This is a genomic window from Streptomyces sp. NPDC053431, from assembly GCF_044544925.1.
Taxonomy (GTDB): Bacteria; Actinomycetota; Actinomycetes; order Streptomycetales; family Streptomycetaceae; genus Streptomyces.
In genome coordinates this window covers 55,709-112,296 of the sequence record NZ_JBITXX010000014.1, presented here as the reverse complement: position 1 = coordinate 112,296, position 56,588 = coordinate 55,709, and the positions used below count along the sequence as shown (strand labels likewise).

Sequence of the window (56,588 nt, the reverse complement as noted above, 5' to 3'; positions counted from 1 at the left end):
GGCTCCGAGGTGCTGGTCTACATCGAGCCCCGCTACGACACGGGCGGCGCGGTCGCGACCATCGCCCCGACGGGCGGCGCCCCGAAGGTGCTGCTCCAGCACCAGGCGGCCGTCACCGACCTCGAGAGCTCCTTCTACGACGCCGGCTACGCCTGGTCCAACGGCACGTTCGTGATCGCGGCCGGCCGGGTCTCCGCCGCCAACGACAAGGCGGAGAAGGAGACCAAGACGATGATGGCCTACGGCAAGTGACGCCCCGCCCGTCCCGTCCGTCCACCGACCTTTCCGAGGAACCCACGCCATGACGCAGCCGCCGCCACCGCCCAACCAGCCCCCGGGGCCGCCCCCGGGCGGTTTCGGCGCGCCGCAGGACCCCCCGCCGGGCGGGTTCGGCGCGCCGACGCCCCCGCCGCAGCAGCCGCCGGCCCAGCCGCCGTACGGCTATCCGCAGCAGCCCCCGCAGGCGCCGCAGCAGCCTCCCTACGGCTACCCGCCGCAGCAGGAGCAGCCGCAGCCCTACGGCTACCCGCAACAGCCGGGGCAGCCGGTCCAGCCGCCGTACGGCTACCCGACGCAGCCGCAGTACCCGCAGGTGCCGCAGCAGCCCGTCCCCGGGGCGCCCGGCGGCGGCCGGAAGCTGTCCGCGCAGCTGCAGATCGTCATCGCGGCGGTCGTGGCCGTCGTGCTGCTCATCGGCGGCGGCCTCTGGTACGCCAACTCCGGCGGCGGTGAGGAGGAGACGGGCGCCAAGGGCACCTCCGGCGCCACCAGCGGTGGCAAGGACGGTGGCACGGGCGGTATCGGCGGGGGCGGCAAGGAGAAGGTCCCGGCCGACACCAAGGCCAAGCTCGCCTTCCAGCTGCCGGTGCCGGCGGTGCCGGACGTCACCGACGTCTCCGGCTCCTGGATCACCGACAAGGCGTACGTGAAGGCGGGCGTCAACTCGGTGGTCGGCTACGACCTGGACAAGGGCACGGCCCTGTGGACCCTGCCGCTGACCGGTCAGGTCTGCGGCGCCTCGCGCCACATGACGGCCGACTTCAAGGTGCCGATCCTCTTCGAGGCGACCAAGCGGGTCCCGCCGCGCTACTTCCAGCCGTGCACCGAGATCGGCCTGGTCGACCTCACCACCGGCAAGCTGGTGTGGCAGACCTCGATCACCGGCGGCACCGCCGGCGACAAGAAGGTCTCCTTCTCGGAGATCACCCTGCACGGCCAGACCGTCGCGGCCGGCGGCCTCGACGGCGGCGCCGCCTTCGACCTGGCCAACGGCAACCCGCGCTGGAAGCCGCAGGCCAACGCGGGCGACTGCGAGGACCTGGGGTACGGCGGCGGCGAGGGCGGCCTCGTCGCGGTCCGCAAGTGCGGCTCGTACGACAACCCGACGGTCACGATCCAGAACCTCAACCCGCTGACCGGCCAGCCGGTCTCGCAGTACAAGATGCCCCCGGGCGTCGACTTCGCGGCGGTCGTCTCCACCAAGCCGCTGGTCGTGGCGGCCGACGTCAACGACGCCTCCGAGGACGGCAGCGGCGTCTCGGACTTCTTCTCCATCGACGAGAAGACCGGGAAGCTGAAGGCGAAGATCACGGCGGACTCCAAGCGCTACGCGCCGCGCTGCCGCGGGACCAGGGTCGAGGGCTGCACCCAGCTCGCCGTCGGCAACGGGCGGCTCTACCTGCCCACCGAGGAGCACGAGGGCAGCACCGGCGAGTACGGCGACGAGACCAACGAGATCGTCTCCTTCGACCTGGCCACCGGGCAGATGCAGCCGGAGAAGGCGGACGCGGGCGACCGCTACAACCTGATCCCGCTGCGGATGGACGGCGGCAACCTCATCGCCTACAAGTGGCCGCCCTACGACAAGGGCGGGCAGGTCGTCTCCATCGACGGCGGCACGATGAAGTCGACGCTGCTGATGGAGAACCCCTCGGACAAGGAGACCCGGACCGCCGAGACGAGCTTCAGCTCGATCGGCGCCGAGTTCCGGTACGGCGGCGGGCGGCTGTTCATCTCGGACACGCTGATCAGCAAGACCAAGGCCGCGACCTCCATGTACGACAAGAAGTATCTGGCCGTGGCCTTCACGACGGCCGGCTGACGCCTCCGTCCGCTCCACGAGAGCCCCGGAAGGGCCCCTCCGCTCACGGAGGGGCCCTTTTCGTGGGTTCCGGGCCGGGCGGTCGTCGCGATTGGGGCAAAGCGGGGCGGGGGAGTGTGTACCTTGCCGGGCAGCAGGGTGGCCGGGGGACGGCCGGCCCGCGCTTGGGGATGGGGGAGGATCGATGGGCGTTCGGCTCATGGTGGTCGACGACCACCGACTGCACGCGGAGGCGCTGGCCTCGGCGCTGAAGCTGCGCGGGCACCGGGTGCTCGCCGCGGCCGCGCCGGTGGCGGGGGCCGCGGAGCTGGTGGTGAGCCGCGCGCCGGAGGTCTGTCTGCTCGGCACGTCGGCGCCCGCCGAGCCGGGCACCTTCGACCCGGTGGTGCGCATCAAGCGGGAGCGGCCGCAGGTGGCGGTCGTGGTGCTGGGGCCGGTGCCCTCGCCGCGCGGGATCGCGGCGGCCTTCGCGGCCGGCGCCTCCGGGTACGTGCGGCACGACGAGCGCATCGAGGGCGTCGAGCGGGCGCTGGTGAAGGCGCGGGCGGGGGAGGCGGCGGTGGCGCCGCAGCTCATCCAGAGCGCGTTCGCCGAGCTGCTGAACCCGGCGGCGCAGCCCGACGACGAGGCGCAGCGGCTGCTGCGGCTGCTGACCCCGCGCGAGGCGGAGGTCCTGGTGCGGGTGGCGGAGGGGGAGGACACCCGGCTGATCGCCGCGGGCATGGCGATCGCGCCGAGCACCGCGCGCACGCACGTACAGCGGGTGCTGATGAAGCTGGGGGTGGGTTCGCGCCTGGAGGCGGCGGCGCTGGCGGCCCGTACGGGGCTTCTCGACCGCGTTCCGGTGCAGCGGGCGTAGCTCCGGGGCCGCGGGCTTAGGGGGCGGCCCAGGGCGGAGCCGCGAGCTGCGGGGGCGGCCCAGGTGTGGTTCGTGGGCTGTGGGGCGCGGGAGCGGCCCAGGGCGTGTTCGTGGGCCGTGGGGAGCGGGAGGCGGGCCCCGGCGTGGGCCGTGGCCGCAGGGCGTCGCCCATTCGTTCTTCTGTGTGGTCGTGGCGGGAGGGGTGTTGACCTTCGATGTTTGATTGTGATTTTTTGTGGGTGGTTCTGTTTGGTAGAGGCTGATGGAGGCCGCCCGCCGTGAAGAAGACCGTCACCCGCCTCGCCGACGGGCGGGAGCTCCTCTACTTCGACGCGCACGCCGACCGCGTCCGCGACGCCGTCGACCGCCGGCCCCTCGACCCCGTGACCTCCGCCTCCGAGGTCCGGCACGACCCGCTGCTCGGCGAGGACGTCGCCATCGCCTCGCACCGGCAGGGGCGCATCTTCCACCCGCCGGCCGACACCTGCCCGCTGTGCCCCTCCACCGAGGCCTGGCAGAGCGAGATCCCGGCCGCCGACTACGAGGTCGTCGTCTTCGAGAACCGTTTCCCCTCGCTGTCCGGCGCCAACGGGCGCTGTGAGGTCGTCTGCTTCACCTCCGACCACGAGGCGTCCTTCGCCGACCTGAGCGAGGAGCGCGCCGCCCTCGTCCTCGCCGCCTGGACCGACCGCACCGCCGAGCTGTCCGCCCGGCCCGGTGTCGAGCAGGTCTACTGCTTCGAGAACCGGGGCGCCGAGATCGGCGTCACGCTCGCCCACCCGCACGGGCAGATCTACGGCTTCCCCTTCACCGCCCCCCGGACCGCCACCATGCTGCGCAACGCCGCCGCGCACCGCGCCCGCACCGGGCGCAACCTCTTCGAGGACGTCCTGGAGCGGGAGCGGGCCGGTGAGCGGGTGGTGCTCGCCGGGGAGCACTGGACCGCGTTCGTGCCGTACGCCGCCCGCTGGCCGTACGAGGCGCACCTCTACCCGCACCGGCGCACGACCACCCTGACCGGGCTCGACGCGGCGGCCCGGGAGGAGTTCCCGCGGCTCTATCTGGAGCTGCTGCGCCGCTTCGACCGCCTCTTCGGGGCCGGCGAGCCGCCCACGCCGTACATCGCCGCCTGGCACCAGGCGCCGGTGAGCCACGCCGACCGGGAGGAGTTCGCGCTGCACCTGGAGCTTTTCACCGTCCGGCGGGCCTCTGGCAAGCTGAAGTACCTCGCGGGCACCGAATCCGGCATGGGCGCGTTCATGAACGACGTCTCGCCGGAGTCCGCGGCCGACAGACTCCGAGAGGTGGCAAGCAGTTGAGCAAGTACTTGGTGACGGGTGGGGCCGGCTACGTGGGCAGCACGGTCGCCGCCCACCTCCTGGAGGCGGGCCACGAGGTCACCGTCCTCGACGACCTCTCCACCGGCTTCCGCGAGGGCGTCCCCGCCGGCGCCTCGTTCGTCGAGGGCCGCATCCAGGACGCCGGGCGGTGGCTCGACGCTTCGTACGACGGCGTGCTGCACTTCGCCGCCTTCTCGCAGGTCGGCGAGTCCGTCGCCAAGCCCGAGAAGTACTGGGAGAACAACGTCGGCGGCACCATGGCGCTCATCGCCGCCATGCGCGAGGCCGGGGTGCGCAAGCTCGTCTTCTCGTCGACCGCCGCCACCTACGGCGAGCCGAAGAGCGTGCCGATCACCGAGTCCGCGCCGACCGCGCCGACCAACCCGTACGGCGCCACCAAGCTCGCCGTCGACCACATGATCACCGGCGAGTGCGCCGCGCACGGCCTCGCCGCGGTCTCGCTGCGCTACTTCAACGTGGCCGGCGCCTACGGGGAGTGCGGCGAGCGGCACGACCCCGAGTCGCACCTCATCCCGCTGGTGCTGCAGGTGGCGCTCGGCAAGCGCGAGGCCATCAACGTCTACGGCGACGACTACCCGACCCCCGACGGCACCTGCGTCCGCGACTACATCCACGTCGCCGACCTCGCCGAGGCCCACCTGCTCGCGCTCGACGCGATGACCGCCGGCGAGCACCTCGTCTGCAACCTCGGCAACGGCAACGGCTTCTCCGTCCGGGAGGTCGTCGAGACCGTCCGCAAGGTCACCGGCCACCCGGTGCCCGAGGTCATGGCCGAGCGCCGCGCCGGGGACCCGGCCGTGCTCGTCGCCTCCGCCGACACCGCGCGCGAGCGGCTCGGCTGGACCCCCTCCCGCCCGGATCTGGCGGCCATCGTCGAGGACGCCTGGGCGTTCGCACGGAAGAAGGAGCAGACAGAGGCATGAGCGGTGTCGGGGCGGGTGTCGCGGCCGGGTTCGAAGCGCTGTACGGGGCGGCCCCCGACGGGGTCTGGGCCGCTCCTGGGCGGGTCAACCTGATCGGGGAGTACACCGACTTCAACGAGGGCTTCGTGCTGCCGCTCGCCCTGCCCCACACGGCCGTGGCCGCCGTGTCCCGCCGGGACGACGGCGTGCTGCGGCTGCACTCCCGCGACATCGGGGGCGGCGTCGTCCAGCTCGACGTCGCCGCCCTGGAACCGGGCACGGGGGGCGGCTGGGCCGCCTACCCGGCCGGCGTGGTGTGGGCGCTGCGGGAGGCAGGGCACGCGGTGACGGGCGCCGACGTGCACCTGGCGTCCACCGTTCCGACGGGGGCGGGGCTGTCGTCCTCCGCCGCCCTGGAGGTCGTCGTCGCCCTCGCCCTGAACGACCTGTTCGGGCTGGGGCTCTCGCGCTCCGAGCTCGCCGTGGTGGCCCAGCGGGCCGAGAACGGGTTCGTGGGCGTGCCGTGCGGGGTCATGGACCAGATGGCGTCCGCGTGCGCCGTCGAGGGGCACGCGCTGTTCCTCGACACGCGGGACCTGGCGTACCGGCAGGTGCCGTTCGACCTCGCGGCCGAGGGCCTCTCCCTGCTCGTCGTCGACACCCGGGTCAGCCATGCGCTCGGGGACGGCGCGTACGCGGAGCGGCGCGCCGGGTGCGAGGCCGGTGCGCGGGCGCTCGGCGTGCGCGCGCTGCGCGACGTGCCGGCCGTGCAACTGCCCGATGCCCTCGGGCGTTTGACCGACGAAACGGTTCGTCGGTACGTCCGGCACGTCGTCTCCGACAACGACCGGGTGGCGCGGACCATCGCGCTCCTCGACGCCGGGCGGCCGCGGGCGGTCGGCGCGCTGCTGACCGAGGGCCACGCCTCGCTCCGGGACGATCTCCGGGTGTCCTGCGCGGAGCTGGACCTGGTCGTCGCCACGGCCGTGGCGACGGGCGCCCTGGGGGCCCGGATGACCGGGGGCGGCTTCGGCGGGTCCGCCGTCGTCCTGGTCGAGGCGGACCGGGCCGGCGCGGTCACGGCCGCCGTGGAGAAGGCCTTCGCCGACGCCGGGTTCGCCGCGCCCGCCGTCTTTCCGGCGGTGCCGTCGGCGGGGGCGCGCCGCGTGATCTGACGCGGCGCACGGCGACTTCGGCGTTTTCGCCTCCGGTGGGGGGCGCCGGCCGTACCCTGGTGCGCAGCGCCGGTGGGGGCCGGTGCTGATTCAGGGGTATCGAGAGCCGCCGGGTACGGCGTCCGGGGTGGGGTAACTGTCAAGGCACGGCGGCGGCCGTGCGACGACGGACCCGTCCCCGGCGCCGTGCCCGCGCCGGCCCGTTCCTCGATCACTTGGGGGTGTCCGTGGCCCGCATCCGGGTCCTGGTGGTGGACGACCACCGTGTCTTCGCCGAGTCGCTGGCCGCTGCCCTGGCGGCGGAGCCCGACGTGGACGTCGCCGCCGCGGGAAGCGGGCCGGCCGCTCTGCGCTGTCTGGACCGGGCCGCGGCCGAGGGCCGGCGCTTCGACGTGCTCCTGGTCGACGCCGATCTGGGCGGGGCCGACGGGGTCGAGCTGGTGAGCGAGGTGCGCGCCGGGCGGCCCGGGGTGCGGGCCGTGGTGCTCGCCGAGAAGGACGACGCCCGGCGCGCGGCGCTCGCCCTGCAGGCCGGGGCCTGGGGGTGGGTGGCCAAGGACTGCTCGCTGCAGCGGCTGCTCGCGGTGGTGCGGGGCGTGCTCCGGGACGAGACCCATCTGCCGCCGGCCCTGCTGACGGGGGTCCTGAAGGAGCTGACCGAGGCCCGCCGGCACCGTACGGAGAGCGAGCGGCTCGTCGAGTCGCTGACCCCGCGCGAGCAGGAGGTGCTGCGCTGCATGGTGGCCGGTCTCGGCCGCAAGGCCGTCGCCGAGCGCCTGTTCCTGTCGCCGCACACCGTGCGGACGCACATGCAGAACGTCCTGGGGAAGCTCGGGGTGCACTCCACGCTGGCGGCGGTCGCGCTGGCGCGCCGGGCCGGCGTGGGGCCGGCGGACGAGCCCGGGCCGGTCGGACCGACCCTGGGCTCGGTCGGCCAGGCCCTAGCCGGGGATGTTGTCGAACGGGGCGGTCAGCTGGCGTAGCAGGGCCGCCAGTTCGCCGCGCTCGGTGCGCGAGAGGCGGGCCAGGATCGCCCGCTCCTGGGCGAGCAGTCCCGCCAGGGCCTGGTCGGCGCGGTCGCGGCCCTCGGGGGTGAGCCGGACCAGGACCCCGCGGCGGTCGCTGGGGTCCGGGAGCCGCTCGACGAGGCCCTTCTTCGTGAGCCGGTCGATGCGGTTGGTCATGGTGCCCGAGGTGACCAGCGTCTGGGTGAGCAGCTGTCCGGGGGAGAGCTGGTAGGGCGCGCCGGCCCGCCGCAGCGACGTGAGCACGTCGAACTCCCAGGGCTCCAGCTGGTGCTCGGAGAAGGCGAGCCGACGGGCGCGGTCGAGGTGCCGGGCCAGGCGTGAGACACGGCTGAGCACCTCGAGCGGTTCCACGTCGAGGTCCGGGCGCTCACGGCGCCATGCAGCGACCAGTCGGTCGACCTCGTCCTCCATGGCGATCAGTGTAGAGGGTCTGTTGACATAAAGTCTCTTGTATTTGAGATTCTCGATACCAAGTATCTTGACGTCGAGATATAGTCTTCTTGACTATGGGGAAGGGACCGGGCCGGAACTCCGTTCCGCTTCGGCAACTCGTTCCAGCAAGGGGGCTTCGAACATGCATTCCGTGGACTCCGCCGCACCCACGTGGGACCCACAGCAGTACCTGCGCCACTCCAGTCACCGCACCCGTCCGTTCCTCGACCTGCTCGCCCGAATACCGCAACTGCCGAACCAGAGCCGTCCCGCCCGGGTCGCCGACCTCGGCTGCGGGCCCGGCAACGTCACGGCGCTCCTCGCCGACCGCTGGCCCGACGCCCACATCACCGGATTCGACCTGTCGCCCGAGATGCTGGAGCGGGCCGAGAAGGACTGGGCCGGCACGACCGGGGGCGGCGGCTGGCTCGACTTCAGGCCGGCCGACGCGGCGCACTGGACGCCGGAGGAGCCGTACGACCTGATCGTCTCCAACGCGGCCCTGCAGTGGGTGCCCAACCATCCCGAGTCCTTCGCGATCTGGATCGACGGGCTGCGGCCCGGCGGCACGTTCGCCTTCCAGGTGCCCGGCAACTTCACCTCACCCAGCCACGCCCTCCTCGGGGAGCTCTGCGAGAGCCCCGAGTGGCGGCACCGGGTCGGGGACCAGGGGCGACGCTTCGTGCACATCCTGGAGCCCGGCGAATACCTGCAGCGGCTCTCCGACCTCGGCTGCGTGACCGACGTCTGGGAGACCACGTACCACCAGATGCTGCTGGGGGAGGACCCGGTCCTGGAGTGGGTCAAGGGCACCGCGCTGCGTCCCGTGCTGACCGCCCTGAGGGACGACCGGGAGGCCACCGAGGCCTTCCTCGCCCAGTACCGGGAGAAGCTGCGCGAGGTCTACCCGCCGGGGCCCCACGGCACCGCGTTCCCGTTCCGCAGGATCTTCGCCGTCGCCACGAAGGGTGTCTGATGTTACGAGCCGTCGACCACGTGCAGCTCGCCGCTCCGGCCGGGAGCGAGCCGCTGCTGCGTGACTCCTACGCCGGGGTCCTCGGCGTGACCGGGATCCCCGAGCCGCCCGTGCTCGCCGCGCGCGGCGGCTGCTGGTTCGCCGCCGGAGCCGTGCGGCTGCGTCCGGGGGTGGAGGAAGACTTCCGGGCCGCCGGGAAGGCCCACCCGGGGCTGCGGGTCGAAGGGATCGCCGACTACGCGTCCCGCCTGGAGAGACGCGGCGCCCGGGTGGTCCGGGACGACCACCTGCCGGGGTACCGGCGCTTCCGCTCCGAGGATCCGGTCGGCAACCGGCTGGAGTTCCCGGAGCCCTGGGAGTGATTCGGGGGCGGGGCGCCTCCGGGCGCCCCGCCCCCGGGGTTCAGTTCTTCCGGTGCCCTATCAGCCGGGGCTTCTGCTCCAGACCGTCCAGACCGTGCCAGGCCAGGTTCACCAGATGGGCCGCCACCTCGGCCTTCTTCGGCTTGCGGACGTCCAGCCACCACTGCCCCGTCAGCGCCACACTGCCGACCAGCGCCTGCGCGTACAGCGGGGCCAGCTTCGGGTCGAAGCCGCGGGCCTTGAACTCCAGACCCAGAATGTCCTCCACCTGGGTGGCGATGTCGCTGATCAGCGAGGCGAAGGTGCCCGTGGACTGGGCGACCGGCGAGTCCCGCACCAGGATGCGGAAACCGTCCGTGTACCGCTCGATGTAGTCGAGGAGGGCGAACGCGGCCTGCTCCAGCAGCTCCCGCGGGTGGCCGGCGGTCAGCGCGCCGGTGACCATGTCCAGCAGCTGGCGCATCTCCCGGTCCACCACGACCGCGTACAGACCCTCCTTGCCGCCGAAGTGCTCGTACACGACCGGCTTGGAGACCCCCGCCTTCGCGGCGATCTCCTCGACCGAGGTGCCTTCGAAGCCCTTCTCCGCGAACAGCGTGCGACCGATGTCGAGGAGCTGCTCACGGCGCTCCGCACCCGTCATCCTCACCCGGCGGCCACGCCGGGGCTTCTGCTCGCTCGCGCTGGGGGAACTGCCGTCGATCGCCACATCCTCCATCATGCCGCGTCGGCGGGCGCGCTCCGGCGCCGGGCGTCGATCCTCGCCGCCGCCGGCCAGCGCACGTCGTACGCCCAGCCCAGCCGCTCGAACCAGCGGATCAGCCGCGCGCTGGAGTCGACCTGGCCCCTGAGGACCCCGTGCCGGGCCGAGGTCGGGTCCGCGTGGTGCAGGTTGTGCCAGGACTCGCCGCAGGACAGCACCGCCAGCCACCACACGTTGCCCGAGCGGTCGCGCGACTTGAAGGGGCGCTTGCCGACCGCGTGACAGATCGAGTTGATCGACCACGTGACGTGGTGCAGCAGCGCGACGCGCACCAGCGAGCCCCAGAAGAAGGCCGTGAACGCGCCCCACCAGGACATCGTCACCAGGCCGCCGACCAGCGGCGGGATCAGCAGCGACACCACCGTCCACAGGACGAACTGGCGCGAGATGGTGCGGATCGCATTGTCCTTGATCAGATCCGGCGCGTACTTGTGCTGCGGCGTCTGCTCCTCGTCGAACATCCAGCCGATGTGCGCCCACCACAGGCCCTTCATCAGGGCCGGCACCGTCTCGCCGAACCGCCACGGCGAGTGCGGGTCGCCGTCCGCGTCGGAGAACCTGTGGTGCTTGCGGTGGTCCGCCACCCAGCGGACCAGCGGCCCCTCGACGGCCAGCGAGCCCATGATCGCCAGCGCGATCCGCAGCGGACGCTTCGCCTTGAAGGAGCCGTGGGTGAAGTAGCGGTGGAAGCCGATCGTGATGCCGTGGCAGCCGATGAAGTACATCGCCGTCATGAGCCCCAGATCCAGCCAGCTCACCCCCCACCCCCAGGCCAGCGGCACCGCCGCGACCAGGGCGACGAAGGGCACCGTGATGAACAGCAGCAGCGTGATCTGCTCGATCGAGCGCTTGTTGTCCCCGCCCAGCGTGGCGGAGGGCAGGGCCTGAGCGGTGTCGAGCACCTCGGACTCCGAGGTCACCTCGGGGCTTGTCGTCATGGGTGTCCCCTGGGGGGTGAGGGTGAGGGTGTGTACGGAAAAGGGGCCGAGGCTACGGTCCCGTAACCTACGGCGACGTAAGTATGGCAGCGCGTCGGCTCGCGGCAAGAGCGCCAAAGCCGGGGCGTCCGCCGCGCCGCGAACACGGACACCTATCCTGGGTGCGTCGGACAGCGCGGTCCGCAAGCCTCCAGTACCCCTCCAGACGTGCTCAAACACTGCAAGGAGCCGCACCTGTGAGCAGTGCCGACCAGACCTCCACCGCCAGCGCCGAACTGCGCTCCGACATCCGCCGACTGGGCGACCTCCTCGGCGAGACCCTCGTGCGCCAGGAAGGCCCGGAACTCCTCGAACTCGTCGAGAAGGTCCGCCGCCTCACCCGCGAGGACGGCGAGGCCGCCGCCGAGCTGCTGCGCGGCGTGGAACTCGAGACCGCCGGCCGGCTGGTCCGCGCGTTCTCCACCTACTTCCACCTCGCCAACGTCACCGAGCAGGTGCACCGCGGCCGCGAGATGCGCGAGAAGCGGGCCGCCGAGGGCGGCCTCCTCGCCCGCACCGCCGACATGCTCAAGGACGGCGACCCGGCGCACGTACGCGAGACGATCAAGAACCTCAACGTACGGCCGGTCTTCACCGCCCACCCCACCGAGGCCGCCCGCCGCTCGGTGCTCAACAAGCTCCGCCGGATCGCCGCCCTCCTGGAGACCCCGGTCATCGAGGCCGACCGGCGCCGCCACGACCTGCGGCTCGCCGAGAACATCGACCTCATCTGGCAGACGGACGAGCTGCGGGTCGTCCGGCCCGAGCCGGCCGACGAGGCCCGCAACGCCATCTACTACCTCGACGAGCTGCACGGCAACGCCGTCGGCGACGTCCTGGAGGACCTCGCCGCCGAGCTGGAGCGCGTCGGCTTCGAGCTGCCCGCCGGCACCCGCCCGCTCACCTTCGGCACCTGGATCGGCGGCGACCGCGACGGCAACCCCAACGTCACCCCGCAGGTCACCTGGGACGTGCTGATCCTCCAGCACGAGCACGGCATCACCGACGCCCTCGAGGTCGTCGACTACCTGCGCGGCCTGCTCTCCAACTCCATCCGCTACGCCGGCGCCACCGAGGAGCTCCTGGAGTCCCTCCGCGCCGACCTCGAGCGGCTGCCCGAGATCAGCCCCCGCTACAAGCGCCTCAACGCCGAGGAGCCCTACCGGCTCAAGGTCACCTGCGTCCGGCAGAAGCTCCTCAACACCCGCGAGCGCCTCGCCAAGGGCACCCCGCACGAGGAGGGCCGCGACTACCTCGGCACCGCCGAGCTGCTGCGCGACCTCACCCTGATCCAGACCTCGCTGCGCGCGCACCGCGGCGGCCTGTTCGCCGACGGCCGGATGGACCGCACCATCCGCACCCTGGCCGCCTTCGGCCTCCAGCTCGCCACCATGGACGTCCGCGAGCACGCCGACGCCCACCACCACGCCCTCGGCCAGCTCTTCGACCGGCTCGGCGAGGAGTCCTGGCGCTACGCCGACATGCCGCGCGACTACCGGCAGAAGCTGCTCGCCAAGGAGCTCCGCTCCCGCCGCCCGCTCGCGCCGACCCCCGCGCCGCTGGACGCCGCCGGCCAGAAGACCCTCGGCGTCTTCCGGACCGTCAAGCGGGCCCTGAAGGTCTTCGGACCCGAGGTCATCGAGTCCTACATCATCTCGATGTGCCAGGGCGCCGACGACGTCTTCGCCGCCACCGTCCTCGCCCGCGAGGCCGGCCTGATCGACCTGCACGCCGGCTGGGCCGAGATCGGCATCGTGCCGCTCCTGGAGACCACCGACGAGCTCAAGGCCGCCGACGTCATCCTCAACGACATGCTGGCCGACCCCTCCTACCGGCGCCTCGTCTCGCTGCGCGGCGACGTCCAGGAGGTCATGCTCGGCTACTCCGACTCCTCCAAGTTCGGCGGCATCACCACCTCCCAGTGGGAGATCCACCGCGCCCAGCGCCGGCTCCGCGACGTCGCCCACCGCTACGGCGTCCGCCTGCGCCTCTTCCACGGCCGCGGCGGCACCGTCGGCCGCGGCGGCGGCCCCTCGCACGACGCGATCCTCGCCCAGCCCTGGGGCACCCTGGAGGGCGAGATCAAGGTGACCGAGCAGGGCGAGGTCATCTCCGACAAGTACCTGATCCCGTCCCTCGCGCGGGAGAACCTCGAACTGACCGTCGCGGCCACGCTGCAGGCCTCCGCCCTGCACACCGCGCCCCGCCAGTCCGACGAGGCCCTCGCCCGCTGGGACGCGGCCATGGACACCGTCTCCGAGGCCGCCCACGCCGCCTACCGGCGCCTGGTCGAGGACCCCGACCTGCCCGCCTACTTCTTCGCCTCCACGCCCGTGGACCAGCTCGCCGACCTGCACCTGGGCTCGCGCCCCTCGCGCCGCCCCGACTCCGGCGCCGGGCTCGACGGACTCCGCGCCATCCCGTGGGTGTTCGGCTGGACCCAGTCCCGCCAGATCGTCCCCGGCTGGTTCGGCGTCGGCTCCGGCCTGAAGGCGCTGCGCGAGGCCGGTCTCGACGCCGTCCTCGGCGAGATGTACGAGCGGTGGGGCTTCTTCCGCAACTTCCTCTCCAACGTCGAGATGACGCTGGCGAAGACGGACCTGCGGATCGCCCGCCACTACGTCGACACCCTCGTGCCCGACGAGCTCAAGCACGTCTTCGAGGCGATCGAGGCCGAGCACCGGCTCACCGTCGAGGAGGTCCTGAAGGTGACGGGCGGCGAGCAGCTGCTCGACTCCAACCCGGTGCTCCAGCAGACCTTCGCCATCCGCGACGCCTACCTGGACCCGATCTCCTACCTCCAGGTCGCCCTGCTGCACCGCCAGCGGGCCGCCGCCGAGCGCGGCGAGGAACCGGACCCGCTGCTCTCCCGCGCGCTGCTGCTCACGGTCAACGGCGTGGCGGCCGGCCTGCGCAACACCGGCTGAGATCCCTCCCGTACACACGACGGTGCCCCCGCCGGAGCCAGGCTCCGGCGGGGGCACCGTCGTCGTTCAGGCGCTGCCTCAGTGCTGCTGGGCCTTGCGGCGGCGGGTCACCAGGAAGGCGCCGGCGGCCGCGAGGGCCACGGCGACACCGGCGAGGATGCCGACGGGGGCGCTGGAGCCGGTCTCGGCGAGGTTGCCGTCGGAACCGCCGTTGGAGCCGCCGTTGGAGCCGGGCGCCTCGGTGGTGCCGGGCGTGGTGGCGGACGGCGACTCGGACCCGCCCGGCGTACCGGTGCTGGGCGTGCCCGACGGGGTGCCGGACGGCGTGCCCGACGGGGTGCCGCTCGGGGTGCCGGAGGGGGTGCCGGACGGCGTGCCGGTGGGCTCCTCGCCCGGCTTGCAGTCGGTCTTGAAGACCTTGTGCTTGGCGCGGCCGTTCTCGCCCTCGAAGTTCCAGAACAGCTTGTACTGGCCGTTCGGGAGGGTCATGTCCTCGGTGCGCTCGTGGCCCTGGCCGTCGAGGACGAGAGCGCCCTCCTTGACCGTGGTGCCCTTCTCCTGGTCGTTGTTGGCCCAGGCCTCGATGTGCCACAGGACCTTCTGCTCGGCGTCGAAGCCGAAGGCGTCCAGGTAGAAGGAGCAGACCTTGGGCTCGTTCTTCTTGAGCTCTTCGCCGGTCTTGGCATCGTGGATCTTCACGGTGCCGTTGTCGCCCTTGGGCTTTCCGGTGGCGGAGGCGACCGGGGCGAGCAGCAGGGAAGCCGCGGTGACGGTGCTGACCACCGTGGCGGCGGAAATGAGGGTACGTCGCATAAGGCTGCTGTCCATCTGAGAGATGAGAGGGATGCCGTGGGAGGTGGCGAGGGGCAGCCTATCCATCGCCTTAAGTCACCCTTAACCCAAAGGGCGATAACGATTCGGCGGGATCCGGCCATCGTGTCCGAAAACGCTTAGAGTGCGAAGAACGCGCCCAGTAGAACCGCCGCCCCCGCGGCCGCGAACCCCCACGCCGTCCGCACCAGCCGCAGACCGCCACCGACCAGCGGAGCCGCCAACAGCAGTGCCCCGCCCAGCGGAAGCCACGCGTGCAGACCCCCGCCCCAACCCGTACGGACCGCCTCCTCCGTACCCGGCTTCACCACCACCGGCAGCGTCTCGCCCTTCTCCGCCGCCACCGAGTGCCCGATCGTCAGCGTGTGATGCGACGACCCGGCGGAATCCGGCGTGTAACGGCCACTGCACGTCTCCTCGTTGCAGCCCGTCACCGTCAACGTGCCGTGCTCACGACCCTTCGACAGGAGGACGTGCTGGGCCGTCTCCCAGGACGACCACGCGCCCCCCAAGAGGAGCAGCAGGACGACCAGGGCCACGGCGGCGTTACGGACGTGCGTCATGACCCGCGATCGTACAGTCGTACGGCGCAGGCGCCAGGGGCCGGGCAGCGGCGGCTACCGCAGCCGGGCCGGGCCGATCAGAACGTCGTCGCCACAGACCTGCGCGGGCAGCGGGCGACCCTTCGCGTCGGTCAGCTCGGTCGGGGCGCCGGTGTCGCCCGGAGCGGGGTGGGGCGGCGTCACGTACAGCGACGGCGAGAGGAAGCCGTCCATGAAGCAGTACCCGCCACTCGGGTACGGGTCGTAGAAGAGCGGGAAGTCGACCGTACCGCCCGGCTTCAGGACCACCCGGGCCGCCGCCCCCTGCCCCGGCCGCGGCTTCGCCGTCGTGCCCTGCGCCTTCCCGACGTGCGCGTTGAGCTCCGGATACCCGTCGAGCGCGCAGCGAGCCGCGCCCTTGTTCGTGGCGCTCAGCACGGCGGCCGGCGCGTCCCGCCCGTCGCCGGACGTACGGGTCACCCTCCAGCTCAGGTCCGCCGTCCCGCAGTTCGCCGCGCCCTCCCGGCCACCGTCGCAGGCGACCGCGCCCGACAGCACCACCAGGCCCAGGACCACGACCGCGACCGTCCTCCGTGCCATCGAAACCGCCCCCCCGTCAGGCTCCGCGCCTCCACGGACAGGAAGATGCGGCACCGCCCGTCGAGGTTCCGGCCGCGACCGCCCCACGATCCGCCGGACCGTCCCTACGCGTTGTACGCCGACTGCGCCCGCTCCAGACCCTCCGTCACCAGACACTCCACGGCATCCGCCGCCCGGTCCACGAAGTAGTCGAGCTCCTTGCGCTCCGTCGACGAGAAATCCTTCAGCACGAAGTCCGCGACCTGCATCCGCCCCGGCGGACGCCCGATGCCGAACCGCAGCCGGTGGTACTCCGCGCCCATCGCCTTCGTCATCGACTTCAGACCGTTGTGCCCGTTGTCGCCGCCGCCGATCTTCAGCCGCAGCACCCCGTAATCGATGTCCAGCTCGTCATGGACCGCCACCACATGCGCCGTCGGCACCTTGTAGAAGTCCCGCAGCGCCGTCACCGGCCCGCCCGACAGATTCATGTACGACATGGGCTTCGCCAGCACCACCCGCCGGTTCGCCGGCCCCGGAGCACCCATCCGGCCCTCGACCACCTGCGCCTGCGCCTTCTGCGCCCGCTTGAATCTGCCACCGATCCGGTCGGCCAGCAGATCCACCACCATGAAGCCCACGTTGTGCCGGTTCCCCGCGTACTCCGGGCCCGGATTGCCGAGGCCGACGATCAGCCAGGGGGCGTTCGCGTCGTCCGTCATTGCGTCTCGTCTCCTCGTATCCGCACGTGCTCGGGACAGAAAGAAACGGGGTGACCGGCCCGTGGGCCCGTCACCCCGTCACGTCAGGCAGAGCCTACGACTCAGGCCTCGGCGCCCTCGGCGGCCTCGGTCTCGCCCTCGGCGGCCGGCTCCTCGGCCTGCGCGGCCAGGACCTGCAGGACGACGGCGTCGCCCTCGGTCACCAGGGTCACGCCGTTCGGCAGGGAGATGTCCTGCGCCAGGACGGAGGCACCGGCCTCCAGGCCCTCGACGGAGACCGTCACGGACTCCGGCAGGTGGGTGGCCTCGGCCTCGACCGACAGGGTGTTCAGAACGTGCTCGAGCAGGTTGCCGCCGGCGGCCAGCTCGCCCTCGGCGACGACCGGAACCTCGACGGTGACCTTCTCGCCACGCTTGACCAGAAGCAGGTCGACGTGCTCCAGGAAGCCCTTCAGCGGGTCACGCTGGGCGGCCTTCGGGATGGCCAGCTCGGTGCCCTTGCCCTCGATGTCCAGGGACAGCAGGACGTTCGGGGTACGCAGCGCCATGGCGGTGTCGTGGCCCGGCAGGGTCAGGTGGACCGGGTCCGTGCCGTGGCCGTACAGCACGGCGGGAACCTGCGCGTCACGGCGGATCTTGCGGGCGGCGCCCTTGCCGAACTCGGTACGGATCGACGCGGTGAGCTTCACCTCGGACATGTGCACTCCTCGTAATGTGGTGACGGATGCGACTGTCACCCGGCCCCGACTGGCGTGGGCCTGCTACGAAGAGCGCGTCGATAACGGACCGCCGGCACCACGTGCGACACGCACGGGCACGGCCTCCCTCGCCGAGCAACCACGACAGTCTAACCGGCCCCCTCCAGGCGCCCAAATGGATCAGACCCCCACCCGCGCCGCCCGCACCCGCGCGGCAGCCACCACCACGACCCCGCACGCGAAAGGGCCGCCTCCCGAAGGAAGCGGCCCCTGCTCACCAAACCCCTCTGAGGGTCAGTGCTCCTCGAACAGGCTCGTCACCGAGCCGTCCTCGAACACCTCACGCACCGCGCGCGCGATCGTCGGCGCGATCGACAGCACCGTGATCTTGTCCAGCTCCAGCGCACTCGGATCCGGCAGCGTGTCCGTGAACACGAACTCGCTCACCTTCGAGTTCTTCAGCCGATCCGCCGCCGGACCCGACAGGATGCCGTGCGTCGCCGTCACGATGACATCCTCCGCACCGTGCGCGAACAGCGCGTCCGCCGCCGCACAGATCGTGCCCGCCGTGTCGACCATGTCGTCCACCAGGACACACACACGGCCCTTCACGTCACCCACGACCTCGTGCACCGTCACCTGATTGGCGACGTCCTTGTCACGACGCTTGTGCACGATCGCCAGCGGCGCGTCCAGACGGTCGCACCAACGGTCCGCCACCCGCACCCGACCCGCGTCCGGAGACACGATCGTCAGCTTCGTACGGTCGACCTTCGCACCCACGTAGTCCGCCAGGACCGGCAGCGCCGACAGGTGGTCCACCGGACCGTCGAAGAAGCCCTGGATCTGGTCCGTGTGAAGATCCACGGTCAGGATCCGGTCCGCACCCGCCGTCTTCAGCAGATCGGCCACCAGACGGGCCGAGATCGGCTCACGACCACGGTGCTTCTTGTCCTGACGGGCATAGCCGTACGACGGAATGATCACGGTGATGCTCCGGGCCGAAGCCCGCTTCAGAGCATCGATCATGATCAACTGCTCCATGATCCACTTGTTGATCGGAGCCGTGTGGCTCTGGATCAGGAAGCAGTCCGCGCCACGCGCCGACTCCTGGAACCGAACATAGATCTCACCGTTGGCGAAGTCGAACGCCTTGGTCGGAACGATCCCGACGCCCAGCTGGTGCGCGACCTCCTCGGCCAGCTCGGGGTGGGCGCGGCCGGAGAAGAGCATCAGCTTCTTCTCGCCGGTCGTCTTGATCCCGGTCACAGCACTGTCTCCTCGACGGTTTCTCTGGCCGCGGATCCCCGCGCTCCCGTGCGCGCGTGCGAGCCAGCCGAATTTGTGTGCACGTATCACGGTACGCCGAGTTCGACGTACCCGTTTCCGGTCAGTCTTCGACAGAACCCGTCTCGGACGCCGTCAGAGCGGCCTGCGCAGCGGCACTACCCGGCCGCTTACGAGCCACCCAACCCTCGATATTCCGCTGCTGGCCCCGGGCGACAGCCAGCGCACCCGCCGGCACATCCTTCGTGATCACAGACCCCGCCGCCGTATACGCCCCGTCCCCGATGGTGACGGGAGCCACAAACATGTTGTCCGAACCCGTCTTGCAGTGAGACCCCACCGTCGTGTGGTGCTTCGCCTCACCGTCGTAGTTCACGAAGACACTCGCCGCACCGATATTCGTGTACTCGCCGATGGTCGCGTCACCCACATACGACAGATGAGGGACCTTCGTACCCTCACCGATCTGCGCGTTCTTCATCTCGACGTACGTACCCGCCTTGGACCCCGCGCCCAGAACCGTCCCAGGACGCAGATACGCGTACGGCCCCACCGACGCACCCTCGCCCACCACGGCCGAATCCGCCACCGTGTTGTCCACCCGCGCCCCACGACCCACCGACGTGTCCTGAAGACGAGAATTCGGCCCCACCACAGCATCCTCGGCCACATGCGTCACACCCAGCAGCAGCGTGTTCGGCAGCACCGTCACGTCCGGCTCGAACGTCACCGTCACATCCACGAACGTCGACGCCGGATCCACCACCGTCACACCCGCCAGCATCGCCCGCTCCAGCAGCCGCTCGTTCAGCAACGCACGAGCCTCCGCCAACTGCACCCGGTTGTTGACCCCCAGAATCTCCCGGTGATCCGCCGCCACCGACGCACCCACCCGATGCCCCGCCTCACGAAGAATCGACAGCACATCAGTCAGATACTCCTCACCCTGACTGTTGTCCGTCCGCAACTTCCCCAGCGCATCCGCCAGCAGCACCCCGTCGAACGCGAACACCCCGGAATTGATCTCCCGGATCGCCCGCTGCTCCTCCGACGCGTCCTTGTGCTCCACGATCGCCGTCACCGCACCCGACGCGTCACGCACGATCCGCCCGTAACCCGTCGAATCCGGCACCTCCGCCGTCAGCACCGTCACCGCGTTCCCGTCGGCCGCGTGCGTGCCGGCCAGCGACCGCAACGTCTCCCCGGACAACAGCGGAGTGTCACCACAGACGACCACCACGGTCCCCTCCGGCGCCCGCCCCAGCTCCCGCAGCGCCATCCGCACCGCGTGCCCGGTCCCGTTCTGCTCCTCCTGCACGGCGGTCCGCGTCCCCGCGTAGAACGCGTCCAGGTGACCCTTCACCTGCTCCCGCGCGTGCCCCACGACCACGACCAGGTCCTCGGGCTCCAGCTCACGAGCGGCCGACACCACGTGACCGACGAGCGAACGCCCGGCGATCTCGTGCAGGACCTTGGGGGTCTTCGACTTCATGCGGGTGCCCTCACCCGCTGCGAGGACGACGACGGCTGCCGGGCGGTTGGCGCTCACGGGAATGCCCTTCGGCTTCGGGTGGTGGACTTCCGAAGGATACCGGGGGGTCCAGAGGGGGACATGAGTAAGGGTCCCGACCTGGGAGGTCGGGACCCGAACTGAGCAGCTCCCCTGCCAGGACTCGAACCCGGACATAGGACTCCAAAGGTCCCAGTGCTGCCGATTACACCACAGGGGATGGCAAAGTCGACTAAATCGGACATTACGTCGCGGTGATCGAGTCGACGGCACCTACTATGCCGCACCACCAGCCCTCGATGCGACGGTAAAGCTCGGCGCCTTGCGAGACGCGGATGACGAGGCACCCCCGATAGTCGGGGCCGACGTTCTTCCGGATCGTCTTCGGGTTGTGCGTCTTGATCGTGGTCTTCTGGAAGGAGGCCGGGTCGATACCGACGAGATCGGCCCAGTAGCGTCGCGCGCCTTCGACGTCTGCCGTCGCGTGGATCATGACGCGGAACGTCAGCCGCTCCGGCTCGACCCTCAGCAGGCGTAGCCAGGCCAGGTAGAGCTGAATGACACCCGGATCGCTGTTCACGAACTGGACGTTCTCCCGGCGCGAGTACGGCTTGTCCTTCGCGCCCTCCGCCCAGTAAAGAGCGGTCCCGGCGAACAGGAGCTCGCGCTCGGTCATCGAGCCGATCTCCAGGCTCGCGGCCTGCTTGGTCCTGCGGCGTTCCGCGTCGCGCACCGCCAGCTCGTGCTCCCAGCGCTTCCGTGCGGCGATCCTGGCCTGTTCGGTGGGATCGCGGCGCTCCGGCTTCGGCAGGTCCCGCACCCACAGCGAGATCGAGCTCTTCGAGCAGCCCAGCTCGAGCTGGATCTGGTCGTAGGTCTTGCCCTCCAGGCGGAGCTCGCGGGCGCGGGCGCGGAGGTCGTCCTTGGCGCGGGGTCGCTTCGTCCAGTCCGGAGGCGGCTCGCCCTTGACGAGCCGGTGAAGGAGGTCGTTGTTGTAGATCTGCAGGCGGTCGCGGATCTGGCGGAGGCTGAGGCCCTCTCGGCGTAGGGCGATGGCCTGGTCACGGAGGGCTTCGAAGTCGGCGTAGCGACTCGTTTCGGGTGTCATGCGAGAAAGCGTCGTCCGGAATGCGGACGTCCGGGTCGAAAACGCGGTCGATTCAACAGTTCGAGGGACTGGTGTGCGTGCGTGTTGACGGGTGGGGGTTCGGGGCCGGTGGGAGGCGGGTAATTCGGTGGCGGTCGCCCGTAGGGTGGAGGCATGACCACAACGGGGGCGGATCGGGACGCGGTGGTGCCGCGTACCTGGTGGTGGTGGGGGAGACGGCGCAGCGCGGTGCTGGATGTGACGCTGGGCGTCGTGTCCGCGCTGGAGTGCGGGCTCGAGGGGGTCGGTTTCGCGCAGCAGGCGTCGTTGCCGGTGCCGGCGGGGGTGCTGTTCGGGCTGCTGGTCGGGTCGGTGCTGCTGGTGCGGCGTCGGTGGCCGATCACGGTGGTGCTGGTGTCGATCGCCGTGACGCCCGCCGAGATGGGCTATCTGATGGGGATCGTCGGCCTGTATTCGCTGGCCGCGTCCGAGGTGCCCCGGCGGTTCACGGCGGCGTTGGCCGGTATGTCGACGGTCGCGGTGTACATCGTGACGGTGGTGCGGATGCGCCAGGATGTCGCGCAGGCGGACGCGGGGCGGCCTGATTTCGATCCGAGCGGCTGGTACGTGCCGGTCGTGTCGCTGTTCATGACCTTGGGGCTGAACGCTCCGCCGTTGCTGTTCGGCCTGTACATAGGGGCGCGTCGCCGGCTGATGGAGTCGTTGCGGGAGCGTGCGGACAGTCTGGAGCAGGAGCTGTCGCTGCTGGCGGACCGGGCGGAGCAGCGGGCGCAGTGGGCGCGGCAGGAGGAGCGGACGCGGATCGCGCGGGAGATGCACGACGTGGTGGCGCATCGTGTGTCGTTGATGGTGGTGCACGCGGCGGCGTTGCAGGCGGTGGCGTTGAAGGATCCGCAGAAGGCGGTGCGGAACGCGGCGCTGGTGGGGGACATGGGTCGGCAGGCGTTGACGGAGCTGCGGGAGATGTTGGGGGTGTTGCGGGAGGAGCCGTCGTCCTCCTCGTCGCCGGTGGTTCCGGCGGTGTCGTCGGTGGTGCCGTTGGCGGCGGTGGGTCGGGCGGCGGCTGCGGCGGCGGAGGCGGCGGCGGGGGGCGGGGCCGAGGCGGGGGGTCCGTGTCTGGACGCCTTGGAGGCGTTGGTGGAGCAGTCGCGGCAGGCGGGTGCGGTGGTGGAGCTGGTGGTGCTCGGTGAGGGGCGGCCGTACGGGGCGGAGGTCGAGCAGACGGCGTACCGGGTGGTTCAGGAGGCGTTGACGAACGTCCACAAGCATGCGGCGGGCGCGAAGGTGGTGGTTCGTCTGGCGCATCGTGAGGCGGAGGTCGCGATGCAGGTGGAGAACGGTCCGTCGGATGCGACGGCCGCGGACGCGCATCTGCCGAGCGGGGGGAACGGTCTGGTGGGGATGCGGGAGCGGGTGACCCGTCTGGGTGGGGTGTTCGTGTCGGGTCCGACGGACGCGGGGGGTTTCCGGGTGAGTGCGGTGTTGCCGGTGGCGGTCGTTTCGTAGAGCTGTCGCTCTTTCTGCGGTGCCGCCACCGGGCCTTACGGTGCCGCGACCAGGCGGGTGGGCTGGGTGCCGGTGACGAGGGTGGCGAGGGCCGTGTCGATGTCGCGGCCGAGGAACCAGTCGCCGGTGTGGTCGATGCTGTAGACGCGGCCTTCGATGTCCATGGCGAGGACGGCGCGTTGTGCGCCGTCCTCGCCCTCTTCTCCGAGCGGGGCGAGTTCGGTGTCGAGGGCGCGGCCGAGGTCGCCGAGGGTGCGGGCGAGGTGGAGGCCGGCGAGGGGGTCGAAGCGTACGGTCGCGGGGGCTATCTGGCGTCCGTGGCCGGGGGAGGTGACGCGGAGGCCGCCGAATTCGGCCCAGGCTTCGACGACGGCGGGGAAGACGCTGTGCCGGTGGCCGGCGGGTGAGACGTGGGCGCGCAGGAGGTCGGCCCAGTGTTCGGCGAGCTGTATGTCCCAGCGGCCGGGCTGCCAGCCGGCCTCGCGGAGGGCGGCGTCGACGTTGACCGGGAATCGGGTGCTGTTCAGGTCGGGCATGGGGTGTGGGTCAGCCGTTCTGGGCGGTGGTGCCGGTGGTGCCGGTGGTGGGGTCGACGGCGCGGACCCCGAAGTGCGCGAGCATGGCCGTACAGGAGCGGCAGGGGGCGGCGTAGCTGCCGTGCAGCGGGTCGCCGTCCTCGCGGATGCGGCGGGCGGTGAGTTTGGCGTGCTTGAGGGAGCGGCGGGCCTCGCTGTGGGTGAGTGGTTTGCGCTGGGCGCGTTTGGAGCGGGTGTTCTCGGCGGCGGTGAGGTGCCGGGAGAGCAGGATGGCTTCGGGGCAGCGTCCGGTGAAGCGTTCGCGCTGGCCGCTCGTGAGGGTGTCGAGGAAGTCCTGGACGAGCGGGTGGAGGGTGGGTGGCAGGTCGCCGCGGGCGGCGGTGCAGGTGAGGGTTTCGCCGCGGACGGAGAGGGCGGCGCCGACGGTGGGCAGGATGCCGTCGCGGCGGTGCCGCAGTAAGGGGGCGCGGTGGGTGTCGGTGGCGCTGCCCCAGCTGAGGCGTGGGTCACCCTGCGTGGGCGTCGGTGCCGGTGTTGCGCTTGCGTGCATGGTGCTCGTCTTCCCCTCCTGCAATCCCCCGAGTTGCGTGCACAGCCTGCCAAACGGGGTGCCCGATGGGGAAGCTGGGGCGCGGAAACGTGCTTTCGGTGTGTCGGAATCATGGCGTTGTTGTCATGCGGTGGTGACAGTTGGTCACCGTGGGCGGGGTGGTGGGGTCCGGGCGGGGCGGGCCGGGTCGGGGGCTTGTGGCAGCGCATAGGCTGTGCGGACCACCAGCCAGTAGAAGCCACAGGCAGAAGCAGCCAGCAGCCACTCAGGGGGCAACCGCCATGACGACAGGTCGGCTCGGCCAGGACACCGCGCCGCCGAATGCGGCGTACGCCGGTCAGGTCGTGCACTTCCCGGATCCGGTCCGGGCCTCCCGTCATCCCCGAGGGGTGCGGGTGGACGAGCGCGGCTACCCGGACTTCTCTCCGTACGCGCGTGCGGCGGCGGAGATCGCGGATCCGCCGGAGGGTTTCGGCGTCGACGAGCTTCGTCTGACGGATTACGTGTCGGCGAACGCGGCGCTGGCGGCGACGGGTCATGAGTTGTGGGACACGATTCCGGCGGTGGCGACGCCGCACGGCTGGACGTGGCATCACGTGGCGCATTCGCGGCGTCTGGAGTTGGTTCCGGTCGAGGTGAAGGCGTTGCTGCGGCATCACGGCGGGGTGGCGACGGCGCGGTCGGTGGATCACGCGAAGCGTGGTACGCGGCCGTTGGCGGAGACGCGGCCGGCGCATTTCGGGCTGCCGAAGCGTGTGGTGTCGGTGTCGGAGCAGCAGGTGCAGGGTGTGGAGGAGGACCTGGGGTACCGCCTGCCGGGCGCGTACCGCTCCTTCCTGAAGGCGGCGGGCGGTGCGGCGCCGGTGGGTACGGCGCTCGACGCGGAGCTGGGTCTGCTGGTGGATCAGCCGTTCTTCACGCTGCGCGAGGAGGCGGGGGTCAACGACCTCGTCTATGTGAACAAGTGCCTGCGGGACCATCTGACGAAGGACTACCTGGGGGTGGCGTTCGTGCAGGGCGGTCTGCTGGCGGTGAAGGTGAAGGGCGCGGCGGTCGGTTCGGTGTGGTTCTGCCCGTACGACGACGCGCGGGACGGCGGCGAGGTGGCGGCCGGGTGGACGGTGGACGAGCGGGTGGAGCGGTTGCTGTTGCCGTGCGGTGCGGACTTCGACGAGTTCCTGCAGCGTCTCGCGGGGCGTCCGCCGGAGTTGGAGACGGTGGCGAACCTGATGGTGGACGGCGGCTTCGCGCGTGCCGTGCCTGTGGTCCCGGTGGGGGAGTGAGCTGGCTGTGGTGACGTTCGCGCAGGCGCAGGAGCGCGCCGAGGAGTGGATCAACGGCGATGTGCCGGCGTATCTGCACCGTGAGGTGCGGGTGCGGGAGTTCGGGCTGGGTTTCGTGGTCTGGGCGGAGGACCGGGAGGAGGCGCCGACTCCGGACGGGGACCGGTTGCGTCTGGTGATCGCGCGGGACAGCGGTGAGGCGACGTTGTGGCCGGGGCTGCCGGTGGGTGAGGTGATCCGCCGTTACGAGGAGGAGTACGGGGCTGTGGCGGAGGCGGCTGCTCCGGTTCCGGCGCAGGCGGCGGCCCGTATCGATCTGAATCAGACGTCCTTCCTGCTGAGTCCGCCGGAGTGGTTGCAGGAGGCGGCGGACAAGATCGGTCTGCCGCCGGTGGAGTCGAACGCGTCGCAGGCGTCGGCGTCGGCTTCGGCGGAGGGTGCGTCGCCGACGCCGGCGGCTGGTGTGTCGCCGGTGGCGCCGGCCGTGGGGGCGTCGGGCCCGGGGTCCGTCCCGGCGGCTGCCGGGGTGTCGGGTGCGGAGTCCGTTCCGCCCACGGGGGACGTGGGCCCGGTTTCGCCGGCGGCCGGGGTGCCGGGTATCGGTTCTTCGGTGCCGGAGCCGGTGTCGACCGGTGCCGGTTCTTCGGCGCAGGAGGTCGTGTCGGCGTCGGTGGCCGAGTCGGTGCCGGAGTCCGTTTCAGAGTCCGTCTCGGAGTCCGTGTCGTCCGGGGCCGGTGCCGCCGGAGCCGGTGCCGCCGGGGCGGAGGTCCCGGGTGGCGCGGTGGCCGAGAGCGGTTCCTCCGCCGGCGGCGCGGGCCTCGGCGCCTCGGCCGAGGCGCCGGCGTCGGCCTCGCCGTGGGCGGCCGCCGCCGACCCTGCCCCCTCCGCGCCTGCCGCCTCGGCTCGCGCCGCCGAGGCGCCGGCTCATGAGCCCACCGCCAACGACGGTGTTCCGGCGCAGAGTCCGTGGGCGGACGCCAACGCCAGCGTGGGTGGGGCCGACGGGGCCGTGCCGTTGCCGGCCACCGTGTTCGCACCGCCGCTGTCGGGGGCGGACGACGAGGACGCGCCGCCGCCGTCGGTGGGGCCGGACGCGCCCACCGCGCTGATGAAGGGCGGGAGCGCGCTGCCGGCGACGGCGATCGCGCCGCGTCTGAACACGGACGGGTCGTTCGGGCAGGGCGTTCCGCAGACGCCGCCTCCGCCGCCGGGCGTGCCCGCTTCCGCGGGTGACATCGCCGATGCCGCGACGAGCAAGGCCACGCCGCCGCCCGCCGGGGGCTATGTGCGGACGCAGTTGGTGTCGCAGCTGCCCGACGGTCCGCCGGCCCCGCCGGGGCCTGCCGGGCCGCCGACCCCGCCCGGTCCTTCGGCGCCTCCTGGTCCTCCCGGACCTCCGGCGCCGACGCCTCCGCCCGCCGTGCACCAGGCGGCGACGATGCTGGCGCATCCGAGCCAGGGTGGGCCGGGTGCGCCGCTGCCGCCGCCTCCGCCGCCGGGTGTGCCGGGTGGTGCCACGCCTGCGGGTGGGGTGGAGCATGCGGCGACGATGCTGGCGCATCCGAGCCAGGGTGGGCCGGGTACGCCGCTGCCGCCGCCTCCGCCGCCGGGTGTGCCCGGTGGCGGTACGCCGCCGGCCGGTGTGGCGCACGCGGCGACGATGCTGGCGCAGCCCGGTCCGGCCGGGCCGCCCCCGCCGCCCGGTCCGGCGCCCGCGCCCGTACAGGGGCAGGCGCCCGCGTACGGGTACCCGCAGCCGCAGCCGACCGGGGTGCCGACCGTCGGTCCCGGCTATCAGGCCGTGCTGCGGTACCGCGCGCCCGACGGTTCGGAGCAGCAGATCATCCGCCGTTCGGCGCCGGGCACGCCGCATCCGGAGTGGCAGATCCTGCACGAGCTGCGCGCGATGAACGTGCCGCCGCAGCAGGTGCTGGAGCTGCACACGGAGTTGGAGTCGTGCGAGCTGCCGGGTGGCTACTGCGCGCGGATGATCCGGGAGACCTGGCCGCAGGCGCGGATCACCAACATCGCGCCGTACGGGCGGGATCACGCGGGCCGTCAGCAGGGGATGCGTCAGCTGCTCACGCATCAGGGTGAGTTGCATCAGGTCGCGGACGGCCCGGCGCGGCCCGCGCCGGTGCGGGCGCCGCTGCCGCAGGTGCAGCCGGCGCCGCCGCTGCCGCCGGACGGGGTGGCGCAGGAGCTGGCCGGGGCGTTCGGTCCGGGCATCCTGCGCTTCGACCAGCGTGCGGTGTCCCGGCAGGGCGTGCCGGAGCTGGTGGCGGTCACGCTGATGTGGGCGGGGCTGCCGGCGGACTTCGGGCCGTTCTTCTGGGCGCAGCCGGCGCTGCCCGTGGTGCCGACGCTCGCGGAGCTGGCGGCGCAGCGGCAGGTACAGCCGGCGCCGGACGCGAGTTCGTACCTGGTGCTCGGCTCGGACTTCGGCCGGGCGATCTGTGTCCAGTACGGGACGGCGAACATCGTGGCCGTGCCGGTGGAGGCGGGTCCGGGCGGGCAGTCGGTGCCGCCGCAGTTCGTGAACACCGGTCTGCCGGAGTTCGTGCGCTGCCTGGCGCTGCTCGGGCGGATGTGGCGGCTGCGGTTCGGGCTGAACCCGGAGCAGGCGGGGCGCTGGACGGGCGATTTCCAGGCGCAGTTGGCGATGCTGGATCCGGCCGCGCTGTCCTCGCCGGAGAACTGGTGGTCGGTGCTGCTCGAGCAGATGTGGGACGGTCTGCTCTAGTCGTACGGGCGGGTCGTGCAAGCGCCATGTGACCAAAGGCGCTCGATGTGTGTTCACGTCGGGCGCCTTTTGTCCGTTCTCATGACGCATCCTTGTTGTTTGAGGACATAAGGATTCGAAGGGGCGTCAGGGATGAGTTTCTCCGTCGGACGCGGGCGCGGGTACCGCCCCGAGCAGGTCGACCGCCACCTCGCCGCGCTCACCGCGGAGCGCGACGAAGCGTGGGAGCGGGCGGGGGATCTGACCGTCCTGGCCGAGGAGCTGGCGGACGAGGCCGCCCGGCTGCGCGAGACGGTCGCCGGCCTCGCCCCGCAGCGCTACGAGTCCCTCGGCGAGGCCGCGCGGAAGATCCTGGAACTCGCCGAGCAGGAGGACGAGCGGCTGGTACGCACCGCCGAGGCGGAGGCGCAGACCCTCGTGGAGGAGGCCGAGGCGGCGGGCCGCGAGGCCGGGGAAGCGGCCCGGGCCTACGCGGAGGGCGTCCGGTCGGCCGCCGAGGCGGCGGCCCGCGCGGGCCTGGCCGAGGCCGGGGCGCGGGCCGAGGAGCTGGACACGATCGCCCGCCGCGACGCGGAGGGCGTCACCGAGGCGGCGCGCGCGTACTACGAGGAGACCGAGCGGCGGGCGGCGGCGCTCCTCGCCGAACAGCGCGAGGAGCAGCGGGCCGTACGGGAGGAGACCGAGCGCGCGGCCGACGCGGCGGCCGCCGAGCTGGACGCCCGCCACCGGGAGCAGATCGCGGCGGCGGAGGCCCGGCTGGCGGAGGCCCAGAAGGCCCTGGCGCGGACCGAGGAGGCGGCCCGGCACGGCCAGGAGGACGCGCAGGCGCGGGCGGACGAACTGCTCGCGGAGGCCCGTCTGCGGCAGGAGCGGATCGAACGCGAGACGGACCGGGTGCTGCGCGAGCACGGCGAGGCCCGCGACGAGATCCACTCCCACATGGAACACATCCGCTCCTCCCTCGCCGCCCTCACCGGCCGCGTCACCGGACAGGAGCCGGCGGCCCCGGCGGAGGGCGCCGGGGCCGCGGAGGAGCCCGACGACTCCGACGCCGCCTAGGGCACGCCCGCCGGACGCGGCCGAGGGCGCGCCCGACAGACCCTGCTCGGAGCGCGCCCGACAGACCCTGCTCGGAGCGCGCCCGACAGACACTGCTCAGGGCTCGCCCGAACAGACCCCGCTCAGAGGGCGCCCGTCAGACCCCACCCAGGGCGCGCCGGACAGATGTCCCCGGGGGCGCGCCCGTCAGGAGCGCGTGGCCCGGTTCGCAGGCCCGGGGGAGCGCCGCCACCCGTGGGCGGGGCGGGGGCCGGGGCGGGGCCGGTCGTGATGTCTGTCGTGCGGCGTGCGGGGTAGCCGCCCCGCAGGCCACTCAGACACTCAGGCGTACCGGGCCGGCGCGCAGGGAGCGCCCGGCGCACCCGGCACGCGATCGCAAGGAGGCGAGCCATGACCACACCCGAGCGCGGCAGCAGCAAGTCCGGCCCCCGCCTCGACGACGCCCGCAAGAAGGAGGTCGAGGGCGAGGTCAGGTCCGGCCACCCCACCCGGGCGCAGGACTGGCACAACCCCGAGCCCCCGGCCGACGCCCCGCCCTACGAGCGCGGCGCGGACCAGGAGGACGAGGAGAAGGAGCGGTGACGATGCCCGAGAACACCTCGCAGGCACCGGCACCGGAACCGGCGGCGCCGTCGGACGGGGAAGGGCGTGGCGACGAGGTCTACCAGCCGGCCGGCTCCGACGCGGCCAACCGGCCGAGCGGGCCGTACGACCCCGAGAACGCGCTGCCCGCCGAGACCACGGAGGACCCGGAGGAGCCGGGGTACTCCCCGCCCGACCGGCCCCGGGCCGTCACCGGCCACGGCACGACCGTGCGGGAGGCCCACGAGGGCGCGTCCCTCGACGACCGCCTCGCCGAGGAGCGCCCGGACGCCGACGCCGGGGCGCGGGCGGACGACGACGGAGTCGGCGACCTGCCCGGCGGCGAGGGCGAGCCCCTGGACCAGGAGGCCGGCGCCCAGCGCGCCGGACGCCTCGTCAGGCCGTCGGACCTGCCGGCGTCCGGCAGCGTCACCGCGACGGACGTGGGCCCGGACGACGGCACCGCGCCCGCCGAGGAGGCCGCCGTCCACCGCGACACCGGCATCGACGAAGCGGGCTGAGGCGGTCGCGGCCGGCGTCGCGAGCCGGCCTGGCCCCGCAAGGCACGCTCTAAGGCGTGGAGTCCGGCCGAGCCGGAGCGCTCGGCCGGCGCTCCTCGCGCCGCTCCTGCTCCTGCTCCTGCCCCTTCGGCTTCTCCCGCTCCTCACGCCCCTCCGGCTCCTCAAGCCCCACCTGCTTCTCCCGCTCCTCACGCCCCTCCGGCTCCCCCCGCCCCACCTGCTCCCCCTGCTTCCCACGCCCCACCTGCTCCTCCCGCTCCTCGTCCTCCTCGTGCTCCTTCAGCACCGGGAAGCGGCGCGGCGCGACCGTGAGCAGGACGACGAGGGCGAGGGCGGCGGCGCCGGCCGCGCCCAGGTAGACGTAGTCGACCGCCGCGTCGACCGCGCGGCGCAGCTGGTCGGCGACCGGGTCGGTCAGGGCGCCCGGCGTCTCCAGGGCGCGCACCAGACCGTCCAGGTCGCCCTCGCCGCCCACCCGCGCGGCCAGGACGCCGTTGGCGATCGCCCCGAACAGCGCGGCGCCGACGCTCTGTCCGACCTGCCGGACGAACAGCACCGAGGCGGTCGTGGTGCCTCGTTCCTCGTACGGGACGGTCGACTGGACCCCGACGATCAGCGGCAGCTGGACGAAGCCCAGAGCGCCGCCGAGCAGCAGCATCAGCAGCGCCGGCTGCCACGGCTCGCCCGGGAACGGCAGCAGCGGGAACGCGAGCAGCACGAGGAGCGCGACACCCATGCCGAGCAGGGCCGTCTGCCGGAAGCCGACGCGGGTGTAGACCCGGTTGGAGAGGGCGGCGGTGACCGGCCAGCTCAGGGTCATGGCGGACAGTACGAAACCGGCCGCGACGGGGCCGAGGCCGAGGACGGCCTGGGCGTACGTGGGCAGGAAGACGGTCGGCGCGACCATGAGCAGGCCGAGCGCGCCCAGCGCCAGGTTGACGGCGGCGATGGTGCGGCGGCGCCACACCCAGCCGGGGATGATCGGCTCGGCGGCCCGCCGCTCGATGACGGCCGTGACGCCGGCGAGCACCACCGCCCCGCCGAACAGACCGAGCGACGGCGCCGACAGCCAGGGCCAGGCGACGCCGCCCTGCACGAGCGCGGTCAGGAGGAGGGTGCCGGAGGCGAAGATCCCGAGTGCCCCGGCCCAGTCGACGGAGACCCGCCCGCCCTTGCGGCCACCGGCGGCCGCCTCGTCCCGCGGAGGGCGGCCCGGCTCCACCAGATACCGCCCGATGAGCCACAGGGCCGCCGCGCCCACCGGCAGGTTGACCAGGAAGATCCAGCGCCAGTCCGCGTAGCCGGCCAGCAGGCCGCCCGCCGCCGGGCCCGCGACGGCGGAGGTGGCCCAGACCGAGGAGAGGCGGGCCTGGATGCGGGGGCGTTCCTTCAGGGGGTAGAGGTCGGCGGCGATCGTCTGGACGGTGCCCTGGAGGGCGCCGCCGCCCAGGCCCTGGACCACGCGGAAGGCGATGAGCGAGGCCATGTTCCAGGCCGAGGCGCACAGCACGGAGCCGAGGAGGAAGAGCACGACGCCCGCGACGAGCACCGGCTTGCGGCCGAAGGTGTCGCTGAGCTTCCCGTACACCGGGAGGGTCACGGTCACGGCGAGCAGATAGCCGGAGAACAGCCAGGAGAAGACCGAGAGGCCGCCCAGGTCGCCCACGATCTGCGGGACGGCGGTGGAGACGACCGTGCCGTCGAGCGCGGCCAGCGCCATGCCCAGCATGAGCGCGGCGACGACCGGGCCGCGCCGCGTGGCGTCCGGCCGCGGCGGTGCCGCGGCCTCTCTCGTGGTCGCCTCGGACACTCCCGGCCCCTCTCCCCGCCCCGCGCCATGACGGATGCTTCGTACATCTAAGTGCGCCCGGGTCAGCGTCTCACCCGTACCCAGGGTGGAGGAACCCCTAGGGGGCTCTCCCCCATACAGCCCAGGGGCGGTTCGTCCCGGCGGAGGACGAGGCGGAGGCCCCGCCGTCCTTAGCTTGGTCCTACGGAAAACCCCAGGGCGAAGAGTGCGCCTGGCACCAGTGCCACGGCCCCCGTCCCCGACCAGACTCGAAGGCGCCGCCACAGCGCCACCGACACGCGCAGCGCCACCGACACGCCTGCGGGCGTGCGGAAGACGTAGCAGAAGATCCCACTCATAGGAGACATACCGTGACTTCGGCTGTGACCATCCCCAGGCACGGGGGTACGGGAGGACATCCGGCCGTCGCCGCGCGGGCGCGACAGGTCGTCAAGGCGTACGGCTCCGGGGAGACCCGGGTCGTCGCGCTCGACCACGTCGACGTGGACATCGCCCGCGGTCGTTTCACCGCCATCATGGGGCCCTCCGGCTCCGGCAAGTCCACGCTCATGCACTGCCTCGCCGGGCTCGACACCGTCAGCGGCGGCCAGATCTACCTCGACGAGACCGAGATCACCGCGCTGAAGGACAAGAAGCTCACCCAACTGCGGCGCGACCGCATCGGGTTCATCTTCCAGGCCTTCAACCTGCTGCCCACGCTCAACGCGCTGGAGAACATCACGCTGCCGATGGACATCGCCGGCCGCAAGCCGGACGCGGCCTGGCTGCGGCGGGTCGTCGAGACCGTCGGCCTGGGCGAGCGGCTGAAGCACCGGCCCACCCAGCTGTCCGGCGGCCAGCAGCAGCGCGTCGCCGTGGCCCGCGCGCTCGCCGCCCGCCCCGAGATCATCTTCGGCGACGAGCCGACCGGAAACCTCGACTCCCGCGCCGGGGCCGAAGTGCTCGGCTTCCTGCGCCAGTCCGTCGACGAACTCGGCCAGACCATCGTCATGGTCACCCACGACCCGGTCGCCGCCTCCTACGCCGACCGTGTCCTCTACCTGGCCGACGGCCGGATCGTCGACGAGATGCACGCGCCGACCGCCGACCAGGTCCTCGACCGCATGAAGGACTTCGACGCCCGCGGGCGGACCTCATGACCGTGCTCAAGACCTCGCTGCGCAACTTCCTCGCGCACAAGGGCCGCATGGCGCTCTCCGCCGTCGCCGTCCTCCTGTCCGTCGCCTTCGTCAGCGGCACCCTGGTGTTCAGCGACACCATGAACACCACCTTCGACAAGCTCTTCGCCTCCACCGCCTCCGACGTCACCGTCAGTCCCAAGGACGCCGCCCGGAACGACGAGACCCCGCAGAGCGGCCGCCCCGCGACGCTGCCCGCGTCCCTGGTCGAGCAGGTCAAGGGCGTCAAGGGCGCCCGTAACGTCCGCGGCGCCGTCGTCTCGATGTCCGTCACCGTCGTCGACTCCCGCGACGAGAACGTCGGCCCGACCTCCGGCGCCCCGACCATCGCCGGCGACTGGTCGCCGAACGAGCTGCGCTCGGTCGAGATCGCCTCCGGCCACGAGCCGCGCGGCCCCACCGAGGTCCTCGTCGACGAGGCCACCGCCGACAAGCACCACCTGAAGATCGGCGACGAGCTGCGCACCATCGCCGTCACCGGCGACTTCACCGCGCGGATCTCCGGCATCGCCGCGTTCAAGGTCACCAACCCCGGCGCCACCGTCCTCTGGTACGACACCGCCACCGCGCAGCGGGAACTCCTCGGCAGGGAAGGCCTGTTCACCCAGATCACCGCCGACGCCGCGCCCGGCGTCAGCGACGAGACCCTGAAGGCGGACGTCGCCGCGAAGGTCGGCGCCGGCTACACACTGCAGACCGCCGCCGAGGCCGCCGACGCCGGCCGCGAGGACGTCGCCGGCTTCCTCGACGTCATGAAGTACGCGATGCTCGGCTTCGCCGGGATCGCCTTCCTCGTCGGCATCTTCCTCATCGTCAACACCTTCTCCATGCTGGTCGCCCAGCGCACCCGCGAGATCGGCCTCATGCGGGCCATCGGGTCGAGCCGCCGCCAGATCAACCGCTCCGTCCTCGTCGAGGCGCTGCTGCTCGGCGTCGTCGGCTCGGCCGCCGGTGTCGCGGCGGGCGTCGGCCTCGCCGTCGGCCTGATGAAGATCATGACGTCGATGGGGATGCAGCTGTCGACCGAGGACCTCACCGTCCGCTGGACCACCCCCGTCGTCGGCCTCGTCCTCGGCGTCGTCGTCACCGTCGTCGCCGCCTTCGTGCCCGCCCGCCGGGCCGGCAAGGTCTCCCCGATGGCCGCCCTGCGCGACGCCGGCACCCCCGCCGACGGCAAGGCCGGAGCCGTGCGCGGCGGGATCGGACTGCTCCTGACCGCGGCCGGCGCGGGCGCGCTGTGGACCGCCACCCAGGCCGAGAAGGCGGGCGCCGGATCGCTCTGGCTCGGCCTCGGCGTCGTCCTCAGCCTCCTCGGCTTCGTCGTCGTCGGACCGCTGCTCGCCGGCCTGCTCGTCCGGGTCCTCGGCGCCGTCGTCCTGCGGGTCTTCGGTCCCGTCGGCCGCATGGCCGAACGCAACGCGCTGCGCAACCCGCGCCGTACCGGCGCCACCGGCGCCGCCCTGATGATCGGCCTCGCGCTCGTCGCCTGCCTGTCGGTGGTCGGCTCCTCGATGGTCGCCTCGGCGACCGAGGAACTCGACCGCTCCGTCGGCGCCGACTTCATCGTGCGGTCCACCAACGGGCAGCCGATCGTGCCGCAGGCGCAGGCCGCGGTCGAGAAGGCCGCCGGCCTGGACCACGTCACCGAGTACAAGTGGCTCGAGGCCACCGTCACCGACCCGCACGGCAAGGCCCGGAAGACCGGCCTCGTCGCCGCCGACCCCTCCTACGCGCAGGACGTGCGCCGCGACACCACGGCCGGCGCGCTGCCCGACGCGTACGGGCCGGAGGCCATGTCCGTGGGCAGCGACTACGCCACCGAGCACGGGGTCAGGGTCGGCGACCGCCTCACCGTCGCCTTCCAGGGCGGCCGGCAGGCCACGCTGCGGGTCGCGGCGATCACCTCCGACGACAACAACATCGACAAGGGCGTGATGTACACGAACATCACGACGGCCGAGCGGTACGTGCCGGCGGAGAAGATGCCCAAGAGCATGATCGTCTTCGGTACGGCGAAGGACGGCCAGGAGACCGCCGCCTACCAGGCCCTCAAGGACGCCCTGAAGCCGTACCCGCAGTACAAGGTCGCCGACCAGGCCGACTACAAGAAGGACCTGCAGGACCAGGTCGGCCAGCTCCTGAACATCGTGTACGGGCTGCTCGCGCTCGCCATCGTCGTCGCGGTCCTGGGCGTCGTGAACACCCTCGCCCTGTCGGTCGTCGAGCGCACCCGCGAGATCGGGCTCATGCGCGCCATCGGCCTCTCACGCCGCCAGCTGCGCCGCATGATCCGGCTGGAGTCCGTCGTCATCGCCCTCTTCGGCGCCCTCCTCGGCCTCGGCCTGGGGCTGGGCTGGGGCACCGCCGCCCAGAAGCTCCTCGCGCTGGAGGGCCTGGGGGTCCTGGAGATCCCCTGGCCGACGATCGTCGCGGTCTTCGTGGGCTCGGCCTTCGTGGGCCTGTTCGCGGCCCTGATCCCGGCGTGGCGCGCGGGCCGGATGAACGTGCTGAACGCGATCGCGAGCGAATAGCGGCCGCGGGAGCGCGAACGGGGGAGGGCCGGGCCCGGCGGTGCGTTCCGCGGGGCCCGGCCCGCTGCGCGGAGGCCGGGGCGGGCGTCCGCCGAAGCCCGCTCACGCTCCAGGCCGAGCGTGCGGCGCCCACGAACGGGTGATCGTCACCGCCTCGTCGTAGGCTGGAGGCCCCGGCCCGTGACACGTGTCGGGCCGTTCGCGTTGCCCACCTCGCCGGGATGGACCCTCCATGAGCCTGCACGGTCTGCTGGACGTCGTCGTCAAGGACGCCGCACTCACCGAGGCGGTCAAGGCCGCCACGGACGGCCATCGCCACCACGTCGACCTCGTCGGCCCCCCGGCGGCCCGTCCCTTCGCCGTCGCCGCCCTCGCCCGCGAGGCGGGGCGCCCGGTGCTCGCGGTCACCGCCACCGGCCGCGAGGCCGAGGACCTGGCCGCCGCCCTGCGTTCCCTCCTCGACCCGGACACGGTCGTCGAGTACCCGTCCTGGGAGACGCTGCCGCACGAGCGCCTCTCCCCGCGTTCCGACACCGTCGGCCGCCGTCTCGCCGTCCTGCGGCGACTGGCCCACCCCCGCGACGACGACCCCGCCGCCGGCCCCGTCAGCGTCGTCGTCGCGCCCATCCGCTCCGTGCTCCAGCCGCAGGTCAAGGGCCTCGGCGACCTGGAGCCGGTGGCGCTCAGGAGCGGCCAGACCGCCGACCTGGAGGAGATCGTGGCGGGCCTCGCGGCCGCCGCGTACTCCCGCGTCGAGCTCGTCGAGAAGCGCGGCGAGTTCGCCGTCCGCGGCGGCATCCTGGACGTCTTCCCGCCGACCGAGGAGCACCCCCTCCGGATCGAGTTCTGGGGCGACGACGTCGAGGAGATCCGCTACTTCAAGGTCGCCGACCAGCGGTCCCTGGAGGTCGCCGAGCACGGCCTGTGGGCACCGCCCTGCCGCGAGCTGCTGCTGACCGACGACGTCCGGCAGCGGGCCGCCGCGCTCGCCGAGCGGCACCCGGAACTCGGCGAGCTGCTCGACAAGATCGCCGAGGGCATCGCCGTGGAGGGCATGGAGTCCCTCGCCCCTGTCCTCGTCGACGACATGGAGCTGCTGCTCGACGTCCTGCCCAAGGGGTCGATGGCCGTCGTGTGCGACCCGGAGCGGGTCCGGACCAGGGCCGCGGACCTGGTGGCGACCAGCCAGGAGTTCCTGCAGGCCTCCTGGGCCGCCACCGCCGGCGGCGGGGAGGCCCCGATCGACGTCGGCGCCGCCTCCCTGTGGGGGATCGCGGACGTACGGGACCGGGCGCGCGAGCTCGGCATGATGTGGTGGTCCGTGTCGCCGTTCGCGGCGGACGAGACGGCCGACGCCGACACCCTCAAGCTCGGCATGCACGCCCCCGAGTCGTACCGCGGCGACACCGCCCGCGCGCTGGCCGACACCAAGGGCTGGCTCGCCGACGGCTGGCGCACGGTGTACGTGACGGAGGCGCACGGCCCGGCCTCCCGCACCGTCGAGGTGCTCGGCGGCGAGGGCATCGCGGCCCGTCTCGACGCCGACCTGGCCGACATCTCCCCGTCCGTCGTGCACGTCGCGTGCGGCGCGATCGACTACGGCTTCGTCGACCCGGCGCTCAAGCTCGCCGTGCTCACGGAGACCGACCTGTCCGGGCAGAAGGCCGCCGGCAAGGACGGCCAGCGGATGCCGGCCAAGCGGCGCAAGACGATCGACCCGCTGACCCTGGAGGCCGGCGACTACATCGTCCACGAGCAGCACGGCGTCGGCCGCTACATCGAGATGGTGCAGCGCACCGTGCAGGGCGCCACCCGCGAGTACCTGCTCGTCGAGTACGCCCCCGCCAAGCGCGGCCAGCCCGGCGACCGGCTCTACATCCCCACCGACCAGCTGGAGCAGGTCACCAAGTACGTGGGCGGCGAGGCCCCGACCCTGCACCGGCTCGGCGGCGCCGACTGGACGAAGACGAAGGCGCGCGCGAAGAAGGCGGTCAAGGAGATCGCCGCCGACCTGATCAAGCTGTACAGCGCCCGGATGGCAGCCCCCGGCCACGCCTTCGCCCCCGACACCCCCTGGCAGCGGGAGCTGGAGGACGCCTTCCCGTACGCGGAGACGCCCGACCAGCTGTCGACGATCGCCGAGGTGAAGGAGGACATGGAGAAGACGGTCCCCATGGACCGTCTGATCTGCGGCGACGTCGGCTACGGCAAGACGGAGATCGCGGTCCGGGCGGCCTTCAAGGCGGTCCAGGACGGCAAGCAGGTCGCCGTGCTCGTGCCGACGACGCTGCTGGTGCAGCAGCACTTCGGCACGTTCTCCGAGCGCTACGGCCAGTTCCCGGTGAACGTCCGCGCCCTGTCCCGTTTCCAGACGGACAGCGAGGCGAAGGCGACGCTGGAGGGCCTGAAGGACGGCTCGGTCGACGTCGTCATCGGCACCCACCGCCTGTTCTCCTCCGAGACGAAGTTCAAGGACCTGGGCCTGGTCATCGTCGACGAGGAGCAGCGCTTCGGCGTCGAGCACAAGGAGCAGCTGAAGAAGCTCCGCGCCAACGTGGACGTCCTGACGATGTCCGCGACCCCGATCCCGCGCACGCTGGAGATGGCGGTCACCGGCATCCGTGAGATGTCGACGATCACCACCCCGCCGGAGGAGCGGCACCCGGTCCTCACCTTCGTCGGCCCGTACGAGGAGAAGCAGATCGGCGCGGCCATCCGCCGCGAACTGCTGCGCGAAGGCCAGGTCTTCTACATCCACAACCGCGTCGAGTCCATCGACCGGGCGGCGGCCCGGCTGCGCGAGATCGTCCCCGAGGCGCGGATCGCCACCGCCCACGGCCAGATGTCGGAGCAGGCCCTGGAGCAGGTCGTCGTCGACTTCTGGGAGAAGAAGTTCGACGTCCTCGTCTCGACGACGATCGTCGAGTCCGGCATCGACATCTCCAACGCCAACACCCTGATCGTGGAGCGCGGCGACAACTTCGGCCTCTCGCAGCTCCACCAGCTGCGCGGCCGCGTCGGCCGAGGCCGCGAGCGGGGGTACGCGTACTTCCTGTACCCCCCGGAGAAGCCGCTGACGGAGACCGCCCACGAGCGCCTCGCCACCATCGCCCAGCACACCGAGATGGGCGCGGGCATGTACGTGGCGATGAAGGACCTGGAGATCCGCGGCGCGGGCAACCTGCTCGGCGGCGAGCAGTCCGGCCACATCGCGGGCGTCGGCTTCGACCTGTACGTGCGGATGGTGGGCGAGGCCGTCGCGGACTACCGGGCCTCCCTGGAAGGCGGCGTCGAGGAGGAGCCGCCGCTGGAGGTCAAGATCGAGCTGCCGGTCGACGCGCACGTCCCGCACGACTACGCCCCCGGCGAGCGGCTGCGCCTGCAGGCGTACCGCGCCATCGCCTCCGCGAACTCGGAGGAGGACGTCAAGGCCGTGCGCGAGGAGCTCACCGACCGCTACGGCAAGCTGCCGGAACCGGTCGAGAACCTGCTCCTGGTGGCCGGCCTCCGCATGCTGGCCCGCGCCTGCGGCGTCGGCGAGATCGTCCTCCAGGGCCCCAACATCCGCTTCGCCCCGGTGGAGTTGCGCGAGTCCCAGGAACTGCGCCTGAAGCGCCTCTACCCGCGCACGGTCATCAAGCCGGCCGTCCACCAGATCCTGGTGCCCCGCCCGACGACGGGGAAGATCGGCGGGAAGCCGGTGGTGGGCCGCGAACTGCTGGCGTGGACCGGCGAGTTCCTGGCGGAGATCCTCGGATCCTGAACCGCCCCGCACCCCGCGCCGTCGAAGGGCGCGGGGTGCGGGGCGGGAGCGGCCGGGTGCGGACCGACCGGGTGCGGCCGGGTGGGACCGGGTACGGGTCGGGTGCGGCGCGCAAGGCGTTGCCGGGCGGCGGCGGTGTGCCGCGCGAGGCTCTAGAGCTCGTCGAGGTCGAGCGCCTCGGCCATCGCCCGGTAGCCCGCGTCGCCCGGGTGGATGTGGTCGCCGGAGTCGTAGGCCGGGAGGATGCGGTCGGGGTCGGCGGGGTCGGCGACGGCGCGGTCGAGGTCGACCACGGTGTCGTACGCGCCCGAGGTGCGCACCCACGCGTTGAAGGCCTCCCGCTTGGCCTCGTTCTCCGGGGTGTCGTAGAAGGAGCCCTTGATCGGGGTGAGGGTCGCGCCGACGACCTTCAGGCCGTGGGCGTGCGCCTGGCGGATGAGGGTGCGGTGGCCCTCGATGAGCCGGTTCACCGAGACCTCGGGGGTCGGGCCGCCCGGGAAGGCGGGGCCGCTGCCGCCGAAGTCGTTGATGCCCTCCAGCAGGATCACGGTGCCGACGCCCTTCTCCGTCAGCACGTCCTTGCGGAAGCGCACGACGCCCGCCTCGCCCGCCCAGGTGGTGTCGTTGGTGACCTCGTTGCCGCCGATGCCGTGGTTGAGGACGGCGCGCGGGCGGCCGGTGGCGGCGAGGCGCTCGGCGAGCTCGTCGGGGTAGCGGTTGTCGGCGTCGGTGGTGGAGCCGACGCCGTCGGTGATGGAGTCGCCGAAGGCGACGATCCCGTCCCGCCGGGCGCCGCGCGGGCCGCCGGAGACCTCGACGCCGGACAGGTAGTACCAGGACGTGCCGGTCTCGGTGAACGCGGCGCCCGAGGTGTCGGCCCGGTGGTCGCCGGACGCCCGGTAGCTCGTGGCGGAGGCCATGTGGTGGAAGGTCGCCGGGCCGGTCGGGCCGGCCAGGTAGAGGGTCACGGTGACCGACTCCAGCGCCCGGGTGCGGAACGGCACGCCGTCGCTGAGCAGGGTGCCGCCGGCCGGCACGGTGACGGAGCCGCGGCCCCCGAAGGTGAGCGCGCGGACCGAACCGGGCTCGACGGCCCCGCCCTCGGCGGTCCGGGCGACCGTCGCGCCGGTCACGCGCAGCGGGGTCGACCCGTAACGGTTGGTCAGTTCGATCCGCGCCCTGGCGCCGCCCGCGGTGACCCGCACGATCTGCCGGACGGTCTGGTTCTCGAAGCCCTGCTGCGACCAGTTGGCCCCGAAGGGCGCGGTCGGCGCCTGCGGCGACGCGGCCCACACGCCGCGCCAGGCACCGGAGGCGGCGGGCGAGGCCGTGGCGGCGGTCGCGGTGGCGCCGGTCGCGCTGTCGGCCGTGGCGGCGGTGGCCGGGACGGTGGCGAGGGTCAGGGTGGCGAGCAGGGCGATGCCCGCTCGCCGGAGTGTGCTGGTGCCGGTGGTCATGTCGCTGTCGCTTCCCCGTTGTCGTCAGTGCGTACGAAGGTGATCAAGCTCGTACTGACTTCAACTATTCCCGTGGTGGGCTGGGAAGTTGGCGATGCGTCAGGGCGCGGGGGCGGAACGATCCGTTCCGGCCGAGCCGCCCGCGGCGTCGGCGCTCTCCGTCCCGCCGGCGCTCTTCACTCCGTCCGCGCTCTCCGTCCCGCCCGCGCTCTCCGCTCCCTCCGCGCCGAACATCAGGCCGGTGAGGGAGTGGAAGAACTCGCCCGGCTCGCGGCCGGTCAGCGGGTCGTCCAGGTTGTGGGTGAGCAGCAGGGTCGCGAAGCCGTGGGCCAGGGACCAGGCGGCGATGCCCGTGGTGCGCGGGTCGGCGGTGGTGCCCGCCAGGCCGGTGACGCCCGCGCGGAGCTCGGCGGAGGCCCGTTCCTTGGCGGCGAGCAGTTCGGGGGCGTCGGCGCGGTGCAGGTCGGGCTGGAACATCACCTGGAAGTGGGCCGGGTGGGCGGCGGCGAAGCGGACGTACCGCACTCCGCGTTCCCGCAGGTCGGGGGCGTCGGCGAGGGCCTCCGCGAGCAGCTCGTAGCCCTGCGCGGCGATCGCGGTGAGCAGGCCGGTGCGGTCCTTGAAGTGGTGCGCGGGTGCCGCGTGCGAGACGCCCGCGCGACGGGCGAGGTCGCGCAGGCTCAGCGCGCCCGGGCCCTCGGTCGCGATGACGTCGAGAGCGGCGCCGAGCACGGCCTGCCGCAGGTCTCCGTGGTGGTAGGCGCGCCGACTGGTGCCAGTGGTCATGGACAGCAGCGTACGCGGAATCTAGGCATTGACAAGTTCGGGTGGCGGGGGCAATCTAGTCACTGACAAGATGAGCTGAGCGAGAAGCCGGTGCGACCGACCGGGGCCTGGGCCCCGTGGCCCCGGCGGGACCTGGGGAGGCAGTCATGACCGTGGAGACCCTGAGCGTGGAGCCCGGCCGCGTCCGTCAGATGTGGCACCTGCTCGAACCCCTGCACTCCGTCCTCTACTACGCCCCCGAGGCCTTCGAGGAGGCCGCCGCCCTCGGCTACGACGTCGACGAGCGCTGGCCGAGCTACTTCGCCTGGCGTGCCGCCGCGCTCGGCCCCGTCGGCGCCGAGCGGGTCGCCTCCGCCTTCTACAGCTTCAGCCCCGCCAAGGTGGCCCTTCACGTGCCGGCCGCCTGGGCCGTCGCCGCCCCCGCCGAGGTGCTCGCCGCCCGGCTCCGCGCCGCCGACCGCACGTACCGGAGGCTCCTCGGCGAGGACGTCCTCGCGAGCCCCGAGCTCGCCGAGGCCGCCGCCCTCGCCCGGCGCGCCGCGGAGGCCGCCTCGACCGCCGGGCGCCCGCTGGCCGCCGCCCACGCCGAAGTGCCCTGGTCCGACGTCCCCCACCTGGTCCTCTGGCAGGCCGCCACGATCCTGCGTGAGCACCGGGGCGACGGGCACCTCGTCGCCCTCCTCGCCGCCGGGCTCGACCCGGTCGAGTCCCTCGTCTCCTTCGCCGCGGTCGGCGCCGCCGCCGAGACCACCTTCGCCAGCCGGGGCTGGAGCGCGGACGACTGGGCCGCCGCCCGCGAACGCCTCGCCGCCCGCGGCCTGGTCCACCCCGACGGCACCGCCACCGAGGCCGGTCAGGCCCTGCGCGCCGAGGTCGAACGGCGTACGGACGAGCTCGCCGCCGGCCCCTGGGCCGCCGTCGGCCCGGAGGCCACGACCCGCCTCGCGGACCTGCTGGGCGGCCCGTGGCTCACGATCGTGGGCTCGGGTCTGCTGCCGAGCGAGAACACGCTGGGGATCGGCAAGGTCTGAGCCGGGTGCGGGTGCGGGTGCGGGTGCCGGTGGGGGTGCGGGTGCCGGTGGGGGTGCCGGTGGGGGCGGGGGTGCCCCTGCCGGTGCCGGTGTCGGTGCCCGTGCCCGTGCCGGCGGGCGTGGGGCCGAGGGGAGCGGGGGCGTGGGCCGCGCGGGGTGGGGGTGCGACGCGGCGGAAGGAAAATCGTTTCGTCTCGCTCTCGGCCCGCCCTTAGGCTCGCCGTCATGGAGCTGCGCATCACGACCCTCGCCGAACGTCCCGAGCTGGAGGGGCGAATGTGGGGCATGAAGGACCTCTGGCCGGAGTACATGATGTACGACCCGGTCGGCTGGGCGAACATGGGCCGCATCGTCACCGAGTTCCCGGAGTACGTCCTCGTCGCCACCGAGGTCACCGCCGACGGTGCCGACGACGGCGCCGAGGAGGACGTCGTCGCCCGCGGCTTCAGCGTGCCCTTCGAGCTCGGGGCCGAGGGCCGCGGCGAACTGCCCGCCACCGGCTGGGACCAGGTCCTGCTCTGGGCCTTCTCCGACCTCCGGCACGGCCGTACGCCCGACACCGTCAGCGCGATCGAGATCACCGTGGCGACGAACGCGCTCGGCCACGGCGTCTCGCACCGCATGCTGGCGGCGATGCGCGCCAACGCCCAGCGCCTCGGCTTCGCCGAGCTGGTCGCCCCCGTGCGCCCCAACGGCAAGCACCTGGAGGCCGCGTCCTCCATCCACGAGTACGCCTTCCGCACCCGCCCGTCGGACGGTCTGCCGCACGACCCGTGGCTGCGCGTCCACGTCCGGGCGGGCGGCACCGTGGAGAAGGTCGCGCCCGCGTCGATGACGGTCAGCGCGTCCGTGGAGCAGTGGCGCGAGTGGACGCGGCTGCCCTTCGACACCGACGGACCCGTCGAGGTCGAGGGCGCCCTGGTGCCCGTGCACTGCGCGGCCTCCCGGGGCTACGCGGTCTACGTCGAGCCGAACGTCTGGGTCCGCCACGCCCTGTGAGCGGACCCCGGTACACGCCGAAGGCGTGAAGGCCACCCCCCTCCGGAGGCCTTCACGCCCTTCGCGTCTTCGGATGCCGGCCGGCCCGTCCGTCCCCCGTACGGACGGGCCGGACCGTCAGCCGAGGCTCTTCTCGTCCACGACGTCCTTCTTCGCCGGCGCCTTCGCCACCACCGGCTTGTCGAAGCCGGAGAGGACGATCGTGCCGGGCTCCTTGCCGCCGGTCGTCACCACCTTCAGGAGGTACGGCTTGCCCTCGGTGGCCACGTAGTACGTGTTCTTCTCGCCGTCCAGGTCCTGCGTGAGCACCAGGGCCTTCTGTCCGCCGACCGTGGTCTCCTCGCCCTGCACCGTGCCGGTCGTGGTCTGCTCGAAGTCGGCGAGGAGGGCCTTCAGGTCGCAGAGGTCGAGCATGTCCTTGGCGTCGGGGTCCTTGGCGTCGGTCTTCACCCAGCGGCCCTTGAGCGCCGTGAGCATGGCCTCCTGGACCTCCGGCGACTCGCCCTTGCCCTGCTCCTTCAGGAACGCCTCGTCGAAGCGGAGGTAGACGGCCTTGTCGGCCGGCCTGACCAGTTCGGCCGTGCCCGTGGTGCCGATCGAGACCGTTCCCGCGCACTGCCCCTGGAGGTCCGTCGCCATGAACGCCTTCGTCGGCCCGTCCTCGGCCGTGAAGGAGACGTCCAGGGTAAGCGACTTCGCCGTCTTCGTGGTGGCGATCGCCTTGTCGACGATCTGCGGCCCGCTGAGGTCCCCGAAGGGGCCGGTGGCCTTCGTCTCGTCGCCGGAGAAGGGGCCGCAGGCGGTCGCGCCGAGCGCGACGGCGGCGCACAGGGCGGCGGCGAACACCGAACGGCGGGCCCGGGTGCGGGTGGCGGCGGGACGCGGCGTGCGGGGGAGGCGGACGGTGGCAGACATGATGGTTGGTTCTCCGAGGGGGATCGGGGTGGTGCGGGGACCGGGGGAGTTGATGGGTGCGGGGTGCGGGGTGCGGGGTGCGGGGTGCGGGGCGCCGGGGGGGCGCCGGGGGTGTCGGGAGCGGTGGGGTGACCGGCCGCGGGCGCGTCAGCCCGTCTTGACCCAGTCGCCGCAGCCCGAGCTCTTGAAGAAGGCGTCCGAGGCGGAGACCTTGACGATCGCCGTACCCGAGATGTTGTCGTTGGCGAGGATGGAGTCCGTGCCGTGGCTCGCGTCCTTCGACCGCTCCCAGTAGCAGCCGTCGTCCTTGTTGCCGGTCGACTTGTACGTGCCGGGGGCGATGTCGACGCCCACCTTGTACATGCCGCCGTCGCCCTTGATCTCCTTCTTCGGGGTGCCGGCGGCCTTTGGGTCCACGGCCTCCCACTTCTCGCAGTCGGAGGACTTGAAGATCTTGTCCGTGGCGGCCACCTGCACGTAACTGGTGCCGCTCACGGTGTCGTTGGCGAGGATGGAGTCGGTCTCGCCCGAGGAGTCCTTGGCGCGCTCCCAGTAGCAGCCGGCGTCCGCGCCGTTTCCGACGGAGCGGTACAGGCCGGGCTTCACGTCCTTGCCGACCTCGAAGTCGCCGTCCCCGCCGATCGTGGCGACCTTCTTCTCGTCGGCCTTCTTGTCCGTCCCCTTCTTCTTCGCCGGCTGCTCCTGGGCGCCGGTCTTGGGGGACTCGCTGCCGGCGCCGGTGCCGCAGGCGCTCACCGCCGAGCCGATCACGACGACGGCGACGACCGCGCCGAGCACCTTGTGGCGGGCGAGGCGGTGGTGCTGCTGCTTCTGCTGACCGTTCGTGATCCGAGACATGGCTGGGGCACCTTTCGGGCTGCTGTGAACTCCGATTGCGATGGGTCAATCACAGCAGAGCCTGTGAACCGAGTCAACACGGTTCACAGAAAACAGATCGGCTCACGCTGTGAAGTGGTGCGCGAGGCGTTCGCGCGTAAGATCGGCGTCACATCGGAGCCAGGGGACGGGAGACGGGCACGTGTCGGAGAGCGCAGCTGAGGTGACCGCCGCGGGCATCGCCCGCCTCGCGGGAGTCGGCCGGGCGGCCGTGAGCAACTGGCGCCGCCGACACGCCGACTTCCCCAAGCCGGTCGGCGGGACGGAGACGAGCCCGTCCTTCGCCCTCGCCGACGTGGAGTCCTGGCTGCGCGTCCAGGGCAAGCTCGCCGAGGTCCCGCTCCGCGAGCGCGTCTGGCAGGAGGTCGTCGGTCACCCCGCCGGTCCCGTCACCGCCCTCGTCCACGCGGGCAGCGCCCTCCTCCTCGTACGGGCCCGGGCGGCGGCCTGGCCCGCGCTCGCGACCGCGCCCGACGAGCGGCTCGCGGAACTGCTGCCGGTGCCGCTGGAGGAGACGCTGACCGAGCGCTTCGGTGTCGAGCGCGCGGTCCGCACCCCCACGGCCGGTGAACTCGCGCCCTCCGTGCCGCTGGTGCGCGGGGTCGCGGAGCTCGCCGCCGGGGCGAGCCCCCGCGAGGCCTTCGACTTCCTGCTCGGCCGCCACCTCGACGCCAACCCGCGCCAGTACACGCTCACTCCGGCCGGCCCGGCCGCCCTCATGGCCGCCCTCGCGGGGCCGGCGGCCACCGTCCTCGACCCGGCCTGCGGCACCGGCGCCCTGCTGACGGCGGCGGCAGCGGCGACCGCGGAGCCGGACACCCCCACCGTCACGGCCCTGCACGGCCAGGACGCCGACCCCGACCTGGCCGCGCTCACCGCCCTGCGCCTCGCGCTCGGCACCGCCACCGCCGTCGACGTCCGCGTCCTGTCCGGCGACACCCTGCGCGCCGACGCGTCCCCCACCCTCACCGCCGACGCCGTGCTGTGCCATCCGCCGTTCAACGAGCGCAACTGGGGCCACGACGAGCTGGCCTACGACCCGCGCTGGGAGTACGGCTTCCCGGCCCGCACGGAGTCCGAGCTGGCCTGGGTCCAGCACTGCCTGGCCCGGCTGCGCCCCGGCGGCACCGCCGTCCTCCTCATGCCGCCCGCCGCCGCCTCCCGCCGCTCCGGCCGCCGCATCCGCGCCGACCTGCTGCGCCGCGGCGCCCTGCGGGCCGTCGTCGCCCTGCCGGCCGGCGCGGCACCCCCGTACGGCATCCCGCTGCACCTGTGGGTGCTGCGCAGGCCCGTCCCGGGCGAGCGCCCGGCGGCCGAGCTGCTGCTCGTCGACACCGCGTCCGAGGCGACGGCGGCGGCCGGCGGCGGCCGGGACCGGCTCGACTGGCCGGCCGTCGAAACCGCCGTCCTGGGCGCCTGGCGGCCCTTCGACCGGGACGGCACCCTCGGCGAGACGCCCGGGGAGAGCCGGGCCGTCCCGGTCATCGATCTCCTCGACGACGACGTCGACCTGGCCCCCGCCCGGCATCTGCCGCCGCCCGCCGCCGCCGAAGGCGCGGCCCAGCTGACCGGGGTGCGCACCCGCCTCACGGAGACCCTGCGCCGCACCCGCGAGCTGACCCCGCCGCCCGCCGCCGACACCGGGGCCGCGCCGGGCACCGTCCGCTGGCCCGCGACGACCGTCGGCGAACTCGCCCGCGCCGGCGCCCTCACCCTGCGCGCGGGCGGGGCGGGAACGGCCGGCGCACACCCGGGGTCCGGGCCGGTCGCCGTCCTCACCGACACCGACGTCCTGGCCGGTCAGGCGCCGTCCGGCACGCTCCCCGAGGCCCCCGCCGACGGCCCGGCCGAGGAGCCGGTGCTGCTCGCCGCCGGTGACGTGGTCGTCCCGGTGCTCGGCGGCGGCTCGGTCGCCCGGGTCGTCGACGCGACGACGGCCGGCGCCGCCCTCGGCCGGAACGTGCACCTGCTGCGCCCCGACCCGGCGGCCCTCGACCCCTGGTTCCTGGCCGGCTTCCTGCGCGCCACCGCGAACAAGCGCAAGGCCAGCTCGTACGCCTCCACCGCGACCCGGCTCGACGTGCGCCGTCTCCAGCTGCCGCGGCTGCCGCTCGTCGAACAGCGGCGCTACGGCGCCCGGTTCCGCGCCCTGGCGGAGTTCGAGGAGGCGCTGCGGCTCGCGGGGCGGCTCGGCGAGCAGCTGGTGCAGGGGATGTACGACGGCCTGGCGGACGGCACCGTGGAGCCCTGAAGGTCTCGGTCCGGAGAACCCTGAGGTGCCTGTCGCAGCGGGTGTATACGCTCATCCCCGACAGAACCCTCGCAGGACGATCCGGGAGCAGCAATGTACGGCCACGGCTATCCCCAGCCCACGCCACCGCCGCGCGGCGTCCCGGCGAACGTCATCGTGCTGAGGGTGGTCTTCGCGGTGCTCCCGTTGCTCAGCTGCGGGCTCCTGACCTGGGTGACGGCGCTGCGCATCGGTCTGCTGACCCGCCGGGTGGCCGACTGGGTGCTGCTCGCCGTCTCGGTGGCGGTCGTGATCGCCGGCATGGTCCTGATGCCCGACGACCCGGAGACGACCCAGGCCGACTGGGCCGTGGGGATCGTCCTCCTCAACGCGGTCGCGTTCACGGCGTACTTCCTCGTCGTGGACATCCGTCACGGCCGCACGGGGATCAGCGGCCAGGTGCCGCCGCCGTACAACCCGTACGCGGCGACGGTGCCGCAGCAGCCCGGCTACGGCTACCCGCCGCAGTCCCAGACGCAGCCGCAGCCGCAGCCGCAGCCGCAGCCGCAGCCGCAGCCGCAGATGCAGCCGCAGCCCCCGCAGGTCGCGCCGCAGCAGCCGCCGGTGGCCAACCCCCGCATCGACCAGGTACGCGCCGAGCTCGACGAGCTCAGCCACCTGCTCCGCAAGGACCCCCGGGAAGGCGGGCAGTGAACGGACGCGTCATCGGCGGTCGTTACGAGCTGTCCACGCTCATCGGACAGGGCGGCATGGGCCAGGTCTGGACCGCCTACGACGGCCGGCTCGACCGGCGCGTGGCCGTCAAGCTGCTCAGTCCCGTCACCATCAGCGGCCCGGCCACGGCCGCGGAGGAGCTCCGGCGCCGCTTCGTGCGCGAGTGCCGGGTGACCGCCCAGGTCGACCATCCCGGCCTCGTCACGGTCCACGACGCGGGCAGCGACGGCGACGAGCTGTATCTGGTCATGCAGTACGTGGAAGGCGCCGACCTCGCCGACCACCTGGCCGAGCAGGACCCGTATCCGTGGCCGTGGGCGGTGTCCGTGGCCGCCCAGCTGTGCGCCGTGCTCGCGGCCGTGCACGCGGTGCCGATCGTGCACCGCGACCTCAAGCCGCGCAATGTGATGGTCCGCCCCGACGGCACCGTCACCGTGCTCGACCTGGGCATCGCGTCCGTCCTGGACACCGACACCGACACCACCCGCCTGACCCACACCGGCTCGCCCATCGGCACCCCGGCGTACATGGCGCCCGAGCAGGCCATGGGCGGCGTCGTCGGCCCGTACACCGACCTGTACGCGCTCGGCGTGCTGCTGCACGAACTCCTCAGCGGCAACGTGCCGTTCGCGGGCACCACGGCGCTCGGCGTGCTGCACCGGCATCTGTACGAGCCGCCCGTCCCGGTCCGCCGGCTGCGCCCCGAGGTGCCCGAGGCCCTCGAAGCGCTCGTGCTGCGCCTGCTCGCGAAGGACCCGCAGGCACGTCCGTCGGGCGCGCAGGAGGTGTACGAGGCGCTGCTGCCGCTGCTGCCGCCGCGCGGCGCGCCGGGTCCCTCGGGTCCGCTCGACCCGACCCGTCCCTTCCGGCGGCCGAACGCGCCCTGGCCCGACCGGGCGGTGCAGGTCGCCGCGCCCCCGCCGCCGGCGCACGCCCCGGCCAAGCCGGACGTGGCGGCGGCCGTCGACGAGGTGAAGCGGCTGCTCGCCGAAGGCTCGATCACCCGGGCCGTGGACATCCTCGGCGGCATCCTCCCGGCGGCGGCCGCCGAGCACGGCGAGCGGTCTCCGGTCGTCCGCATCCTGCGCAAGCAGTACGCGACGACCCTGCTGGACGACGGCCAGTACCGCCGCGCCCTGCCCGAACTGCGCCGCCTCGCCGAGGACCGCGCGGCGGAGGCGGGCCCGGCCGATCCGCAGACCCTGCAGTTCCGCTACGACGCGGCGCTGTGCCTGGAGCAGCTCGGCGACCCGGCCGCCGCGCTCACCGAGTACCGCGCGCTCCTGCCGTACTACGCGCAGGACGGCAACGACCCGGAGCGCCGGTCGCGCGCCTTCGACATCCGGCACCGGATCGGTCTGTTGCTGCTCGCGAAGGGGGAGCACGCGGCGGGCCAGGCCGAGTTGAGCGGGCTTCTGTTCGACGTGGAACGGAATTACGGCCCCTATCACCCGCTTGCGGCTGATTTGCGGCGGGCTTTGCAGCGTCAGCAGCAGATGGGGCGCGGATTCTGACGGGGCGGCAGGATCACGAGTCCGTATCCGATTGACGAACGGAAGGAAGACGTCCGATTTGGTCGTTTCGTGCTGTGTAACGTGCGCGTTTGATCGTGTCCACGCCTCCCCGTTCGAGGAACCCTTCATGACCACGCCTCAGCCTGCCGACCCGTTCGCCGCTGCCCCGGGTGCGCCCGCGCCGGCCCCCGCGCCCGAGAAGAAGGGCGGCGCGCTGAAGAAGATCGGCGGCTTCGTCGTCCTGCTGATCGTGGCCGTGGCCGTGAAGGTCGGCCTCCCGTACCTCACCGGCGACGCCCCCGTGCGCGCGAAGGCCGGCGACTGCATCACCATGAGCGGCCCCGAGAACGACCCCAAGGTGGACACCGCGGACTGCTCCTCGGGCAAGCCCGACCTGTTCAAGGTCGTCAAGGTCGTCGACAACACCTTCGACGTCAACCAGTGCCAGGAAGTGAGCGAGCAGGCGCTCGCCCAGCAGCTGGACGCCGACAAGTTCGTGCTCTGCGTGAACCCGGTCAAGAAGTAACCGCGCGCTGCGCAGCCGAAGGGGGCCGGTCCACAGGGACCGGCCCCCTTTCGTGTTCGGCGTCCGCCGCGGGTCGCGCCGGCTCGTCAGCCGTGCATCGCGGCGGCCTGGCCCGCCACGTAGTCGCCCGCCGGCACCTGGAGCATGACGTTCAGGCGGTTGAAGGCGTTGATGAGGGCGATCAGCGAGGTGAGGGCGAGAAGCTGGTCGTCGTCGTAGTGCTTGGCCGCGTTCTGCCAGACGTCGTCCGGGACGCCGTAGCCGTCGGCGAGGCGGGTGCCGTGCTCGGCCAGGGCGAGGGCCGCGCGCTCGGCCTCGGTGAAGACCTTGGCCTCCCGCCAGGCGGCCACCAGGGCGAGGCGGACGGCGGTCTCACCGGCCGCGACGGCCTCCTTGGTGTGCATGTCCAGGCAGCCGGCGCAGCCGTTGATCTGGCTGGCGCGGATCTTCACCAGCTCCTGGGTGGCCAGGGGCACCCCGGAGTCCTCGACGACCTTGCCCGCCGCGACGAAGTGCTTGATGAGCTTGGCGGAGGACGGGCTGCCGAAGATGTTGAGACGCGGTTCCATGGTGGGCTCCTCTTTCGTGGTCGCCGCCGCCTCGTCGAAGCGGCTTCACCCCTGAGACGAGACGGCCCGCCGGGCTGTGACACGCCCGGGTGTGACCCGCGTCACGCCCGGGCGTGCGGTCTCGGACAGCCCTTCCGCGCGGGTCACAGGCTGCGGGCGGTGATGTCGCCGTTGGAGGTCGTCGCGCGGATGGCGAGCTCCGGAGTGCCCTCGTTGCGAAGGGCGTTGCCGACGCGGCCGTAGGAGGTGCCGGCGTCGAGGGTGGCGGAGACGCCGCGGGCGGCGCCGACCTGGATGTCGCCGGACCGGGTGCTGAGGACGACCGTGCCGCGTACGGCCTCGGCGATCCGGATGGCGCCCCGCTGGGTGCTGACGTCGGCGGGGCCGCCCAGCCGCCCGACCTCCACGTCGCCGTCGGTCGCGGTGAGGCGGAGGCTCGCCGTCTCGTCGATCTTGATCCGGCGGTAGGCGCCCTCGAAGACGACGTCGCCGAGCGGGCCCTCCGTCCGCAGTTCGGCGGCGGCGGCCTTGCCCTCGACGCGGGAGCCGGCCGGCAGCTGGACGGTGACGGCGACCGAACCCGTGTCCCCGAGCATCCGGCTGTCCGCGGCCGGGGTCTCGATCCGCAGGACGCCGTCGGCGAAGGTGACCTCGACCCGCTCGGCGGCCTTGACGTCGCGCCCCTTGGAGGGGTCGGCGGGCAGGACCTCGACGGTGGCGTCCGACCGGTCGGCGGCGACGAAGCGGATGCGCCCGGCGGGGATCTCGACGACGGCGGTGACGGCGGCGGCGGTGGCGAACTGCAGCATGATGCTTCTCCTCGGTGTGCAGCGCGGGCCCTTGCGGCCCGTAGTTTCTGACATGAGAAACGCTACGTTGCGTTCGAAGGGTTGGCAATGAGTTCGTTGCGTGCGACGGATGTATCTGCAGGTCAAAGGCATGAAATCGTTGCAACTGGTGGGCATTTAACGCAATGTCAGGAGGGTGGCGGCTCCTCGTGCATTGCAATGAGGGACGGGTGAAGGCTACGGGCGCGCTGCCGGGACGCGCGGCTCCGTCCCGGCGGCCGATGTCGGCCGCGCCCCCGGGGCGGGCGGCCGACGGCGGCGCGGGCGGACCGCCGCCGCCCCCGTCGCGAGCAGCAGCATCAGGGCCGCCGCCCCCACGCCCAGTCCGGCCCTCAGCCCCGGCGGGCGGAAGGCGCACGCCACCTCCTTCTGACCGGCCGTCACCGGGACGGCCACCAGGCCCCCGTACGACACCGCCGGGCGGCCGTCGCAGCGCCAGCCCGCGATGCGCGGGGAGGAGAGGACGAGCGTGCCGGTGGTGCCGGGGCGCAGGGTGGCGCGGAAGCCGGTGTCCGTGACCCGGATCGAGGTGGGGGCCGTCGCCCGGAGCGCGGCGACGGCGGCGCGCAGGCGGCCGTGGTCCAGGCAGGCGACCTCCGCCTTCGGCGGGACCTCCGGGCGCAGGCCGGGGGTCCTCTGGATGCCGAGGGAGGTGGCGGTGGCGCGCCACTTCAGCAGGTGGCCGCGCAGTTTCACCGTACGGTCGCCCAGGCGGGCCCGGCCCGTGAAGTCGGGGGCCGAGAGGAAGACCTCGGTGCCGACGCGGCAGGCGCCGTCCGCCGCCGGGGGCTCGTACACCCGCGCGCCCAGGAGGAGTTCCTGGTTGCGGAAGGGCGAGCGGCCGTAGCGGGGGGCCGGGCCGGGCGGGCGGACGGTCACGAGGGGCAGGGCCGGGCCCGTACGGACCACGGTGCCGTCCCGCCAACGCGCGCCGACCGCGAAGAGGGCGTCGGTGACGGGGTTGTCCAGGCTCTGGAGGTTGCGGCCGCGGGAGGTCCAGCCGACGCCGAGCGCGGCCATGGTGCGGGTCAGCACGTCGGGGGTGAGGCTGCTGTAGTAGGCGCCGCCCTGGGTGCCGAGCAGCAGCGGCTCGTTGCCGGTCTTCTGCGTACGGCCCGAGTCCGTGCGGTAGGCGGGCCAGCCGTCGGCCTCGGCGAGGGCGGCGGCCCGGCGGGAGTCGGCGGCGCTCCACGCGGGATAGTCGTCCAGGCGCGCCAGGCGCTCCTTGTCGCCCCACGCGGTGGTCGCCGCGGCCTGGGCCACCAAAACCCCGGCGAGGAGCAGGGCGACGAGCCGTCCGCACCGTACGAACGGGACAGCGGCCACGGCCCCGAGGCCCGCCGCGAAGAGGACCCAGCCCCACGGCGTGGCCTGGTCGCTGCCCAGGGCCGCCAGTGCGGGGAGGCCCACCACCGCCACGCCGCCGAGCAGCGGGCGCCGGTCCGGCAGCCCGTCGGCGAGCGCCGCCCAGGCCGCGAAGGCCAGGACGCCGGTCAGGACGAAGGTCTGGCGGTACGGGCTGCCGTTCGGTGTGGCGAAGCAGTGCCACACCAGGTGCGTCGGGCCCCACTGGAGGGACAGCGCGACGCCGGCCACCACGGCGGGCCACCGCCAGAGGCGGCGGAAGAGCAGCGAGGCCGCGAGGACCGGGACCGCCGAGAAGACGAAGAGGGCCGGGGTGGAGAAGGCGTACGTGGCCGGCATCAGCCGGGCCGCCAGGTCCGGACCGTCCGCCGGCACGAAGTCCCTGACGACCCCCGGGAACGCCTGCCGCGTCCCGAGGAACACGGGGACCAGGACGGGGGCCGCGAGCCCCACGCCGACGAGCACCGTCAGCGCGCCCCGGAGCAGCACCCGCCACCGCGGCGCGGTGACGAGCAGCACCAGCGCGGCGCCCAGCGTCGCCATGTACGCGGTGTAGAAGTTGGCGGTCCAGCACACGGCGACGACCAGCGGCCCGAGCAGCGGGCGGCGCCCCTCCCGCACCCACACGCCCACCAGGCAGAGCAGCGGGAAGGCGATCAGGCCGTCCATCCACATCGGGTTGTAGACGGCCTCCAGGAGCGCCCAGCCGCACAGCCCGTACGCGGCGCCGAGCAGCCCCGCGCCCCACCAGGCGCCCGGCCGCGTCCGCAGCAGCGTGAAGGCCATCGCGGCGGCCGCGGCCGCCATCTTCAGGACGGTGACCGCGTAGAGCGCGTACGCGAGGTCCGCGCGCGGGGCGAGGGCGACGAGCGGGGCGAACGGGCTGGTCAGGTACGTGCCGAGGTCGGGAAGGAAGCTGGTGCCCCAGCCCGACTGCCAGTTCAGGAGCAGCCCGCCGTCGGCCCGGCCGTGCAGCAGGTCCCACAGGTGGGCGTGGAACGGCAGGTACTCGTTGCCCAGGTCGTTGACGCTCCGCCGGTGCGAGCCGAACGGGAACGTGTCGGCGACGGCGTCGCCCCCGCAGACGGCGAGGACGGTGAGCAGCCCGGCCAGCGCCGAGGCGCGCCCGGCCGGTGCCGCCGTGCGTCCGCCCGTCCCGCCCCGTGCGCTCTTCCAGATCTTCCGGATCTTCATCGTGGAACGAATATGGCAGTGATAATGCCGAAATCCGCCGCCGCGCCGGGCAGTTCATTCAATGGTCGCCTGGTGGTCACCGGTGGAATCCGGCATCGACACGCGCACCCGTTGTCGTGGCGTGCGTGCTGCTCTCGATCGTGGTTCCGTGTTTCAACGAAGAAGAGATCATCGGTCGCTTCCACGACCATGTGACGAAGGAACTCTCCCGATTCGAGGGAGAATTCGAGATCGTCTACGTGGACGACGGAAGCGGTGACCGGACGCCGGCCCTCCTGCGGGGGATCGCCGACGCCGACCCCCGGGCCCGCTACGTCTCCTTCAGCCGCAACTTCGGCAAGGAGGCCGCCATGCTGGCCGGCCTCCAGCACGCGGCCGGCGACGCCGTCGTGATCATGGACGCCGACCTGCAGCACCCGCCGGAGCTCGTGCACCGCATGGTGGCGCTGCACGCGGAGGGATACGACCAGGTCATCGCCCGGCGCACCCGCACCGGCGACCGGGTCACCCGCACGCTGACCGCCCGCGCCTACTACTGGGCGATCAACCGGCTCGTGGACGTCGAGCTGGTCGACGGCGTCGGCGACTTCCGGCTGCTGTCCCGCCGCACGGTCGACTCGATTCTCGAACTGACCGAATACAACCGTTTCTCGAAGGGCCTGTTCGCCTGGGTCGGATTCCGGACGACGACCTTCGAGTACGAGAACGCCGTGCGTGAACAGGGACGTTCGAAATGGACGTTCGGAAAACTGCTCAACTACGGCCTCGACGGCCTTCTCTCCTTCAACAACAAGCCGCTCCGCGCCGCCGTCTACCTCGGAATGATCCTGGTCGCGGTGGCTTTCGCGTACGCCGCCTGGATCGTCGGTGTCGCCCTGGTGAACGGCGTCGAGACGCCCGGCTACGTCACCCTGCTCGTGACGGTCACGGCGCTCGCCGGGGTCCAGATGGTGATGCTGGGACTGGTCGGCGAGTACGTCGGCCGTATCTACTACGAGGTGAAGCGGCGCCCGCACTACCTCGTGCAGGCCACCAACGTGACCGTTCCCCGACCGCGCGGCCGCGCCGCCGCACGTGACGAGGAGCTCCTCCGGCGATGACCCGAACCGCCGTGACCTGGCAGGTGGTGCGCTTCGGCCTGGTCGGCGCCGTCAACACCGGGACGTACTACGGCCTCTACCTGCTGCTCGACGCCCGGCTGCCGTACATCGCCGCACACGTCCTCGCCTTCGCGCTCTCGATGGTCGGCTCGTTCTTCCTCACCTCGTACTTCACCTACCGCACCCGCCCGACCTGGCGGAAGTTCCTGCTCTTCCCGCTCACCAACGCGGCGAACTTCGTGATCACCACGACCGGCGTCTACGTCCTCGTCGACCTCCTGGGCGTGGACAGCACCTACGCCCCGCTGATCGCCGCGGCGGCCGCGATCCCGGTCACCTTCCTGGTCTCCCGGACGATCATGCTGGGACCCGACACCACCCGAACACGTGAGTCGTTGACCGAAACAGTCGCTTCCAAGTAGTGGCCCGCGCCACGGCGACTGCCTAACATCGATCACCGCACGGTCGTCCCACTGACGCACGACCCACGCCGGGAGGCTCCTTTGCACCGCCGCACTGCGCTCTCCGTCTCCGCCGCCGCGTTGCTCGCCGCGGCCCCGCTGCTCACCGCCTGTGGCAGTGACGCCCACCCGGGGGCGGCGGCCGTCGTCGGCGGGCAGCGGATCGAGGTGTCCAGCCTGCAGGCCCAGGTCGCGGACGTGCGGGCCGCCCAGCAGGCCTCGCCGCAGGCCGCGACCCTGATCAGGGAGACCGGCGACCTCAGCCGGCAGAAGCTGCACGACATGATCTTCGACCGGGTGGTCGACAAGGTCGCGGAGACCAACGGGGTCACCGCGAACCGCGGTGAGATCCAGCGGACCCGGAGCGAGTTCGCCCGCCAGAGCGGCGGCGAGGAGCAGATGGCGGCCGTGCTGCTGCAGCAGCGGGGCGTGGCGCCCGACGAGATCGACGCCGTCGCGCGCCGTTCCGTCCTGATGAACAAGATCGCCGCGAAGCTGGGCGTCACCGACACCCCCGAGGGCCAGAAGAAGCTCACGGAGGCCTTCAGCCAGGCCTCCAAGGAGCTGAGGATCGACGTGAACCCGCGCTTCGGCAGCTGGGACGACGACAAGATCACCCTCGCCGCGTACACCGCGCCGTGGGTGCGGCAGATCAGCAAGGCCCCGGCGGCCGGCGCCTGAGGGGCCCTGCCGGGACGACGTAGGGTCGAGGGGTGAACACCGACACCCCCGGCACCGACACTCCCGACACCGCCCCTG

At 72.7% G+C, this 56,588-nt stretch carries 49 protein-coding genes, 1 tRNA gene and 1 pseudogene (2 of these 51 running past the window's edge); 29 read left to right on the top strand and 22 right to left on the bottom strand.

Going from position 1 to position 56,588, the window contains the following annotated elements:
• From ACIGXE_RS28160 to ACIGXE_RS28130, 7 genes are all read left to right on the top strand, one after another.
• A protein-coding gene (locus ACIGXE_RS28160; protein WP_399751675.1) for a PQQ-binding-like beta-propeller repeat protein crosses the window boundary here: on the top strand, positions 1-252 show its final stretch. It extends 1,638 nt beyond the left edge of the window; the window shows 252 of its 1,890 coding nt (coding positions 1,639-1,890); the start codon falls outside the window, past its left edge; the stop codon is at positions 250-252.
• Positions 253-301: 49 nt separating this feature from the next.
• Entirely contained in the window at positions 302-2,101 is a 1,800-nt protein-coding gene (locus ACIGXE_RS28155) for a PQQ-binding-like beta-propeller repeat protein (protein WP_399751674.1), read from the top strand.
• A gap of 184 nt (positions 2,102-2,285) precedes the next feature.
• Positions 2,286-2,960, top strand: coding sequence for a LuxR C-terminal-related transcriptional regulator (locus ACIGXE_RS28150; RefSeq protein ID WP_376637033.1), 675 nt, complete (start codon positions 2,286-2,288; stop codon positions 2,958-2,960).
• Between the two features lie 278 nt (positions 2,961-3,238).
• The gene (gene galT, locus ACIGXE_RS28145; protein WP_399751673.1) at positions 3,239-4,279 is read left to right on the top strand and encodes a galactose-1-phosphate uridylyltransferase; all 1,041 of its coding nucleotides are present in this window, start codon (positions 3,239-3,241) and stop codon (positions 4,277-4,279) included.
• The gene (galE, locus tag ACIGXE_RS28140) at positions 4,276-5,244 is read left to right on the top strand and encodes a UDP-glucose 4-epimerase GalE (RefSeq protein ID WP_399751672.1); all 969 of its coding nucleotides are present in this window, start codon (positions 4,276-4,278) and stop codon (positions 5,242-5,244) included. Before galT ends, galE begins: the two co-directional genes overlap by 4 nt.
• Complete coding sequence (gene galK / locus ACIGXE_RS28135; RefSeq protein ID WP_399751671.1) at positions 5,241-6,398, top strand: galactokinase; 1,158 nt, start codon at positions 5,241-5,243, stop codon at positions 6,396-6,398. The genes galE and galK overlap by 4 nt, the downstream gene beginning before the upstream one ends.
• 227 nt (positions 6,399-6,625) lie before the next feature.
• The gene (locus tag ACIGXE_RS28130; RefSeq protein ID WP_399751670.1) at positions 6,626-7,381 is read left to right on the top strand and encodes a response regulator; all 756 of its coding nucleotides are present in this window, start codon (positions 6,626-6,628) and stop codon (positions 7,379-7,381) included.
• Here the strand turns inward: ACIGXE_RS28130 and ACIGXE_RS28125 are convergent.
• Positions 7,340-7,837 (bottom strand): MarR family winged helix-turn-helix transcriptional regulator, encoded by a 498-nt coding sequence (locus ACIGXE_RS28125; RefSeq protein ID WP_046906954.1) that lies wholly within the window; start codon positions 7,835-7,837, stop codon positions 7,340-7,342. The genes ACIGXE_RS28130 and ACIGXE_RS28125 overlap by 42 nt on opposite strands.
• A gap of 163 nt (positions 7,838-8,000) precedes the next feature.
• Here ACIGXE_RS28125 and ACIGXE_RS28120 point away from each other — a divergent pair, with 163 nt between their 5' ends.
• Together ACIGXE_RS28120 and ACIGXE_RS28115 are read left to right on the top strand one after the other, a co-directional pair.
• The gene (locus ACIGXE_RS28120; RefSeq protein ID WP_399751669.1) at positions 8,001-8,834 is read left to right on the top strand and encodes a trans-aconitate 2-methyltransferase; all 834 of its coding nucleotides are present in this window, start codon (positions 8,001-8,003) and stop codon (positions 8,832-8,834) included.
• The gene (locus tag ACIGXE_RS28115) at positions 8,834-9,196 is read left to right on the top strand and encodes a glyoxalase (RefSeq protein ID WP_399751668.1); all 363 of its coding nucleotides are present in this window, start codon (positions 8,834-8,836) and stop codon (positions 9,194-9,196) included. The genes ACIGXE_RS28120 and ACIGXE_RS28115 overlap by 1 nt, the downstream gene beginning before the upstream one ends.
• A gap of 40 nt (positions 9,197-9,236) precedes the next feature.
• On the opposite strand, the gene ACIGXE_RS28110 is transcribed toward ACIGXE_RS28115, so the two are convergent.
• Both ACIGXE_RS28110 and ACIGXE_RS28105 read right to left on the bottom strand, forming a co-directional pair.
• The gene (locus tag ACIGXE_RS28110; RefSeq protein WP_399751759.1) at positions 9,237-9,914 is read right to left on the bottom strand and encodes a TetR/AcrR family transcriptional regulator; all 678 of its coding nucleotides are present in this window, start codon (positions 9,912-9,914) and stop codon (positions 9,237-9,239) included.
• Entirely contained in the window at positions 9,914-10,897 is a 984-nt protein-coding gene (locus tag ACIGXE_RS28105) for an acyl-CoA desaturase (RefSeq protein ID WP_399751667.1), read from the bottom strand. The genes ACIGXE_RS28110 and ACIGXE_RS28105 overlap by 1 nt, the downstream gene beginning before the upstream one ends.
• 236 nt (positions 10,898-11,133) lie before the next feature.
• Between ACIGXE_RS28105 and ppc the strand changes: the two genes are divergently transcribed.
• Entirely contained in the window at positions 11,134-13,863 is a 2,730-nt protein-coding gene (gene ppc / locus ACIGXE_RS28100) for a phosphoenolpyruvate carboxylase (RefSeq protein WP_399751666.1), read from the top strand.
• A 78-nt stretch (positions 13,864-13,941) separates the two neighbouring features.
• On the opposite strand, the gene ACIGXE_RS28095 is transcribed toward ppc, so the two are convergent.
• The 9 genes from ACIGXE_RS28095 to ACIGXE_RS28055 all read right to left on the bottom strand — a co-directional run bounded on the left by ACIGXE_RS28095 (position 13,942) and on the right by ACIGXE_RS28055 (position 21,140).
• Positions 13,942-14,691, bottom strand: coding sequence for an LPXTG cell wall anchor domain-containing protein (locus ACIGXE_RS28095; protein WP_399751665.1), 750 nt, complete (start codon positions 14,689-14,691; stop codon positions 13,942-13,944).
• Positions 14,692-14,813: 122 nt separating this feature from the next.
• Positions 14,814-15,257 carry a hypothetical protein gene (locus ACIGXE_RS28090; RefSeq protein ID WP_399751664.1) on the bottom strand — a complete coding sequence of 148 codons (444 nt, stop codon included), beginning with the start codon at positions 15,255-15,257 and terminating at the stop codon, positions 14,814-14,816.
• 54 nt (positions 15,258-15,311) lie between these two features.
• On the bottom strand, positions 15,312-15,836 hold the full coding sequence (locus ACIGXE_RS28085; RefSeq protein ID WP_399751663.1) for a DUF4232 domain-containing protein: 525 nt from the start codon (positions 15,834-15,836) through the stop codon (positions 15,312-15,314).
• A 104-nt stretch (positions 15,837-15,940) separates the two neighbouring features.
• Positions 15,941-16,537 carry an aminoacyl-tRNA hydrolase gene (gene pth, locus ACIGXE_RS28080; RefSeq protein WP_399751662.1) on the bottom strand — a complete coding sequence of 199 codons (597 nt, stop codon included), beginning with the start codon at positions 16,535-16,537 and terminating at the stop codon, positions 15,941-15,943.
• Positions 16,538-16,638: 101 nt separating this feature from the next.
• The gene (locus ACIGXE_RS28075) at positions 16,639-17,235 is read right to left on the bottom strand and encodes a 50S ribosomal protein L25/general stress protein Ctc (RefSeq protein ID WP_399751661.1); all 597 of its coding nucleotides are present in this window, start codon (positions 17,233-17,235) and stop codon (positions 16,639-16,641) included.
• A 294-nt stretch (positions 17,236-17,529) separates the two neighbouring features.
• Positions 17,530-18,504, bottom strand: a complete 975-nt coding sequence (locus tag ACIGXE_RS28070) for a ribose-phosphate diphosphokinase (protein ID WP_365345360.1) — start codon at positions 18,502-18,504, stop codon at positions 17,530-17,532.
• A 121-nt stretch (positions 18,505-18,625) separates the two neighbouring features.
• A complete protein-coding gene (gene glmU / locus ACIGXE_RS28065; RefSeq protein WP_399751660.1) occupies positions 18,626-20,071 on the bottom strand; it encodes a bifunctional UDP-N-acetylglucosamine diphosphorylase/glucosamine-1-phosphate N-acetyltransferase GlmU in 1,446 nt (481 codons plus the stop codon).
• A gap of 109 nt (positions 20,072-20,180) precedes the next feature.
• Positions 20,181-20,252, bottom strand: a tRNA-Gln gene (locus ACIGXE_RS28060).
• 24 nt (positions 20,253-20,276) lie between these two features.
• Positions 20,277-21,140, bottom strand: coding sequence for a hypothetical protein (locus ACIGXE_RS28055; RefSeq protein WP_399751659.1), 864 nt, complete (start codon positions 21,138-21,140; stop codon positions 20,277-20,279).
• 153 nt (positions 21,141-21,293) lie between these two features.
• Between ACIGXE_RS28055 and ACIGXE_RS28050 the strand changes: the two genes are divergently transcribed.
• Entirely contained in the window at positions 21,294-22,646 is a 1,353-nt protein-coding gene (locus ACIGXE_RS28050) for a sensor histidine kinase (protein ID WP_399751658.1), read from the top strand.
• Between the two features lie 35 nt (positions 22,647-22,681).
• Here ACIGXE_RS28050 and ACIGXE_RS28045 read toward each other — a convergent pair whose 3' ends face one another.
• A complete protein-coding gene (locus ACIGXE_RS28045; protein ID WP_399751657.1) occupies positions 22,682-23,182 on the bottom strand; it encodes an SUKH-3 domain-containing protein in 501 nt (166 codons plus the stop codon).
• Positions 23,183-23,192: 10 nt separating this feature from the next.
• A complete protein-coding gene (locus ACIGXE_RS28040; protein WP_399751656.1) occupies positions 23,193-23,732 on the bottom strand; it encodes a YwqJ-related putative deaminase in 540 nt (179 codons plus the stop codon).
• Positions 23,733-24,013: 281 nt separating this feature from the next.
• On the opposite strand from ACIGXE_RS28040, the gene ACIGXE_RS28035 reads away from it, so the two are divergent.
• The 5 genes from ACIGXE_RS28035 to ACIGXE_RS28015 all read left to right on the top strand — a co-directional run bounded on the left by ACIGXE_RS28035 (position 24,014) and on the right by ACIGXE_RS28015 (position 29,920).
• Entirely contained in the window at positions 24,014-25,015 is a 1,002-nt protein-coding gene (locus ACIGXE_RS28035) for an HNH endonuclease (protein ID WP_399751655.1), read from the top strand.
• Between the two features lie 7 nt (positions 25,016-25,022).
• The gene (locus ACIGXE_RS28030; RefSeq protein WP_399751654.1) at positions 25,023-27,758 is read left to right on the top strand and encodes an SUKH-4 family immunity protein; all 2,736 of its coding nucleotides are present in this window, start codon (positions 25,023-25,025) and stop codon (positions 27,756-27,758) included.
• Between the two features lie 132 nt (positions 27,759-27,890).
• Positions 27,891-28,817, top strand: a complete 927-nt coding sequence (locus ACIGXE_RS28025) for a cellulose-binding protein (protein WP_399751653.1) — start codon at positions 27,891-27,893, stop codon at positions 28,815-28,817.
• Between the two features lie 390 nt (positions 28,818-29,207).
• Entirely contained in the window at positions 29,208-29,399 is a 192-nt protein-coding gene (locus ACIGXE_RS28020; protein ID WP_399751652.1) for a hypothetical protein, read from the top strand.
• Between the two features lie 2 nt (positions 29,400-29,401).
• Positions 29,402-29,920 (top strand): DUF5709 domain-containing protein, encoded by a 519-nt coding sequence (locus ACIGXE_RS28015; RefSeq protein ID WP_399751651.1) that lies wholly within the window; start codon positions 29,402-29,404, stop codon positions 29,918-29,920.
• 49 nt (positions 29,921-29,969) lie between these two features.
• Here the strand turns inward: ACIGXE_RS28015 and ACIGXE_RS28010 are convergent, their stop codons facing one another.
• Positions 29,970-31,730, bottom strand: a complete 1,761-nt coding sequence (locus ACIGXE_RS28010) for an MFS transporter (RefSeq protein ID WP_399751650.1) — start codon at positions 31,728-31,730, stop codon at positions 29,970-29,972.
• Positions 31,731-32,080: 350 nt separating this feature from the next.
• Here ACIGXE_RS28010 and ACIGXE_RS28005 point away from each other — a divergent pair, with 350 nt between their 5' ends.
• The 3 genes from ACIGXE_RS28005 to mfd all read left to right on the top strand — a co-directional run bounded on the left by ACIGXE_RS28005 (position 32,081) and on the right by mfd (position 39,202).
• Positions 32,081-32,869 (top strand): ABC transporter ATP-binding protein, encoded by a 789-nt coding sequence (locus tag ACIGXE_RS28005; RefSeq protein ID WP_399751649.1) that lies wholly within the window; start codon positions 32,081-32,083, stop codon positions 32,867-32,869.
• A complete protein-coding gene (locus ACIGXE_RS28000; protein WP_399751648.1) occupies positions 32,866-35,439 on the top strand; it encodes an ABC transporter permease in 2,574 nt (857 codons plus the stop codon). The genes ACIGXE_RS28005 and ACIGXE_RS28000 overlap by 4 nt, the downstream gene beginning before the upstream one ends.
• Before the next feature lie 232 nt (positions 35,440-35,671).
• Complete coding sequence (gene mfd / locus ACIGXE_RS27995; protein ID WP_399751647.1) at positions 35,672-39,202, top strand: transcription-repair coupling factor; 3,531 nt, start codon at positions 35,672-35,674, stop codon at positions 39,200-39,202.
• A gap of 152 nt (positions 39,203-39,354) precedes the next feature.
• On the opposite strand, the gene ACIGXE_RS27990 is transcribed toward mfd, so the two are convergent.
• Positions 39,355-40,659: an SGNH/GDSL hydrolase family protein gene (locus tag ACIGXE_RS27990; protein ID WP_399751646.1), complete on the bottom strand. Its 1,305-nt coding sequence runs from the start codon at positions 40,657-40,659 to the stop codon at positions 39,355-39,357.
• Between the two features lie 228 nt (positions 40,660-40,887).
• Positions 40,888-41,445 (bottom strand): annotated as a pseudogene (locus ACIGXE_RS27985) (TetR/AcrR family transcriptional regulator); the annotation flags it as partial.
• 146 nt (positions 41,446-41,591) lie between these two features.
• Between ACIGXE_RS27985 and ACIGXE_RS27980 the strand changes: the two are divergent.
• A complete protein-coding gene (locus ACIGXE_RS27980) occupies positions 41,592-42,476 on the top strand; it encodes a hypothetical protein (RefSeq protein ID WP_399751645.1) in 885 nt (294 codons plus the stop codon).
• A 225-nt stretch (positions 42,477-42,701) separates the two neighbouring features.
• The gene (locus ACIGXE_RS27975) at positions 42,702-43,475 is read left to right on the top strand and encodes an N-acetyltransferase (RefSeq protein WP_399751644.1); all 774 of its coding nucleotides are present in this window, start codon (positions 42,702-42,704) and stop codon (positions 43,473-43,475) included.
• Between the two features lie 117 nt (positions 43,476-43,592).
• On the opposite strand, the gene ACIGXE_RS27970 is transcribed toward ACIGXE_RS27975, so the two are convergent.
• Positions 43,593-44,390 (bottom strand): hypothetical protein, encoded by a 798-nt coding sequence (locus tag ACIGXE_RS27970; RefSeq protein ID WP_399751643.1) that lies wholly within the window; start codon positions 44,388-44,390, stop codon positions 43,593-43,595.
• A gap of 147 nt (positions 44,391-44,537) precedes the next feature.
• On the bottom strand, positions 44,538-45,248 hold the full coding sequence (locus ACIGXE_RS27965; RefSeq protein ID WP_399751642.1) for a hypothetical protein: 711 nt from the start codon (positions 45,246-45,248) through the stop codon (positions 44,538-44,540).
• Between the two features lie 181 nt (positions 45,249-45,429).
• Here ACIGXE_RS27965 and ACIGXE_RS27960 point away from each other — a divergent pair, with 181 nt between their 5' ends.
• From ACIGXE_RS27960 to ACIGXE_RS27945, 4 genes are all read left to right on the top strand, one after another.
• Positions 45,430-47,538 carry an N-6 DNA methylase gene (locus ACIGXE_RS27960; protein ID WP_399751641.1) on the top strand — a complete coding sequence of 703 codons (2,109 nt, stop codon included), beginning with the start codon at positions 45,430-45,432 and terminating at the stop codon, positions 47,536-47,538.
• Positions 47,539-47,631: 93 nt separating this feature from the next.
• Positions 47,632-48,231, top strand: a complete 600-nt coding sequence (locus tag ACIGXE_RS27955) for a hypothetical protein (protein WP_399751640.1) — start codon at positions 47,632-47,634, stop codon at positions 48,229-48,231.
• Complete coding sequence (locus ACIGXE_RS27950; protein ID WP_399751639.1) at positions 48,228-49,766, top strand: protein kinase; 1,539 nt, start codon at positions 48,228-48,230, stop codon at positions 49,764-49,766. Before ACIGXE_RS27955 ends, ACIGXE_RS27950 begins: the two co-directional genes overlap by 4 nt.
• Positions 49,767-49,893: 127 nt before the next feature.
• Positions 49,894-50,292: a hypothetical protein gene (locus tag ACIGXE_RS27945; RefSeq protein ID WP_399751638.1), complete on the top strand. Its 399-nt coding sequence runs from the start codon at positions 49,894-49,896 to the stop codon at positions 50,290-50,292.
• Between the two features lie 86 nt (positions 50,293-50,378).
• On the opposite strand, the gene ACIGXE_RS27940 is transcribed toward ACIGXE_RS27945, so the two are convergent.
• From ACIGXE_RS27940 to ACIGXE_RS27930, 3 genes are all read right to left on the bottom strand, one after another.
• Positions 50,379-50,861 carry a carboxymuconolactone decarboxylase family protein gene (locus ACIGXE_RS27940; protein WP_399751637.1) on the bottom strand — a complete coding sequence of 161 codons (483 nt, stop codon included), beginning with the start codon at positions 50,859-50,861 and terminating at the stop codon, positions 50,379-50,381.
• 143 nt (positions 50,862-51,004) lie between these two features.
• Entirely contained in the window at positions 51,005-51,670 is a 666-nt protein-coding gene (locus ACIGXE_RS27935; protein WP_399751636.1) for a DUF4097 family beta strand repeat-containing protein, read from the bottom strand.
• A 216-nt stretch (positions 51,671-51,886) separates the two neighbouring features.
• The gene (locus ACIGXE_RS27930) at positions 51,887-54,268 is read right to left on the bottom strand and encodes a YfhO family protein (RefSeq protein WP_399751635.1); all 2,382 of its coding nucleotides are present in this window, start codon (positions 54,266-54,268) and stop codon (positions 51,887-51,889) included.
• 125 nt (positions 54,269-54,393) lie between these two features.
• Between ACIGXE_RS27930 and ACIGXE_RS27925 the strand changes: the two genes are divergently transcribed.
• The 4 genes from ACIGXE_RS27925 to ACIGXE_RS27910 all read left to right on the top strand — a co-directional run.
• Positions 54,394-55,368 (top strand): glycosyltransferase family 2 protein, encoded by a 975-nt coding sequence (locus tag ACIGXE_RS27925; protein ID WP_399751634.1) that lies wholly within the window; start codon positions 54,394-54,396, stop codon positions 55,366-55,368.
• Positions 55,365-55,790: a GtrA family protein gene (locus ACIGXE_RS27920; RefSeq protein WP_399751633.1), complete on the top strand. Its 426-nt coding sequence runs from the start codon at positions 55,365-55,367 to the stop codon at positions 55,788-55,790. The genes ACIGXE_RS27925 and ACIGXE_RS27920 overlap by 4 nt, the downstream gene beginning before the upstream one ends.
• 81 nt (positions 55,791-55,871) lie before the next feature.
• Positions 55,872-56,510, top strand: a complete 639-nt coding sequence (locus ACIGXE_RS27915; protein ID WP_399751632.1) for a SurA N-terminal domain-containing protein — start codon at positions 55,872-55,874, stop codon at positions 56,508-56,510.
• Positions 56,511-56,542: 32 nt separating this feature from the next.
• On the top strand, positions 56,543-56,588 hold the start of the coding sequence (locus ACIGXE_RS27910) for a nucleoside triphosphate pyrophosphohydrolase (RefSeq protein ID WP_399751631.1). 989 nt of this gene lie beyond the right edge of the window; the window shows 46 of its 1,035 coding nt (coding positions 1-46); the start codon lies at positions 56,543-56,545; its stop codon lies off the right edge, out of view.

Excerpts from the sequence above, each read along its gene's own strand:
- mfd (WP_399751647.1), top strand. The coding sequence starts at position 35,672 with ATGAGCCTGCACGGTCTGCTGGACGTCGTCGTCAAGGACGCCGCACTC.
- ACIGXE_RS28090 (WP_399751664.1), bottom strand. The coding sequence starts at position 15,257 with ATGACGCACGTCCGTAACGCCGCCGTGGCCCTGGTCGTCCTGCTGCTC.
- ACIGXE_RS28050 (WP_399751658.1), top strand. The coding sequence starts at position 21,294 with ATGACCACAACGGGGGCGGATCGGGACGCGGTGGTGCCGCGTACCTGG.
- ACIGXE_RS28115 (WP_399751668.1), top strand. The coding sequence starts at position 8,834 with ATGTTACGAGCCGTCGACCACGTGCAGCTCGCCGCTCCGGCCGGGAGC.
- ACIGXE_RS28155 (WP_399751674.1), top strand. The coding sequence starts at position 302 with ATGACGCAGCCGCCGCCACCGCCCAACCAGCCCCCGGGGCCGCCCCCG.
- ACIGXE_RS27920 (WP_399751633.1), top strand. The coding sequence starts at position 55,365 with ATGACCCGAACCGCCGTGACCTGGCAGGTGGTGCGCTTCGGCCTGGTC.
- ACIGXE_RS27935 (WP_399751636.1), bottom strand. The coding sequence starts at position 51,670 with ATGCTGCAGTTCGCCACCGCCGCCGCCGTCACCGCCGTCGTCGAGATC.
- ACIGXE_RS28015 (WP_399751651.1), top strand. The coding sequence starts at position 29,402 with ATGCCCGAGAACACCTCGCAGGCACCGGCACCGGAACCGGCGGCGCCG.
- ACIGXE_RS27930 (WP_399751635.1), bottom strand. The coding sequence starts at position 54,268 with ATGAAGATCCGGAAGATCTGGAAGAGCGCACGGGGCGGGACGGGCGGA.
- ACIGXE_RS28045 (WP_399751657.1), bottom strand. The coding sequence starts at position 23,182 with ATGCCCGACCTGAACAGCACCCGATTCCCGGTCAACGTCGACGCCGCC.
- ACIGXE_RS27970 (WP_399751643.1), bottom strand. The coding sequence starts at position 44,390 with ATGTCTGCCACCGTCCGCCTCCCCCGCACGCCGCGTCCCGCCGCCACC.
- ACIGXE_RS27990 (WP_399751646.1), bottom strand. The coding sequence starts at position 40,659 with ATGACCACCGGCACCAGCACACTCCGGCGAGCGGGCATCGCCCTGCTC.
- ACIGXE_RS28085 (WP_399751663.1), bottom strand. The coding sequence starts at position 15,836 with ATGGCACGGAGGACGGTCGCGGTCGTGGTCCTGGGCCTGGTGGTGCTG.
- ACIGXE_RS28150 (WP_376637033.1), top strand. The coding sequence starts at position 2,286 with ATGGGCGTTCGGCTCATGGTGGTCGACGACCACCGACTGCACGCGGAG.
- ACIGXE_RS27980 (WP_399751645.1), top strand. The coding sequence starts at position 41,592 with ATGACCGTGGAGACCCTGAGCGTGGAGCCCGGCCGCGTCCGTCAGATG.
- ACIGXE_RS28095 (WP_399751665.1), bottom strand. The coding sequence starts at position 14,691 with ATGGACAGCAGCCTTATGCGACGTACCCTCATTTCCGCCGCCACGGTG.
- ACIGXE_RS27965 (WP_399751642.1), bottom strand. The coding sequence starts at position 45,248 with ATGTCTCGGATCACGAACGGTCAGCAGAAGCAGCAGCACCACCGCCTC.
- ACIGXE_RS27975 (WP_399751644.1), top strand. The coding sequence starts at position 42,702 with ATGGAGCTGCGCATCACGACCCTCGCCGAACGTCCCGAGCTGGAGGGG.
- pth (WP_399751662.1), bottom strand. The coding sequence starts at position 16,537 with ATGACGGACGACGCGAACGCCCCCTGGCTGATCGTCGGCCTCGGCAAT.
- ACIGXE_RS27955 (WP_399751640.1), top strand. The coding sequence starts at position 47,632 with ATGTACGGCCACGGCTATCCCCAGCCCACGCCACCGCCGCGCGGCGTC.
- ACIGXE_RS28125 (WP_046906954.1), bottom strand. The coding sequence starts at position 7,837 with ATGGAGGACGAGGTCGACCGACTGGTCGCTGCATGGCGCCGTGAGCGC.
- ACIGXE_RS28055 (WP_399751659.1), bottom strand. The coding sequence starts at position 21,140 with ATGACACCCGAAACGAGTCGCTACGCCGACTTCGAAGCCCTCCGTGAC.
- ACIGXE_RS28120 (WP_399751669.1), top strand. The coding sequence starts at position 8,001 with ATGCATTCCGTGGACTCCGCCGCACCCACGTGGGACCCACAGCAGTAC.
- ACIGXE_RS28110 (WP_399751759.1), bottom strand. The coding sequence starts at position 9,914 with ATGGAGGATGTGGCGATCGACGGCAGTTCCCCCAGCGCGAGCGAGCAG.
- ACIGXE_RS28020 (WP_399751652.1), top strand. The coding sequence starts at position 29,208 with ATGACCACACCCGAGCGCGGCAGCAGCAAGTCCGGCCCCCGCCTCGAC.
- ACIGXE_RS28000 (WP_399751648.1), top strand. The coding sequence starts at position 32,866 with ATGACCGTGCTCAAGACCTCGCTGCGCAACTTCCTCGCGCACAAGGGC.
- ACIGXE_RS28035 (WP_399751655.1), top strand. The coding sequence starts at position 24,014 with ATGACGACAGGTCGGCTCGGCCAGGACACCGCGCCGCCGAATGCGGCG.
- ACIGXE_RS27945 (WP_399751638.1), top strand. The coding sequence starts at position 49,894 with ATGACCACGCCTCAGCCTGCCGACCCGTTCGCCGCTGCCCCGGGTGCG.
- ACIGXE_RS28075 (WP_399751661.1), bottom strand. The coding sequence starts at position 17,235 with ATGTCCGAGGTGAAGCTCACCGCGTCGATCCGTACCGAGTTCGGCAAG.
- ACIGXE_RS28040 (WP_399751656.1), bottom strand. The coding sequence starts at position 23,732 with ATGCACGCAAGCGCAACACCGGCACCGACGCCCACGCAGGGTGACCCA.
- galK (WP_399751671.1), top strand. The coding sequence starts at position 5,241 with ATGAGCGGTGTCGGGGCGGGTGTCGCGGCCGGGTTCGAAGCGCTGTAC.
- ACIGXE_RS28025 (WP_399751653.1), top strand. The coding sequence starts at position 27,891 with ATGAGTTTCTCCGTCGGACGCGGGCGCGGGTACCGCCCCGAGCAGGTC.
- ACIGXE_RS27940 (WP_399751637.1), bottom strand. The coding sequence starts at position 50,861 with ATGGAACCGCGTCTCAACATCTTCGGCAGCCCGTCCTCCGCCAAGCTC.
- ACIGXE_RS28105 (WP_399751667.1), bottom strand. The coding sequence starts at position 10,897 with ATGACGACAAGCCCCGAGGTGACCTCGGAGTCCGAGGTGCTCGACACC.